The organism is Shinella sp. WSC3-e, from assembly GCF_945994535.1.
Classification (GTDB): Bacteria; Pseudomonadota; Alphaproteobacteria; order Rhizobiales; family Rhizobiaceae; genus Shinella; species Shinella yambaruensis.
Genome location: NZ_OZ000530.1, coordinates 4,105,244 through 4,159,263, shown reverse-complemented (window position 1 = coordinate 4,159,263; position 54,020 = coordinate 4,105,244). Strand labels below are relative to the sequence as shown.

Below are 54,020 nucleotides of genomic sequence, written 5' to 3'. Positions count from 1 at the left end.
CGCGGGAAAATCCAGACGATGGCGATGACCGCGAGATAGAAGAAGAATTCGCCGAATTCCGGCATCAGGTAGCGTCCCGTCGTATCGATGGCGCCGAGCAGCAGGCAGGCGGCAAGGGCGCCGGGAATGGACCCCGCCCCGCCGACAGAGACGACGACGAGGAAGGTCACCATGTAGCGCAGCGCATAATAGGGTTCGATCGGCAGCAGCTCGGCGCCGACGACGCCGCCGAAGGCGGCAAGGCCGACCGCGACGGCGAAGCTGACGGCATAGACGACCTCGGTCTTCACGCCGAGGGCGGCGGCCATGGCCGCATTGTCGACGCTCGCGCGCAGCTTCACGCCGAAGGCGGTGCGCTCGATGAAATACCAGAGGCCGAGTGCGACCGCGGCGCCGCAGGCGATGACGAAGAGACGGTGCGCCGAGACCGTACGGAAGCCGAGGCTGACCGGCTCGCGCAGGCTGTCCGGCGTCGGGATGGTCTTGAGCGTCGGGCCGAAGACATAGTTGGCGATGCCGATGACGCAGAAGGTGATGCCGATGGTCATCAGTACCTGCGTCAGCTCCGGCTGGCTATAGATGCGGCGGTAGAGCAGGCGCTCGACGGGGATGGCGATGAGGATGGTGCCGACGACGGCGAGCATGACGGCGACGGCATAGGCAAGGCCGAGGTCGCGCGCGGCATAGGAGGCGATGTAGCCGCCGATCATCGCGAAGGCGCCATGCGCCAGGTTGACGACCCGCATCAGCCCCATCGTCACCGAGAGGCCGATGGAGATGACGAAGAGCACCATGCCGTAGGCGAGCGCATCGACGCCGATGCTGAAAACCGTTTGCATCAAACTATCCTGCTGTGGCCGGGCTTGCGGCCGTTTGTCCGGATATGCGGGTGGATCCTCGGGTCAGGCCCGAGGATGACGCAAGAAGAGAAGGCGGTGGATCAATGCAACGGTTCCGCTTGCCACAACGTCGGACGGGGTTCGCGACCTCTTCTCCCCGCCGTCATCCTCGGGCTCGCCCCAAGGATCCACCCGCCTGACGCAAGAAGAGAAGGACGGTGGATCAATGCGACGGTTCCGCTTGCCGCAACGTCGGATGGGGTTCGCAACCTCTCCTCCCCGCCGTCATCCTCGGGCCTGACCCGAGGATCCACCCGCCCGGCGCAAAACACGTTACTTCGCCGCCGCAAGGCCCGGGTCGCCCTGCTTCTCGAAGGTCTGGACCTCCTTGTTGTAATAGGTCCCGTCGTCGGCCTTGGCCACTTCGCGCAGATAGATGTTCTGCGTGATATGGCGGCTTTCCGCATCGATCGTCACCGGCCCGCGCGGGCTTTCCCAGGAAAGGCCCTTGACGGCCTCGACCGCCTTGGCCGCGTCCTGCTCGCCGCCCGTCGCCTCGATCATCTTGTAGATGACATGCATGCCGTCATAGGCGCCGACTGCGGGGAAGGAGAGCTCCGCCGGGTTGCCGATCGCCTTGCCGGCGGCCTCGACGAATTTCTTGTTCTCCGCCGAATCGTGCGAGACGGCATAGTGGAAGGTGGTCGTGAGACCGAGCGCCGCCTCGCCGAGCGCCGGCAGGTCGGATTCCTGCGTCAGGTCGCCGGGGGCGAAGAACTTGACGCCGCCGGCCTTGAGGCCGTTCTCGTTGAAGGCCTTGACGAAGCCGAGCGTCGTCGGGCCGGAGGGCAGGAAGGCGAAGACGCCCTCGGCGCCCGAATCCTTGATGCGCTGCATGATCGGCGAGAAATCGTTGGTCTGGAGCGGCATGCGGATCGCCTCGACGATCTCGCCGCCCGCCGCCTCGAAGCCCGCCTTGAAGGCGGCTTCCGCGTCGACGCCCGGCCCGTAGTCGCTGACGACGGAGATGACCTTCCTGGTGCCGCCGTCGAAGGCGACCTTGGCGATCGGCGTCGAGGTCTGCCAGGTGGTGAAGGAGGTGCGCACCACATAGGGGCTCTTGGTGACGATGGCGGAGGTCGCCGCGTTCATCACCACCATGGGCACGTTCGCCTGTTCGAGCAGCGGGGTGGCGGCCATGGCATCCGGCGTGAAGTAGAATCCGGCTAAGTACTGCACGCCCTCCTTGACGACGAGCTCCTGCGACAGCGCCTTGGACTGGGCCGGATCGGCGGTCGGGATGTCGCGGTAGATCACCTCGATCGTATCGTCGCCGACCGCGTTGCCGTTCAGCGCCATATAGGCGTCGATACCCGCCTTGAAGTTCTTGCCCTGCAGCGCGAAGGGGCCGGAGAACGGCCCGACGACGCCGACCTTGATCGTATCGGCATGGGCGACGCTGCCCATCAGCACAGCCGCCAGCGCGGCGATCGCGACATGTTTCATGTTTTCCTCCCTGAAAGGCCGGTCTCCCGCCGGTGCCCGATCCTGTCCCAAACTGGATTTTTGTCAGATTGACAGATGAAACGGTAATGTAAAATGAAAAGGTATGGCCATTTCATAACTTAGGAGTTATTAAAATACCTCAGGCGGCACCCAGTCGGCGAAGCGACGACAGCAGCGTGTCGGCAAGGCGGAGGGCAGCGCCGGCGGCGACCACCATCTGCGGCAGGATCAGCCATTCGAGCGTCCAGGCCGAGCCGGAACGCTCCTGCTCGTGCACCATCGCCTGCGCCAGGCCGCCGAGCTGCGCCGCGTTGAACCGGGCAAGCGTGACCAGAACTTCGGCGGCGACCGGGTTCTGCTTGTGCGGCATGGCGGAGGAACCGCCGCCGCCGGCGAGCGCGATCTCGTCGCCCCGGTCGGCCAGAAGGGCGACGTCCTGCCCGATCTTTCCGAGGCTGCCGGTGATGCCGGAAAGGAGGGCGGCCAGATCCAGGATGCGGTCCCGCTGGCTATGCCATTGCGGGGCGTCGGCAAGGCCGAGGTTGCGGGCAAGCGCGGCGCGCACGGCCGGTGCTTTCTCGCCCAGTTTCTCCAGCGTGCCCGCCGCGCCGCCGAACTGCACGGCAAGCCCCTCCTCCATCAGGCCCGTCACGCGCGTGCGATGGCGCTCCAGCGGCGCGCGCCAGGCGCCGACGCGGTCCGCCACGGTGACGGGGATGGCGGCCTGCATGCGGGTACGCCCCATCAGTTCCCGGTCGCCGAAGGTGGCGGCGAGGCCATCGAGCACGCCGGCCAGCCCTCCCAGCCGTTTTTCAAGGACGGGCAAGACGCGGGAGAGGCGCAGCATCAGCCCGCTGTCGACGACATCCTGGCTGGTCGCGCCGACATGCACATGCCGGCCATGCGGCTCGCCGACGGCGGCGCGGAGCTGGCGAACGAAGTCGGGCACCACCACGCCGTCACGGGCGGTGGCGGCCCTGAGACTGGCGACGTCGGGCGAGAAGCGGTGCGCAACAGCCTCGATCGCCCCGGCCGCGTCCGCCGGGATGACGCCCGCCTCCGCCTCGGCCCTGGCCAGCGCCACCTCGAAGGCCAGCATGGCCTCGAGTTCCGCCGCGACGGAAAACAGCGCCGCCACCGCCTCGTCGCCGAGGAGGCCGGAGAGATAGGGATGGTCGAAGGGCGAGACGGTCATGGGGCGCTCTTTTGCGATGGGAAGCGCGTGGATCCTCGGGTCGAGCCCGAGGATGACGAAAGAAGAGAGGTTTGTCGTCAAACCAACGGCATCGCATGCCGCATCGTTCATGAGGTCCGTGACCTCTCCTCCCCTCCGTCATCCTCGGGCTCGACCCGAGGATCCACGCGGCAGGTGACGAGCTTAACACACAGCCTAGATATCGAAGAACACCGTTTCCTTCTCGCCCTGCAGGTGGATGTCGAAGCGGTAGCTGTCGCCGTCCGCCGCCGCGATCAGCGTCGGCACGCGCACGCGGTGCTCGATGCGGGCGAGCACCGGGTCCTCGGCATTGGCCGCCGCCTCGTCGCCGAAATAGAGGCGCGTGTTGAGGCCGAGATTGATGCCGCGGGCGACGATCCAGAACGAGACGTGCGGCGCCATCAGGCGGCCGTCCCTGAAGGGCACGCGGCCGGGCTTGACGGTCTCGAAGCGGTATTCGCCGTTCTCTCCGTCAGTGGCCGAGCGGCCCCAGCCGGAAAAATTGGGATCGGCGCTGCCGCGCAGCTCCGAGGGGCTGTTGTAGAGGCCGGCCGCATCCGCCTGCCAGATCTCGATCAGCGCGTCCTTCAGCGGCGTGCCGGTGCCGTCGAGCACCCGACCGGTGATGGTGATGCGCCGGCCGAGCGTCCTGTCGTTCACCATGGTCGCGCCGAGATCGCTCTCGTAGACGCCGGTGATGCCGGAAAAATTCGGCGTGAGGCCGATATGGACATAAGGCCCCGCCGTCTGCGAGGCGCTTTCCTTGAGGGTACCGAGCGGCTGCACCATCAGTTGCCCTCCATCCGGTTCTCGAAAAGCGTCGAGCGGCGGCCGCGCAGCACGATGTCGAACTTGTAGGCGCGCGCATCCATGGGGATCGTGTTGCCCCAGTCGAGCGCGGCGACCAGCTGCTCGATCGCCGCCCTGTCCGGGATCGTCTGCACGATGGGACATTTCCAGATCATCGGGTCGCCCTCGAAATACATCTGCGTGATCAGCCGCTGGGCAAAGCCGTGGCCGAAGACGGAGAAATGGATATGCGCCGGTCGCCAGTCGTTGACGCCGTTCGGCCAGGGATAGGGCCCGGGCTTGACGGTGCGGAAGGCATAGTGGCCGTCCTCGTCGGTGATGGTGCGCCCGCAACCGCCGAAATTCGGATCGAGCGGGGCGAGGTAGCTCTCCTTCTTGTGGCGGTAGCGCCCGCCGGCATTGGCCTGCCAGAATTCGAGCAGCGCGCCTGCCACCGGCCGCGCCCGCTCGTCAAGCACCCGGCCGTGCACGATGATGCGCTCGCCGATCGCGCTTTCGCCGGGTTTTGCGAAATTGTGGATCAGGTCGTTGTCGAGCTCGCCGAGCATCGCATGGCCGAAGACCGGGCCGGTGATCTCAGAGACCGTGCCGTCGAGCGAGAGCAAGGCCTTCTGCGGCGAGCGCAGCACCGAGGTCTTGTAGCCCGGCGTCAGGCCCGGCGGGTGCCACAGGCGATCGCGGGAGAAGAAGGCGCCCGTCTCGGGCTTGCGATTGGAAAGGTCCGTCATGGTTCCCTCAGGCCGCCTTTTCGGCGTCCATGTCCTCGAAGACGTGCTTGGCGATCCTGATCGCCCGGTTGGCCGCCGGCACGCCGGCATAGATCGCCACATGCAGAAGCGCCTCGGCGATATCCTCGCGGCTCGCGCCGGTATTGACGGTGGCGCGCACATGCATCGCCACCTCCTCGTCATGGCCGAGCGCGGCCAGCAGCGCGATCGTCACCATGGAGCGCTCGCGCATCGTCCAGCCGGGCCGCGACCAGACCGTGCCCCAGGCCGCTTCGGTGATCAGCTCCTGGAAGGGCTGGTCGAAGGCGGTGGCGCCGGAGGAGGCGCGGTCGACATGGCTGTCGCCGAGCACCGCGCGCCGGGTCACCATGCCCTGGCGGTAGCGGTCGGAAAAGGTATGCGCATCAGCCATGTGGCTCGTCTCCGGCAGGTAGGGTGGCGATGAAGGCGCGGATCATCTCCGTCAGCATTTCCGGCTGCTCGACGCAGGGAATGTGCCCGGCGTCCTTGATGACCTCGTAGCGGGCGCCGGCAATCAGCTTTGCCATGGACAGCACGACATCCGGCGGCGTCGAGCCGTCCTGGTCGCCGACGACGCAGAGCGTCGGCACGGCGAGGCGTTCCGTCGAATGGGTGAGGTCGGCATCGCGCAGCGCCGCGCAGGTGGCGGCATAGCCGACCGCGGACTGGCGGGTGAGCATGTTGCGGTAGCCGTGATAGGCCGCGTTTTCCGGACGGCGGAAGGCCGGCGTGAACCAGCGCTCCATGACGGCGTCGGCAAGGCTTTCGATACCCTTCGCCTCGACGCTTTCGATGCGCGCGTTCCACATCTCGGCCGTGCCGATCTTGTGCGCGGTGTCGCAGAGCACCAGCGCCCGGACGAGGTCCGGCCGCTTCGCCGCAAGCCCCTGCGCGATCATGCCGCCGACGGAAAGGCCGCAGATGACGGCGTCCTTCACGTCGAGCCGGTCGAGCAGCGCGGCGAGATCGAGGACGTGGTCGTCGATCGAATAGGGCACCTGGCCGAGATCGGACAGGCCATGGCCACGCTTGTCGTAGGTGACGATGGGAAAGTCGCCGGCGAGGCGCACGACGACATCGCGCCAGATGCGGAAGTCGGTGCCGAGCGAATTGGCAAAGACGATCACCGGCCGGCCCGCCGGCCCGCCGATCAGCTGATGGTGCAAGATGACGTCGTTGACGGTTGCGAACTGCACTTCTGTCTCCTCCCGTTTCCGCAGATTGGCCCCTTGATCTGGTTAGGTAAAATGATATTTCATGCCGTTTCGTTAACTTGAGGGTTATGAGAGCCGTGATCGACAGCCGCGTCAAGTTCCGCCATCTGCAGACCTTTGTCGAGGTGGCCCGCCAGAGAAGCGTGATGAAGGCGGCGGAGATCCTGCATGTCAGCCAGCCCGCCGTGACGAAGACGATCCGCGAGCTGGAGGAGGTTCTCGGCGTCGCCGTCTTCGAGCGCGAGGGGCGCGGCATCAAGATCACCCGGCATGGCGAGGTCTTCCTCAAGCATGCCGGTGCGGTGCTGGCGGCGCTCCGGCAGGGCTTCGATTCGGTCTCGCAGGCGCTTTCCGGCGATGCCCCGCCGATCCGCATCGGCGCCCTGCCCACCGTCTCCACGCGCATCATGCCGAAGGCGATGGCACTGTTCCTCGCAGAGGAGACGGGCGCGCGCATCAAGATCGTCACGGGCGAAAACGCGGTTCTGCTGGAACAGCTGCGCGTCGGGGACCTCGACCTCGTCGTCGGGCGCCTTGCCGCGCCGGAGAAGATGGCCGGCTTCTCCTTCGAGCATCTCTATTCGGAAAAGGTGGTGTTCTGCGTGCGCGCCGGCCATCCGCTGCTTGCCGGCGGCTCGGCCTTTGCCGGGCTCGACGCCTATCCCGTGCTGATGCCGACGCGCGCCTCGATCATCCGCCCCTTCGTCGAAAGCTTCCTGATCGCCAACGGCATTGCCGGGCTGGCGAACCAGATCGAGACCGTGTCCGACGCCTTCGGCCGCGCCTTCGTGCGCGAGAGCGATGCGATCTGGATCATCTCCGAAGGGGTCGTGGCGGCGGATATCGCCGATGGCGCGCTCGCGGCCCTGCCGATCGACACGAGCGGCACGAAAGGCCCCGTCGGCCTCACCATGCGCACCGACGCCGTGCCGTCCATGCCGCTGTCGATCCTCATCCAGACCATCCGCGAGGTGGCGGGCAAGGTATCGCCCGCGGCTTGAGCCTCCTTCTCCCCTCGGCTAGGAGGGGTGCATGACAAGCGAACTCGCCCCCTTCCGCACCGCGATCGTCGCGCTTCATCCCGATCTGGCGGATGCCGCCTTCCGGCTGCTGCCGGGCGGCTGGCATTCGCGTGCGGTGGCGGTGGACGAGCGCCGCGTCTTCAAGTTCCCGCAGGGCGAGGCGGCGGAGCGGGCGCTGCGCCGCGAGGCCTCCATCCTCGCCGCCATCCGCCCGCACCTTGCGATGCGCGTTCCGGGCCTTCGCCTCCACGAGGGCGCGCCGCTCTTTTCCGAACACGCGATCATCCCCGGCGACCACCTGGAAACCGCACGCTACGAGACGCTGCCGGAGACGGCGCGAGGGGCGCTCGGCGAGACGCTCGCCCGCTTCTATGCGCAGCTGCACGCCCTCCCCCGCCCGCTGATGGAGGCGGCCGGCGCGCGGCCGGTCGAGCGCTGGCTGGATGCCGATGCCATCGCGGCAAGGGCCCTGCCGCTGCTGCCGGAAGACCTCTTTGGCTTTGCGAACGAAACCCTTTCCGGCTGGCGCGCGCTCCCGCCGGATCCCCACGGCGAAACCTACGGCTTCTTCGACGGCCACGGCTGGAACATGGCCTTCGACCACGCCGCCGGACGGCTCAACGGCATCTACGATTTCGCCGATTCCGGTTTCGGCCCGCTGCACCAGGACTTCATCTACACGAACTTCATCAGCCCCGACCTCACCGCCCGGATCGCGGACGGCTACGAGCGGCTGACGGGCCGGACGCTCGATCGTGGCCGCATCCACCTCCTGACCGGCGTGCACCGGCTCTGGGAACTCGCGGCTCTTGCCGAGGCGCCGGAGCACCATGCGACGATGATCGCCTCCGTCGCCGCCTGGGCGGCGCGTCAGTAGGGCAGGCCCACATAGTTTTCCGCCAGCACCGTTTCGGCCGCGCGGGAATGGGTGAGATAGTCGAGCTCGGCCTCCTGGATCTTCTCGTCGAAATCGCCGGTCCCGGGAAAACGGTGCAGCATGCTTGTCATCCACCAGGAGAAGCGCACGGCCTTCCAGACCCGGGCGAGCGCCCTTGCCGAATAGGCGTCAAGGCCGGCCCCGGAGCGCTCCCGGTAGTGCTCCAGGAGGCCCGAGAAGAGATAGTGCACGTCGCTTGCGGCAAGGTTCAGCCCCTTGGCGCCCGTCGGCGGCACGATATGGGCGGCGTCGCCGACGAGGAACAGCCGGCCGAACCGCATCGGCTCGGCGACGAAGGAGCGCAACGGCGCGATCGACGTCTCGAAGCTCGGCCCGGTGACCAGCGCCTCGCCGTGATGGGCGGGAAGGCGGCGGCGCAGCTCGTCCCAGAAGCGCGCATCGGGCCAGGCCTCGATCCTCTCGTCGAGCGCGCACTGGAGATAGTAGCGGCTGCGGGTCGGCGAGCGCATGGAACAGAGGGCGAAGCCGCGCGGATGGTTGGCATAGACCAGCTCCTCGCTGACCGGCGGCACCTCGGCGAGAAGGCCGAGCCAGCCGAAGGGATAGACCTTCTCGAAGGTGCGGATCGCCTGTTCCGGCACGGCCTTGCGGCTGGCGCCGTGGAAGCCGTCGCAGCCGGCGATGAAGTCGCAGTCGATCCGGTGGGTGGCGCCGTCCTTCTCGTAGGTGACGCAGGGCGCCGCGCCGTCGAAGGCGTGCGGCGTGACATTCGCCGCTTCGTGGATGGTCAACCGGCCGTCGGCTTCCCGCTGCTCGATGAGGTCGCACGTCAGCTCCGTCTGGCCATAGACCATGACGCGCTTGCCGCCGGTGAGATCGAAAAGGTCGATGCGGTGGTCGCGGCCGTCGAAGGCGAGCGAGAAGCCGTCATGCGGCAGGCCCTCGGCATGCATGCGCGCACCGACGCCGGCCTTGTCGAGCAGCGCGACCGTGCCCTCCTCCAGCACGCCGGCCCGCACACGGCCGAGGATATGCGCGCGGCTCGACCGGTCGAGGATCGCCGTCTCGATGCCGGCATTGCCGAGCAGCTGGCCGAGCAACAGGCCCGACGGACCCGACCCGATGATGACGACCTGAACGCGCATAGTGACCTCCCGAACTGGCATTTCGCAAATTGTCGGCGGGAAGGGCGGCGCCGGGCAATGGACGGATCGGCCATGAACTTGTACAAATCGAACATCGCAAGACAGCGGCACCAGGATGAAGCGACCGGCCCCGACCTACGATCTCTATGGCGAAAAGGCCGGAAACGGTCCGGATTTCTGGTTGCACTGCGAAACGATCCCCTCGCGCAGCAGCCTGCATCGCTATGAGATCGGCCTGCACCGGCACGAGAGCTTCTTCCAGATCCTGTATATTTCCGCCGGTTCGGGCGATGCGCTGTTCGAGGACCGGCGCTTGACGCTGGCCCCGCCCGCCATCGCCACGGTGCCGCCGGCGCTCGACCACGGCTTCCGGTTTTCCCGCGATGTCGACGGCCATGTCTTCACCCTGCTCGCCTCGCACCTGCGCCTTGCCGGCGAGGCCGGGCGCTTCGTTTCCGAGCCGCGCGTGACGCCGCTCGATCCCGGCGATGCGGACGGCGCCTTCGTGCTTTCGACGCTCGGGCGGCTTGCCGCCGAATGGACGACGCGGCGAAGCGGGCGCACCGACCTGATGCAGGCCTATCTGGTCTCGGTGCTGACGCTTGCCGCACGGCTCTGGAGCCGGGGCGAGACGGCAGGCGACGCCGGCGAGGCGGCGCGGCGCATGGAGCACCTCAACGGGTTGATCCAGCAGCATTTCCGCGGCCAGAAGCCGGCCGGTTTCTATGCCGGCGAACTCGGCATCTCGCCGACGCATCTCAACCGCATCGTCAAGGCCGCGACGGGCCTGACGGCCCACGCCTATATCGGCCGCAAGCTGATCGACGAGGCGAAGCGCGAACTCGTCTTCACCGAGGCGCCGGCGCAGGAGATCGCGCTTGGCCTCGGTTTTGCCGACCCCGCCTATTTTTCCCGCTACTTCCTGCGCGAGACCGGCGAGACGCCGCGCGCCTGGCGGCTGCGGGAGCGGGCGCGGCTTTCCGCTCAGGCGTCGGAATAACGCTCCTCGGCCCAGGGATCGCCGCGCATGTGATAGCCGTTGCGCTCCCAGAACCCGGCCTGGTCACCGGGCAGGAAATCGATGCGCGTCAGCCACTTGGCGCTCTTCCAGAAATAGAGATGCGGCACGACGAGGCGCATCGGCCCGCCATGCTCGACGGAGAGCGGCCGGCCCTCCCAATGGGTGGCGAGGATGGCGTCCTCGGCGGCGAAATCGGCAAGCGGCAGGTTTGTCGTATAGCCGTCATAGCTCGTCAGCATGACGAAATTCGCCTCCGGCCGCGGCATGACGCGGTCGAGCAGGTCGCGCGTGGCGACACCCTCCCAGCGGTTGTCGTAGCGCGACCAGGTGGTCACGCAATGGATGTCGGAAAGTCTTTGGCTCTGCGGCAGCGCCAGGAACTCCGCCCAGCCGAAGGATTGCGGGTTTTCCGCGCCGCCCTTCACATCGAGCCGCCAGCTTTCCGGGCGGATCACCGGCTGCTGGCCGAGATCGAGCACCGGCCAGTTCGTCACGAGATGCTGGCCCGGCGGCAGGCGGTCGGTCCCGGGCCGGGAAACACGGCCCGTGAGGAACCTGCCCTCGTCCGCCCAGCGGCGTTTCGTGCGGGTGAGCTTGCTGTCGTCGTCGCTCATGGCGGCCTCCTGCTGCGGTGCAAAAGGTGGGGCCGCGACCTTGCTTCTGTCAAGATCGGCTCCCGGCAGGGCCGGTTGGCACATCCGCGCAGGGCCAGCCCCAGAACCGCTGCGCACGTTTGCCGGCATTGCTCCAGCTTCTTGCTTTTGCCGCATTGTCCGACGCCGAAGCGACGTCGCTTCGGCTGGAAATGCTTTAGGCGAGCACCGGCCGCAGCGCTGCCTGCACCTCGCGCATTGCCGGCAGGTAGCGCGTCACCATGTCCTCCGCCGAGGCATGGGCCGCCGGGGCGCCGATATTGAGTGCGGCGACGACGCGGCCACGGGCATTTTCCAGCGGCACGGCGATGGAGCGCAGCCCGATCTCCAGCTCCTGGTCGATCAGGGCAAAGCCGTTCTGCCGCACCCGGGCGAATTCCTCCATCAGCGCTTCCGGCTCCGTCTTCGTGTAGGGGGTGTTCGCCTTGCGGTCGGAGGCCTCGACGATCGCCCGCGCCTCGGCTTCCGGGAGCGCCGCCAGGAGCACGCGGCCCATCGAGGCGCAATAGGCCGGCAGGCGCGAGCCCGGCGTCAGGTTGATCGACATGACCCGCTTCTGCGCCGCGCGCGCCACATAGACGATCTCCACCCCGTCCAGCACGGAAACGGAGGCGCTCTGGCCGACCTTCTCCGAGAGCTGGTCGAGATAGGGCTGCACCAGCCGCGGCAGGGGCGTCGCCGAGAGATAGGCATGGCCGAGGCGCAGGATCTTCGGCGTCAGCTCGAAGAACTTGCCGTCATAGGCGGCATAACCGAGCTCGGCCAGCGTCAAGAGGCAGCGCCGCGCCGTCGCCCGGTCGAGGCCGGTCTCCTTCGAGACATCCGTGATGGTGAGGCGGGGCTTTGCCTCGCCGAAGGCCTCGATGACCGTCAGCCCCTTGGCGAACCCCCCGACGAAATCCGTTTCCCGCATTGTTGTCTCCTCTCGGCCAGCCGGCCCGGCTTGTGCATGTTGCAGGGCACCCCGCCTCCATTCTGTCTCCGCCCTCTCCTCCGTCATGCCCGGGCCTGACCCGAGCATCCACGGCCACGGGTGCCGCGTGAATCCTCGGCTCAAGGCCGAGGGTGACGGCGGAACGTGCAGTGAGCGACGCGCCGCATCCATAACGCTTCCATTTATTTTGTGCGATATATGAACAAAAGTCAATTATCGCACAAACCGGATTGTCGATTTCCCCGTTTGGATTTACCTCTGTTGCCGACAACGGGAGATTTTGCATGGACAAGACCCTCAGCAGTCTTGAGGCCGCCGTATCGTGCATCGGCGACGGCTCGGTCGTGATGATTGGCGGCTTCGGCGGCTCGGGCGCACCGATCGAGCTGATCCACGCCCTGATCGACAGGGGTCCGAAGGACCTCACCGTCATCAACAACAATGCCGGCAACGGCCGCATCGGCATTGCCGCGATGATCGACGCCGGCATGGTCAGGAAGATGATCTGCTCCTTCCCGCGCTCGACCGATCCGCGCGCCTTCACCGACCGGTATCTCGCCGGAAAGATCGAGTTGGAGCTGGTGCCGCAGGGCACGCTCGCCGAGCGCATCCGCGCCGGCGGCGCCGGCATCCCCGCCTTCTACACGCCGACGAGCTACGGCACGGAGCTCGCTAAGGGCAAGCCGGTCGCCGAATTCGACGGCCGCATGTACGTGCAGGAGCGCTGGCTGAAGGCGGATGTCGCGCTGATCAAGGCGCATGTCGGCGATACGCACGGCAACCTCACCTACAACAAGGCTGCCCGCAATTTCAGCCCGCTGATGTGCATGGCCGCGGCGAAGACCATCGTGCAGGTCTCGAAGCTGGTGCCGCCCGGCGGCATCGACCCCGAGCATGTCGTCACCCCCGGCATCTTTGTCGACGGCCTCGTCGAGGTTGCCGATCCCAAGCAGGAAGAAGACCTCATCCGCGCAGGAGTGGCCTACGCATGACCGTCGATACGCACCCCATGAACACCCGCGAGGACATAAAACTCTCCAACGCCCAGATCGCCTGGCGCGCCGCACAGGACATTTTCGACGGCGCCTATGTCAACCTCGGCATCGGTTTCCCGGAAATGGTCGCCCGCTACCAGCCCGAGGGTCGGTCGGCGATCTTCCACACGGAGAACGGCATCCTCGACTTCGGCGAGGCCCCGCCGGAAGGCGAGGAGGACTGGGACCTGATCAATGCCGGCAAGAAGGCCGTGACGCTGAAGCCGGGTTCGGCCTTCTTCCACCATGCCGACAGCTTTGCCATGGTGCGCGGCGGCCATCTCGACGTCGCCATCCTCGGCGCCTACCAGGTGGCCGAGAACGGCGACCTCGCCAACTGGCGCGTCGGCTCCAAGGGCGTTCCGGCCGTCGGCGGGGCGATGGACCTCGTGCATGGCGCAAAACAGGTCGTCGTCATCACCGAGCACGTCACCAGGAACGGCGAGCCGAAGCTCGTCGAGCGCTGCACCTTCCCGCTCACCGGCGTCGGCTGCATCACCCGCATCTATACCAGCCATGCCGTCATCGACGTTTCGGGCGGCCGCTTCGTGCTGCGCGAGAAGCTGCCGGGCATGACGGTCGAGGAGCTGCAGGCGATGACCGGCACGAAACTGCATGTCGACGGCGATGTCGCCGATCTCGTCGTGCCGCAACTCTAGAACAGTGTTGTACGCACTTCCGGCCGCAAAGCCGCTACGCACGTCTGCTGGAACTGCTTGAGGGGAACACCATGGCTGAGGCCTATATCTGCGACTACATCCGCACGCCCATCGGCCGCTTCGGCGGTGCGCTTTCCTCCGTGCGTGCCGATGATCTCGGCGCCATCCCGCTGAAGGCGCTGATGGCGCGCAATGCCGGCATCGACTGGGAGGCCGTCGACGACGTCATCTTCGGCTGCGCCAACCAGGCGGGCGAGGACAACCGCAATGTCGCCCGCATGTCCGCGCTCTTGGCGGGCCTGCCCGTCTCCGTCTCCGGCACGACGATCAACCGCCTCTGCGGCTCCGGCATGGACGCGGTCATCGCCGCCGCCCGCGCCATCAAGGCCGGCGAGGCGGAGCTTTTCATCGCCGGCGGCGTGGAGAGCATGAGCCGCGCGCCCTTCGTCATGCCCAAGGCGGAGACGGCCTTCTCGCGCAATGCCGAGATCCACGACACCACCATCGGCTGGCGCTTCGTCAATCCCGTGATGAAGAAGCAGTACGGCGTCGATTCCATGCCGGAGACCGGCGAGAACGTCGCCGAGGATTTTTCCATCTCGCGTGAGGACCAGGACGCCTTCGCCGTTCGCTCGCAGGCGAAAGCTGCCGCCGCGCAGGCGAACGGGCGGCTGGCAAGGGAGATCACCCCCGTCACCATCCCGCAGCGGAAGGGCGATCCGGTCGTGGTCGAGAAGGACGAGCATCCGCGCGCGACGACCATCGAGGCGCTCGCCAGGCTCGGAACACCCTTCAGGAAGGAAGGCGGCACGGTGACGGCGGGCAATGCGTCGGGTGTCAACGACGGCGCGGCGGCGCTGGTCATCGCCTCGGAAGCGGCGGTCAAGAAGTACGGCCTCACCCCCATCGCCCGCATCCTCGGCGGCGCGATGGCAGGTGTACCGCCGCGCATCATGGGCATCGGCCCGGTCGCGGCCACGCAGCGCCTCTGCGCCCGCCTCGGCCTCACACCCGCCGACTTCGACGTGATCGAACTCAACGAGGCCTTCGCCTCCCAGGGCCTGGCGACGCTCCGCGCTCTCGGCATTGCCGACGACGCCGGCCACGTCAATCCGAACGGCGGCGCCATCGCGCTGGGCCACCCGCTCGGCATGTCCGGCGCCCGCATCACCGGCACCGCAGCGCTGGAACTCAGCCTCACCGGAAAGAAACGATCGCTCTCCACCATGTGCATCGGCGTCGGGCAGGGCATCGCCGTCGCGCTCGAACGGGTCTGACGGACGTTCACCACTCTTGCCGCCGCCGCGAGCCCCCCTCTGCCCTGCCGGGCATCTCCCTCAAGGGGGGGAGATTGAATGGGGGACCGTCTCGCCCACCTTCAGCGGTGCCGGTTAAGCAAGGTTTTCGCGTCTTGCCAATCTCCCCCTTGAGGGGGAGATGCCCGGCAGGGCAGAGGGGGGTAGATCGGGCCACCGCGGCGCTCCTCCCCTCACGCAAGTCTTGCCCCAGGCAATCCAACATTGACAGCACCTCCGGGCTCCTGCACCCATGCGGACCGTACTTCTCGCATCGATGACGGGTCCGCCATGTCCAAGACCACCCGCGCCACCCAGGCCCTTGCCAAGGCCGGCGTTTCCTTCACCGTCCATACCTACGACTACGACCCCGATGCCGACCGCGTCGGCATCCAGGCGGCCGAGGCGCTGGGGGAGGATCCGGGCCGGGTGCTGAAGACGCTGATGGCGGAGGTGGACGGCAAGCCGGTCTGCGTCATCGTGCCGTCGGACCGCGAGGTCAGCATGAAGAAGCTGGCGAGCGCCTTCAGGGGCAAGTCGGCCAACATGATGAAGCCGGCGGATGCCGAGCGGCTGACGGGCTTCGTCGTCGGCGGCATCAGCCCGTTCGGCCAGAAGAAGCCGGTGCCGGCCGCGATCGAGGAGGCGGCGCTGGTCCATGACCGGGTCTACATGAACGGCGGGCAGCGCGGCCTGCAGGTGCGCCTTGCCCCGCGCGACGCGCTGGCGGCGCTGAAGGCGATCGCCGCAGCCGTCATCGCCTGATTGCGCCTTCTCTTTCGGCGCCGGGCACACTAAGTTTCCTTCATCCGAAGAGAACAGACAGGCATGCCATGACCTATCCCGCCAATTCCGCCCCCGCCGTCGATCCGCAAAAGCTCGACAAGCTCGCCGAAGTCGCCGTGCGTGTCGGCCTTCAGCTCCAGAAGGGGCAGGATCTCGTGATGACGGCGCCCATCGCCGCCCTGCCGCTCGCCCGCCTCATCACCAAGCACGCCTATAAGGCGGGCGCCGGCCTCGTCAGCACCTTCTATGCCGACGAGGAAGCGACGCTCGCCCGCTACCACCATGCGCCCGACGAAAGCTTCGACCGGGCCAGCGACTGGCTCTACGAGGGCATGGCCAAGGCCTATGCCAACGGCGCCGCGCGCCTTGCCATTGCCGGCGACAACCCGATGCTGCTCTCCGGCGAGGACCCGGCCAAGGTCGCGCGCGCCAACAAGGCGAATTCCATGGCCTACAAGCCCGCGCTGGAGAAGATCGCCAATTTCGACATCAACTGGAACATCGTCTCCTATCCGAACCCGTCCTGGGCCAGGCAGGTATTCCCGAACGACCCGGAAGACGTGGCGGTCGAAAAGCTCGCCAATGCCATCTTCGCCGCCTCGCGCGTCGACGTCGCCGATCCCGTCGCCGCCTGGGCGGCGCACAATGCGGGCCTTGCCAGGCGCTCGGCCTGGCTGAACGGCGAGCGCTTTGCCGCGCTGCACTTCACGGGGCCGGGCACGGACCTCACCGTGGGGCTGGCGGACGGCCACGAATGGCACGGCGGCGCCTCGACGGCCAAGAACGGCATCACCTGCAACCCGAACATCCCGACGGAAGAGGTCTTCACCACGCCGCATGCCCTGCGCGTCGAGGGCCATGTCTCCTCCACCAAGCCGCTCTCCCACCAGGGCACGCTGATCGACGACATCCAGGTGCGCTTCGAGGGCGGCCGGATCGTCGAGGCGAAGGCATCGAAGGGCGAGGCGGTGCTGAACAAGGTGCTGGACACCGACGAGGGCGCGCGCCGGCTCGGCGAGGTCGCCCTCGTGCCGCATTCCTCGCCGATCTCGGAAAGCGGCATCCTCTTCTACAACACGCTGTTCGACGAGAACGCCTCCTGCCATATCGCGCTCGGCCAGTGCTATTCGAAATGCTTCCTCAACGGGGCGAGCCTGACGCCGGATCAGATCCGCGCGCAGGGCGGCAATGAAAGCCTCATCCATATCGACTGGATGATCGGCTCGGACAAGGTGGACATCGACGGCGTGCGCGCCGATGGCAGCCGCGTTCCCGTCATGCGCGGCGGCGAGTGGGCATGACCCATCTCGGCGTGATCGGCGGCGGCGGATGGCTGGCCGGGGCCCTGCTCCGGCCGGTGCTGGCCGACCGTCTCGTCATGCCGGCCGAACTCGTGCTGTCCTCGCGCTCGGGCAACATTTCAGGCTTCGAGGCCTGGCCGGGCGTGCACATGACGACGGACAACGCGATCCTCGTCGATGCCTGCGACATCATCGTCCTGTCCGTGCGCCCCGGCGATCTCGACGAGATCGACGTCGACCTGCGCGGGCGCTTCGTCATCTCCGTCATGGCGGGGGTGACGGTGGAGGAAATCGGCGACCGTTTCGGTGCCCGGCGCATCGTGCGGGCGATGCCGAATGCCTGCGCCGAGCAGCGCCTCTCCTTCACGCCCTGGTGCATGACCGACGACGTGCGCGATCCGGAGGCGGATTTCGCGCGGCGCTTCTTTGCCGCCTCGGGCCGGCCGCATTTCATCACCGACGAGCAGGAACTCGACTATTTCACCGCGCTCACCGGATCGGGCGCGGCCTTTCCGGCGCTGATGGCGGATGCGATGATCCGCCATGCGATCGAGGCTGGCATCGGCCCGGAGACGGCGGTCCTTGCGGTGCGCCAGCTCTTCCTCGGCGCCGCCACGCAGATGGCGAGCGTCAGCGACACGCCGGCCGATATCGTGGAGCTGTTCATGGAGTACCATGGCACCACGGCGGCCGGACTTTCCGCGATGATCGACGCCGATCTCGCCCATGCCGTCTTCAGCGGGCTGACGGCCGCGCGCCGGCGGGCGCAGGACGGCGCGGACTGACCTTGCCCGGCGCCGGGCGGGCGGCCTGGGCCTGCTGGCTGAGCCAAACGCTTCCAAGCACCACGATCATGCCGACGACCTGCAGGAGGCCGAGATCCTGCCCGAGCAGCACCCAGCCGAGCACGACGGCGACGAGGGGGCTCAGGAAGCCGAGCGGCGAGATCGTCGCCGGGTCGAGCCGTGCGAGGCCGCGGAACCACACGATATAGGTGAGCGCCGCGCCGATCAGGCCGAGATAGAGGAAACCGAGCAGGTTTTCCGCCGTCGGCGCCGGCAGGGCCGGCTCGAACCAGAGCGCCACCGGCACCAGCAGCAGGCCGCCCGCGGTGAGCTGCCATGCGGTGAAGGTGAGCGGCGGCACCGGCGGCTTCCAATGGTGCGACAGCACCGTGCCGAAGGCCATGGCGACCGCGCCGGCAAGACCAGCGGCAATCCCGATCGGATCGAGGGCCGCCGAGGGCGTCAGCACCAGCAGCGCCACCCCGCCGATGCCGGCAAGGCCGGCGAAGACGGCGAGCGGCCGCACCGCCGTGCCGATCACGGCGCGGGAAAGCCCGAGCACGATCAGCGGCTGGATGGCGCCGACCGTCGCGGCGACCCCGCCCGGCAGGCGATAGGCCGAGACGAACAGCATCGCCCAGAAGAACGAGAAGTTCAGCGCGCCGAGCAGGACGGTCCGCGGCCACCACACACCCTGCGGCAGGCACCGGACGAGGAGAAGCAGGAGAAGCCCCGCCGGCAGCGCCCGCAGCATGGCGACGGTGAGCGGATAGCCGGCCGGCAGAAGCTCTGTGGTGACGATATAGGTGCTGCCCCAGATGGCCGGGGCGGTCGCGGTGAGAAGGACGTCGGAGGCGCGGGACATAATTATCTCCAAACAAAGAATCTTGATGTCAAGATATATCATTTTATCTTGACGTCAAGACAACGGCGCCGTTAAGTCGCGCCATGGATCACGTCGACAGAATTCTCGCCCAGTGGAACCGCGAACGGCCGGACCTCGATGTCGAGCCGATGGGCCTGCTCGGCCGCCTCGCGCGGCTACGCACCCATCTTGCCCGGGAAACCGAGAAGGCGCTGGCGGCGCACGGGCTGAACGCCGCGAGCTTCGACGTGCTGGCGACCCTGCGCCGCGCCGGTCCGCCCTACCGGCTTTCGCCGGGTGACCTGCTCGCCACCACCATGGTCAGCTCGGGCACGATGACCAACCGGCTCGACCAGCTCGAAAAGGCGGGCCTCATCGAACGCGCGCACAATCCCGAGGACCGGCGCAGCGTCATCATCGCGCTGACGCCGAAGGGTTTCGCGCTGGTCGATGCGGCGGTGACGGCCCATGTGGAGAACCAGCATCGCCTGCTGGAGGCGCTCGGCACGGAAGACCGCGCGGCGCTGGACGGCCTGTTGCGAAAGTTCCTGGCCGCGTTCGAATAGCACAGTTCCGCATTTCTCCGACGCCGGACCGCTTGGCACCTTTGCTGGAATTGCTCCCGGTCAGATGCGGCCGGCGAGCCGCTCGACCCGCGCAAGATGCGCCTTGCGTTTTTCCTCGCTCGCGCGGTCCATGTCGTGCAGGCTCACCATCCTGAAATCGAGGCCCTTGGCGCAGAAGGCGGCGATGCCGCGCTTCAGGAGCCGCTTCACCGGATTGCCCATGTAGAGATGCACCACCCACCAGGGCGAGCCGGTCGTGGTGAACGCCCAGAACAGGCGGATATTGCCGAGCCGCGGCTGGATGCGCCCGCCGGCCGGATCGTTCTCGAAGGCGACGCCGGGCGCGAACACCCGGTCGAAGAAGCCCTTCAGGATGGCCGGGAAATTGAACCACCATTGCGGAAAGACGAGCACCAGCCCCTCCGCCTCTTTCAGGCGGGAAACGAAAGGTTCGGCTTCGGACGGGTCGTAGCCCGGTTCGAAGTAGCGGGCGCGCTCGGACGGCGTCAGGCGCGGGTCGAAGCCCTCGCGGTAGAGGTCGAGCAGATCGACCGCATGGCCGTTCGCCTCCAGCCGCCGCCGCACCGTGCCGGCGACGCTTGCGGCGAAACTTTCCTCCAGCGGATGGGCGAGCACGAGCAGGATGCGCATGCCGGCCTCAGAACAGCGAGCCCTGGCGGGGCGCGGGCTTCTCCTCCGCCTCGCCCTTCGCGGCCTTCCTGCGCGGCGGCGTGCCGCCGCCCGCGCCGGTGACGGCGTCCACCGTGCCGTCGGCGAACTCGATGGCGATGGTGCGGCCGGGGCCGAGGCCGGCGGCGCCCTTCACCGGCGCGCCCTCCTCGTCGCGCACCAGCGCGTAGCCGCGCTTCAGCACGTTGCGGTAGGAGAGCGATTGCAGCATGCGGTCCTGCGCCTGCAGGAGGGCGCGGCGGCGGGCGAGATCGCCGGCGAGCGCGCTCTCGGCGCGCAGCGCAAGGCCCGACAGGCGGTCGCGCGCCCGGCCGGTCTGCGCGGCGATGCGGGCGGGCGTCGCGCGCAGCGAGACGTCGAAGGCGGCGAGGCGCGCGCGGAGCTGGTCGAGCCGGCGCTCGACGATGCGTTCGGCGCGCTGCAGGCGGTCGGCGACGCGCTGGCGGCGCTCGGCGATGCGGGTGAGCAGCATGTCGGGCCGCAGATGCGCCGCCGTGCGCTCGAAGGCGCGGCGCTTGCCCGCCGTGTTCATCTGCAGGCCGCGGCCAAGGCCCGCCGCTGCCTCGTCGAACCGGCGGCGCGGCAGGGCGAGGAGCTGGTCGAGCGAGGGCAGCGCCCGGGCGAGCGCGCGAACGCCCTGCCGGCGGCTGTCCATCTGGCGCGCCGTGGCGCCGCGCAGGCGCGCGGTGAGCGAGGCGACCTCCGCATCGAGATCGGCCTTCACCGGCACCGCCATTTCGGCAGCCCCCGTCGGCGTCGGCGCACGGCGGTCGGCGGCGTGGTCGATCAGCGTCCAATCCGTCTCGTGGCCGACGGCGGAGATGAGCGGGATCGTCGAGGCGGCCGCGGCGCGCACGACGATCTCGTCGTTGAAGCTCCAGAGGTCCTCCAGGCTGCCGCCGCCGCGCGCGACGATCAGCACGTCCGGCCGCGGCACCGCCCCGCCGGGCGCAAAAGCGTTGAAGCCCTCGATGGCCGCGGCGACTTCCTGCCCCGAGCCCTCCCCCTGGACCTTGACCGGCCAGACGACGACATGGACCGGGAAGCGGTCGGCGATGCGGTGCAGGATGTCACGGATGACGGCGCCCGTCGGCGAGGTGACGACGCCGATCACCTTCGGCAGGAACGGCAGCGGCCTCTTGCGCTCCGCATCGAAGAGGCCTTCGGCGGCGAGCTTGCGGCGGCGCTCCTCGAGCAGCGCCATCAGCGCGCCGGCCCCGGCCGGCTCCAGCGCCTCGATGACGATCTGGTATTTCGAGGAGCCGGGGAAGGTGGTGATCTTGCCCGTCGCGATCACCTCCATGCCCTCTTCCGGCTTGAAGCGCAGGCGCGAGAAGCTGCCCTTCCAGATCACCGCGTCGATGCGCGCGCGATCGTCCTTCAGCGAGAAATAGGCGTGGCCCGAGGAATGCGGGCCGCGATAGCCGGAGATCTCGCCGCGCACGCGCACCTGGTCGAAGGCCTGCTCGACCGTGCGCTTGATGGAGCCGGAAAGCTCCGACACCGAATATTCGGCAAGATTGCTGGGCGAATCAGTCTCGGGGAAAAAGCTCATGCGGCAAAGTGTAGTGCGTTTGCCGGCGGATGACAGGGTGCCGCGGCCGGCATCCCCAGCCCACTTCGCCGTTCCCCCGCGCTATTCGGGCCTCACCCGGTAAAGACGCAGCACGGCGCCCTGCGTGGCTTCGACCGGTTCGAGATAGGCCGGCACCTCGCCCTTCAGGAGGCTGGCATAGAGCCCCTGCGGCTCCGCGTCGGCGATCAGGTTCGTCTGGGCGTTGCGCGGGCAGAAGGCGAGCAGCGTCACATCGGCGCCGCGCAGGAACGCTTCGGCCTGCCGGGGATTGGACAGGCCGATATGCAGTTCCGTCAGCATGCCGCCCTGGTTGCGGTGGTAGGGCGCCGAGAGCACGCGGTGGCCGGTGAAGCGCAGGATCGGCGCACCGAGATCCGAGACGGCGGCGACCACGCCGACCGGCTCGCGGGCGAGCGGCGCCAGCACGGCCTCGTCGGTGCAGGAGGGCGGCTTCGCGCCCGCCGTAAACTGGGCGCGCAGCACGTCGCCCGACTGGCCGGGCAAGAGCGCGCCGGCAAGCGCCCAGGTGGCGGGCGTCGAGGCAAGCGTCAGGCCGGCAAAGGCAAGGCCGAGCTTCAGGTTCTTCGGCTGCGCATTGGCAGCCCTGCGCAGCTGGGCGATCATCCGGCCGAGCGGGATGGCCGCGAGCCCGTAGACGAAGATCGCGCCGCGGATCTGGATGATCGAGACGGCGAAGGCGACGACCAGCAGCGCAAGCAGGATCAGGTGCATCTCGGCGGCTTCGCGGCGACGCACGCTCCAGAGGCAGGCGGCGATGGCGAGAAGGCCGGTGGCGTAGAAGCTGGCGATCGAGGCGGGATCGAGGCGGAACTGGGCGGCGGCCGACTGGGCCTCGATGACCATGTCGAGCCAGAAGGTCTTCAGCAGCGGGTCGAGCGCGTCGAGCGGATTGGCAAGGCATCCGGGCGCGATCAGCAGCACCGCGGCGGCAACGACGCCGCCCGCGCCCGCAAGCGCGGCAAGCCGGCCGTAGAACGGCCAGGCGCTCGCCAGCGATGCCGTCAGGAACAGCGTGCCGCCGCCCAGCGTCGCCAGCGCGTAGAAACCGTAGGACAGGCTGTCGCAGGTCACCTGCGTATAGCGCGACGGCGCGACGGTCGCGAAGAAGGCGCCGGTCACCGTCAGGGCGAGGGCGAGGCTGAAGGCGGTGGCCGCGTCGCGGAAGGCACGGCCGTGCCAGGCCCAGCGCAGGGCGACGACGAGGCAGACCGCGCCGATCAGCGGCGTCGTTTCCGCGCCGATGGCGATGGCAAAGCCGGCAAGCACGCCCGCAATGGCATGGTCGCGCGCCCGCATGTCGGGCGAGAGCAGCATCGCCGCAATGCCGGTCACCAGCGCGATCTGCACGTTGTGATGGTCGATCGAGCCGGGCTGGAAGCGATTGAGCGACACGACGAGGATGGCGGTCAGGACCAGCGTCGCATGCATCGCCATGGTGCCGCCCAGCCGGTAGCCGGCAAGCCCCGCGCCGAAGAGCACCGGCACGACGAGGAAGGACGGCCAGACCGCGAGCGCCAGCGCCTCGGCCTGCCGCTGGCCGGCGAAAAGCGAGAAGAAGCTGATCAGGTTGGCGATCGGCAGGTCGACGAAGCGCGACCAGTGCATGGGCGTGCCGCCCGCAAGGCCGAGACGGTACTGCGTCGTGTCGAACCAGCTCTGCCCGGCCAGGAGGTCACGCACCACGACGAGCCGCATCGCATCGTCATTGTCCGCCCCGACATAGTCGCTCGCGAAGGGCAGCGACAGCGCGAGCAGCACCGCGATCGTCAGCAGGCTGTAGAAGGCGAGCACGCGCCAGGTCATCCCGGTGCGCCCGGCAGGCGCGTCCCCGGTTGCGAACGGCAGGGCCGCAGGCATGGATTTCGACACGTTTCGCCCCTTCGTCCGTCATTGGAAGCCAGCCGAAACCTAGCCTTAACCTTCTCAAGAAATAGTAAAACCGTGGGTCGCATGAGGCCGCCCCGCACGGGAGAATGCACGCCATGACGGAAGCCTTGCTGGAAGACCTTGAGATCGCCGTGCTGCTGCCCTGCTACAACGAGGCGCAGACGATCGGCGACGTCGTGAGCGGTTTCCGCGCCGCGCTGCCCTCAGCCCGCATCTATGTCTACGACAACAACTCCACGGATTCGACCGCGCTGCGCGCGGCGCTGGCCGGCGCGACCGTCGTGCGCGAACGCCGCCAGGGCAAGGGCAACGTGGTGCGCCGCATGTTCTCCGACATCGAGGCCGACATCTACATCATGGCCGACGGCGACGGCACCTATGCCGCCTCCGACGCGCCCGAGCTCATCCGCACGCTGATCACCGAGGGTGCCGACATGGTGGTCGGCACGCGCCGCGGTGTTACCGCCGACGCCGGCCGGCAGGGCCACGCCTTCGGCAACCGCATCTTCAACACCCTCTTCCGCTCGCTGTTCGGCAACGATTTCTCCGACATCTTCTCCGGCTACCGCGCCTTCTCGCGCCGGTTCGCCAAGAGCTTCCCGGCCGTTTCCGGCGGCTTCGAGATCGAGACGGAAATGTCGGTGCACGCCTCGCGCCTGCGCATGCCGATCGCCGAGCTGGAACTCGACTACGGCCGGCGGCCGGAGGGCTCGCATTCGAAGCTCTCGACCTTCAAGGACGGCGCGAAGATCCTCTGGATGTTCGCCATGCTGATGAAGGAGACGCGGCCCTTCGTGTTCTTCGGCACGATCAGCGGCCTCTTCATGGCGGCAAGCCTCACCTTCATGGCGCCGGTTCTGGCGGCCTATTTCCGCACCGGCCTCGTCGAGCGCATGCCGACCTGGGTGTTCTCGCTCGCCCTGATGATGATCTCGTTCCTCGTCTTCTCCGCCGGCCTCATCCTCGATTCCCTGGCGCGCGCCAGAGCCGAGCAGCTGCGCATCCACTACATGAACCAGTCCGCCGGCCGGTACGTCCGCACCGCCCGCAAGGCGGACAAGGCGGCGCGGCATCTCGCGGCCTGATCGAACGGAAGACGACCATGAACAGGGAAACCACCAACCGCATCCGTTTCGTGATCGAGGACGTGCTGCCGCCGATCCTGCGCGATTCCGTGCTGTTCAAGCAGGCCGCAAGCCTCGTCTGGGGCAAGCATATCGGCAAGCTCGCGACGTTCCGCGAGCGCGCGCCCTTCCTCACCGCCGCGGAATATGAGGATCTTTATCGCGAACATCCACGCGTCCATGCCGGCACGGACAATTCGCGGGCCTGCATCGACCGCATCGTCGCCTCCATTCTCGGCGATAGCGTCTGCGACGTCGGCTGCGGCACCGGCGCGCTGCTCAGCCACATCAAGACGGGCAATCCCGGCCTGAAGCGGCTGGCGGGCGTCGATTTCGTCGTGGAGGATGCCGCGAGCATCGCCGGTGTCGAATATGTCGCGGCGATGATCGAATCCCTGCCCTTCGCGGACGGCGAGTTCGACACGGTCGTCTGCACCCATGTCATCGAGCATGTGCTGGAATACCGCCAGGCGATCGCGGAGCTGCGCCGCATCGCCCGCCGGCGGCTGATCATCGTCGTGCCGCGGGAGCGGGAATACCGCTACAGCTTCAACCCGCACTTCAACTTCTTCCCCTATACGCATTCCTTCCTGCGCGCCGTGCATCCCGTGCCGCAGCGCCATGTCTGCGTCGATATCGGCCGGGACATCTTCTACATGGAAGACCGCGCGGAGCCGGACGCGTGACGACGAGCGCCTACAGCCCCGCGATCTGGGCCGGCCTCCTCGGCACGCCGCTCCTGATCGCGGCAGGACAGGTGCTGTTCAAGCTGACGAGCGGCACGACCGGCGACTTCGGCCTCAAGGGGCTGGCGGCGCTGGCGTTCAACCCGCTGCTGCTGCTGGCGCTCGCGATCTACGGGGCCGGCACCGTCATCTGGATCTTCGTGCTGAAGGCGGTGCCGCTGACGATCGGCTATTCCTTCATGGCGCTGACCTTCTGCTTCGTGCCGCTCCTCGCCAGCCTCTTCCTCGGCGAGGCGCTGACGCTGCGCTATGCGCTCGGCGCCTTTCTCATCATCGGCGGCATGCTCGTCATCAACGGCTGAGCCTATCCTTCGAAATGCGCCCGCGTTTCGGCATCCGCCGGGAAGAAGCTCTCGATCAGCACGCCCTGCACCAGCGCGTCCTGCGCCGAGCCGAAGGAGGTGAGCGTGGTGATCCAGTTGAAGTGCTTTGTCCCGATCTTCATCTCGATCGGCAGGATCGGCAGCCGGTCCGTCTCCGGAAAGGCCTCCAGCGCGGCCCGGATGTCGGCGGCGGCGGCCAGCCTTTCGATGCGCTTCGAAAGCGGGCTGCGCGGGCCCTGCAGCCAGGCCTCGGCGCGGATGCGATGCACGAGGTCGGCTGCCGATTGCGCCCAGTTGACGACGATCGAGCGCAGCGGCGTCGGGCCGAGATAGGCATCGAGGAAATTGTCGCCCGGCAAGACCGCGATGCCCGCCATGCCGGCAAGGCCGAGAAAGGCCTGGTTGGCGGCGAGCACGTTGTATTCATGGTCGAAGACGACGCCCGGATAGGGGTCGTGCCGGGCGAGGATGAGGCCGATCGCCTCCGCCACGGCCGGCGGAAAGGCCGCAAGGCTCGCCGCCGGCGCCGTCGCGAAGCGCGGGCGGAAGCCGGCGGCGGAAAACAGCATGCCCTGGTCGCGCGCGGGAATGTCGAGCACGGCGGAGAGGCGCAGGATCATGCCTTCCGAGGGGCGCGAGCGGCCGGTCTCGAGGAACGAGAGATGGCGGGCGGAGATGCCGGCCTCGGTCGCCAGCTCCAGCTGGCTCATGCGCCGGTGGCTGCGCCATTCCTTCAGGTGTTCGCCGAATTCCATTGTCGCCTCCCGTTCGGTGCCCGCGTACTCAACAGGAAGCGCGGCATGATTTCCATTACCTCCAAGGTAATTGGTTTGCATCCCCGCCCTCGGCAGGATGGGCCCATCGAAACGAAAGGAGCCCACCATGTTCGCTACCCTCAACCGCAACCTTCTGAAGTCCGTCATGCTCTTCGACGGCGTCTTCTCGCTGGCCGTGGCCGCCGGCCTCTTCGCCTTCTCCGGCCCGGTCGGCACCCTCGTCGGCCCGCATGCGACGCCGGCCGTCCTCCACGGCTTTGCCGCCTTCTTCGTCGTCTGGGGCGTCTTCCACGTCGCCGTCGGCCGGCAGGCGCGGCCTTCGCCCGCTGCCGTCCGCGTCGCCATCGCCGGCGATACGGCCTGGCTCATCGGCAGCCTCGCCGTCCTCGTCTTCGCCAGCGGCGGGCTGACCTTCGCCGGCATGGGCCTCATCGCGCTCGCCGCCGTCGCGGTCGCCGACATCATGCTGCTCAAGCAGATCGGCCTTGGCCGGCAGCAGCGCGCCGCGCTTGCCTGAACGTGCCGATGCCCGCATCCCCTTCGCCCCCGCCAAAAGCGGGGGTGCTGCCGTTCCAGGTCCCGCGCAACGCGTCATCTATCACCTGGGGGAGATTCCCCTTCCCCGGAAAATGCACTACCGTCGCGCCCGATTGAACACGGGGAGCCTTTCATGCGCGTCATTTTTTCCGAGGACCACAAGCTCAGGAACGCCCGCAGCGAGCTTTACGGCGGCGAGCTGGTGGCGCCCTTCGAGGCGCCGTTCCGGGCGGAATGGATCCTGGCGGCGGTCAAGGATGCCGGCTTCACCGACGTTTCCGCGCCGGAACGCCACGGGCTCGAGACCGCGCTGAAGGTGCATGACGCCGGCTACCTTTCCTTCCTGGAAGGGGCCTGGGAGAAATGGAAGGCCGCCGGCTACAAGGGCGAGGCCATCGCCACCTCGTTCCCCGTGCGCCGCACCTCGCCGCGCATCCCGACCCAGATCGACGGCCTGCTCGGCTATTATTGCAACGCCACGGAAACGGCGATCTCGCCCGGCACCTGGGAAGCCGCCGTCTCCTCCATGCAGAGCGCGGTGACCGCGGCCGATATCGTCGCGGACGGCGCGAAGGCCGCCTTCGCGCTCTGCCGCCCGCCGGGCCACCATGCCGGCATCGACAGCTTCGGCGGCTATTGCTTCATCAACAACGCCGCCGTCGCCGCCCAGCGCTTCCTCGACAAGGGTGCGAAGAAGGTTGCCGTGCTCGACGTCGACTTCCACCACGGCAACGGCACGCAGGACATTTTCTACGAGCGGGGCGACGTCTATTTCGCCTCGCTGCACGGCGATCCGGCCGAAGCCTTCCCGCATTTCCTCGGTTATGCGGAAGAGACCGGCAAGGGCGCCGGCGAAGGCACGACGCAGAACTATCCGATGCCGCCCGGCACGCCCTTCTCCGTCTGGGAAGCGGCGCTCACCGATGCCCTGAAGCGCATTTCGGCCTTCGGCGCCGAGGTGATCGTGCTCTCGCTCGGCGTCGATACCTTCGAGAAGGATCCGATCTCCTTCTTCAAGCTGACCTCGCCGGATTACATCACGATGGGACGGGCGGTCGCGGCAAGCGGCGTGCCGGTGCTCGTCGTCATGGAAGGCGGCTACGGCGTGCCGGAAATCGGCCCCAACGTCGCCAACACGCTGAAGGGCATTGCCGGCTGAGGCCAGCATCAATTTTCCTGAAGCAAGGCGTCACGATTATCCATTTGCCGCGTGACGCCCCCTCCTCTAGAGCATTTCCAGCCGAAGCGAAGTCGCTTTTTTCGTCGGATAATGCGGTAAAAACAAGAATCTGGAGCACCGGGAGGGCTTTTCATGGCCGACCAACAGACAGCGACGGGCGGCGGGCTTTCGGGCTCGGGCAATGCGGGGCTCCTCACGGGCATCCTGCTATGCTTCGGCTCGATGTCGAGCATCCAGTTCGGCTCGGCTTTCTCGGCGACCGCGATCGATGCCTACGGCCCCTCGACCACGACATTCCTGCGCCTCGTCATGGCGGCTGCGATCCTGGCCCTGATCGTTCGGCCGCCGATGCGCGCCTACAGCCGCGACCAGTGGAAGAGCGCCATGCTGCTCGGCGCCACCATGGCGGCAATGACACTCTGTTTCTTCGCGGCGATCCACCGCATCCCGCTCGGCCTTGCCGTCGCCATCGAGTTCCTCGGGCCGCTGGCGGTCGCCACCTGGTCGCTCGGCGCGGGCTGGCGGTTGATCTGGCCTGGCGCGGCCTTTATCGGCGTCGTGCTGCTGTCGCATGACGGCGCGGGCTGGGTCGGCGATCCCATGGGCATGCTGTTTGCCTGCGGTGCCGGCGTCGGCTGGGGCACCTACATCATCCTCATGAAGAAGACCGGCGCAGCGTTCAGGGGGCTCGAAGGGCTCTCCATGTCGCTGGTCTTCGCGGCCATCGTCGCGGCCCCCTTCGGCCTGCCGCGCGCCGCCGAGGCGCTGAACCCGGAAGGGCTCGGCATGATCCTCGGCCTCGCCGTGCTCGTGCCGCTCCTGCCCTATGCGCTGGAGATGATCGCGCTGCGCCGCATGCCGATGTCGGCCTTCGGCATCCTGATGAGCCTGGAGCCGGCGCTCGGCGCGCTCGCCGGCTTCCTCGTGCTCAGCCAGCCGATGACGCCCCTGCAGATGCTCGGCACGGCGCTTGTGGTGGCGGCAAGCGCGGGTGTCACGTCCAGCGGAAAGGGCGAAGGCGAGGGGAAAACCGCCTGAAAGCGGCCTCTTTCATGTTCCTGCCGCAATCGCTAGGTTGAAGCAGAATCATCGACGTTTCCGGGGACATTCCATGTACAAGAAAGTTGCGCTCGTCGCGCTCGCCGCGACCTACCTTTCCGCCTGCACGACGACGGATCCCTATACGGGCGAGCAGAAGGTTTCCAACACGGCCGGCGGTGCGGCGATCGGTGCGGGCGTCGGCGCGGTTGCCGGCCTCCTGATCGGCAACAACCCGGTGCAGCGCCGCAATGCCGCGCTGATCGGCGCCGGCGTCGGGGCGCTGGCGGGCGGCGCCATCGGCAACTACATGGACAACCAGGAAGCCGAGCTGCGCGCCCAGCTTCAGGGCACCGGCGTTTCCGTCACGCGCATGGGCGACCGCATCATCCTCAACATGCCGTCGAACGTCACCTTCGCCACCGACCAGGACCAGGTGATCCCGCCGTTCTATCCGACGCTCGATTCGGTCGCGCTCGTCTTGCGCAAGTTCGACAAGACGCTGATCGACGTCGACGGCCACACCGATTCGGTCGGCAATGCCGGCTACAACATGGACCTCTCCAACCGCCGCGCCAACTCGGTCGCCAACTATCTGGCCGGCCGCGGCGTCGACCCGCGCCGCATGTCGGCGATGGGCTACGGCCTGGAACGCCCGATCGCCTCCAACGCCTCGGAAGCCGGCCGCGCGCAGAACCGCCGCGTCGAGATCGCGATCTCGCCGCTCAAGCAGGGCTGATCCGTCGGCGGTTGGCGCGTGGGGCCGTCACGGCCCTTCGCGGCCCGGCCCCCATTCCAGCCGCTTGTAGTCGAAACCGTATTTCAAGGTCGGCTTGACGATCTCGAAATAGGGCGAGAGGTCGAAGTCGCGCGGCGTATAGAGCGAATGATGGCGGATATGCAGGATCTCCTCGCGCGAATAGGTCGAGGTCGCCGCGGCATGGCCGGGCGCGCGCGTGACGTCCGGCAGGATCGGGTAGCGGATCATCTCGAAGGCTTCCGCAATCAGCGTCGAGCAGATCGCCCGCGTCGGATCGCCTGAGCCGAAGGCGATCAGGCGGCGGCGCCAGCGCACCGGCACGGGCGGCGTCGGCAGGAAGTAGCGCAGCATGTCCGTGATGTTCTTCAGATCGTATTTCAGGCCGAGGCGCGAGACCATGAAGGCGATGAGCGCGTCGCGATCCTCCGGCGTCAGCCCGACCGGGCGGCAGATGCGCGTGTTGTAGGTACGGTACTTGGTGAGCGGCACGGCGACGCAGCCCTCGCCGAGATTGACTTCGATGAGCTGCGGGCGCTGCGTGGCGGGCAGCGCCGCCTGGTCCAGCGTCAGCGGCACCTCGTCGCCGACGAAGAACGCGGCATGGGACCAGGTGGACTGCGTCAGGTACTTGATCGCCGCCGAGACCTTCTGGTTGCCCTCCACCAGAAGCACGTCGCCGGGCCGCAGCGTGCGCGCCAGCGTTTCGGGGTCGGAGGGCGTATAGGGCTCGTAGCCGGAGGTCTGGCTTTGCAGCTTGTCGGCGAAACGGCGGCCGATGCGATCGAGCAGCGTGTCGCGGCTTGCGTTAAGCGGCTTCAGTCCGGCGGTCACGTCGCGTCCTTCGCAGTGTGGATCGTTTCCGCTTTTCCCCGAATCGCGAAAACGCTCCATCTGTTTGTCTTTACGCAATTCCGGACGCAAAACCGCTGCGCACTTTTGCTGGAATTGCTCCAGGCCCCGGCCACTCTAGCCCTACGCGCGACATCCTGTCGAGGTTGACCGGAGCAGCTTCGATCCTATATTTAGAATTATTCTAAACTGGATTGTCGTCAATGTTCTCCCGTCTTCTCCATCCCGGCAAACGCAGCCTCGAATCCCTCAGCGAACAGGAAATCCTCGCCCTCGCCATTTCCTCGGAAGAGGATGACGGGCGCATCTATCTCGCCTATGCCGATGCGCTGCGCGACGCCTATCCGCATTCCGCCCGCATCTTCGAGGAAATGGCGGAGGAGGAAAGCCATCACCGCCAGCTGCTGATCGACCGGCATGTGGCGCGCTTCGGCGACCGCATCCCGCTGGTGCGGCGCGAATATGTGCGCGATTTCCCCGAGCGCAAGCCGGACTGGCTGATCGCGAACATGCCGCTCGAGGCGATCCGCGCCCAGGCCGAGACGATGGAGGAGGCCGCGCACCGCTTCTACCTCGCCGCCGCCTCGCGCACGCAGGACGCGGCGACCCGAAAACTGCTCGGCGACCTGGCCCTGGCGGAAAAATCCCATGAATCGCTTGCCCGCCGGCTCGGCGAACAGCACATACCCGCCGACGTGAAGGCGGAGGAGGACCAGACGGCGCGGCGGCAATTCGTGCTGACCTATGTGCAGCCGGGCCTTGCCGGCCTGATGGACGGCTCGGTCTCGACCCTCGCGCCGATCTTCGCCGCCGCCTTCGCCACGCAGGACACCTGGCAGACCTTCCTCGTCGGCCTCTCGGCCTCCGTCGGCGCCGGCATCTCCATGGGCTTCACCGAAGCGGCGCATGACGACGGAAAGCTCTCCGGCCGCGGCTCGCCGGTCAAGCGCGGCCTTGCCTCGGGCATCATGACGGCCTTGGGCGGCCTCGGCCATGCTTTGCCCTATCTCATCCCGAACTTCATGCTGGCGACGACCATCGCCGTCTTCGTCGTCTTCGTGGAGCTGTGGGCGATCGCCTTCATCCAGAACCGCTACATGGAAACGCCGTTCTTCCGCGCCGTTCTCCAGGTCGTGCTCGGCGGCAGCCTCGTCCTGGCCGCGGGCGTGCTGATCGGCAATGCATAGCAATTCCAGCAAAAGTGCGAAGCGGTTTTGCGTCCGGAACTGCGTAAAAAACAGATAGGGCGTTTTCGCGATTCGAAGAAAAGCGGAAATGCTCTGGGGGAATGGATAAGTTCTACCGGCCTGTCGGGCGGTTCATGTCGCGCACCACCCAGCGGAAGAAAAGATAGACGCCGACGCCCATGATGGCGAGCGGCAGGAGATTGGCAGCAGAATCCATGTCGACCTCTATACCCTCCCGACAAGGGAATTAAGGTCTTGCTAACCAATCTTCAATCCACGAGCAGGCGACGGTCCGTTCACAAAATGCGACCGACGCTCACGAATTGGCAAGCGGGGCGTCGCCGCCCCGCTCCTGTCCCGGTCAGGCGCGCAGCGTGCCGCCCGTGGTCTTGGCGACATTGCCGACGATCCTGGCGGTGAGCGCCTCGAAATCCTCGTCGGTCAGCGTCTTGTCGGTCGGCTGGAAGACGACCTCGATGGCGACCGACTTCTTGCCCTCGCCGAGCGATGCGCCCTCGAAGACGTCGAAGACGTTGACGGCGGCGATCAGCTTGCGGTCGGCGCCGGTGGCCGCGCGCACGATGGCGCCCGCTTCCACCGTCTTGTCGACGACGAAGGCGAAGTCGCGCCTGACGGCCTGGAAGGGCGAAAGGTCGAGCGCCGGCTTGGTGCGGGTCGCCTTCTTCTTCGGGTCCGGCATGGCGTCGACGAAGATCTCGAAGCCGCAGAGCGCACCCGATACGTCGAGCGCGCCGAGCGCCTTCGGATGGAACTCGCCGAAATATCCGAGCACGATCTTCGGCCCCATCTTGATCGTGCCGGACCGGCCCGGGTGATACCATGCGGGCGCGCCCGGCTCGATCTGCACATTGCCCATCGGCAGGCCGCAGGCCTCGATGACGGCAAGCGCGTCGGCCTTGGCGTCATAGACGTCGACCGGCTTGCCGCCGCCCTTGGCGGCGTTCGACCAGAGGCGGCCGGAACCGGAAAGCGAGGCCGTGCCGCGGCGCACGCCGCCGGCAACGCGGCGCTGCCCCTCGGGCCTGTCGTTTTCATAGGTGCCGGAAACCTCGAAGAGCGCGACGTCACTATGCCCCTTGTCGGCATTGCGCTGCGCGGCGGCGATGAGGCCCGGCAGCAGCGAGGGGCGCATGTCCGACATGTCCGACGCGATCGGGTTGGAGAGCGCCAGCGAGGCCGCGCCGCCGCCGAAGAGCTCCGCATGGGCCTTCGGGATGAAGGACCAGGTGACGGCCTCCAGCATGCCGCGCGCGGCAAGCGCCCGCTTGGCAAGGCGCGAGCGGATCTGCAGCGTGGTCAGGATGCGGCCGTTGACCGCCCCGTGGCTTTCGAGCGGCGCCGGCTTGATATTGTCGACGCCGTGGATGCGCATGACCTCTTCCACGAGATCCGCCTTGCCCTCGACGTCGGGACGCCAGGAGGGCACCGCGACGGAGACGCGCTCGCCCGCGCCCGTGACGGTGAAGCCGAGGCGCGTCAGGATGTCCACGCTCTCTTCCGGGGAGACGTCAAGGCCCGTCAGGCGCTTGACCTCGGAGAACGGGAAATCGACGACCTTGGCCGAAAAGCCCTTGTAGCCGACGACGTCGGTTCTGGCGGCCACGCCGCCGCAGAGCTCCAGCACCAGTTCGGTGGCGCGTTCGAGGCCGGGCACCATGTATTGCGGGTCGACGCCGCGCTCGAAGCGGTAGCGCGCATCGGTGATGATGCCGTGCGCGCGGCCGGTCTTGGCGATGTTCATCGGGTCCCAGAGCGCCGATTCGATCAGCACGTCGACGGTGTTCTCGTCGCAGCCCGAATGCTCGCCGCCCATGATGCCGCCGATCGATTCGACGCCGTCATCGTCGGCGATGACGACGTTGGACGGGTTCAGCGTGTATTCGCGCGTGTCGAGCGCCAGAACCTTTTCGCCTTCCGCCGCGCGGCGCACGACGAGGTTTCCCTTCACCTTGGCCGCGTCGAAGACGTGCAGCGGGCGGCCCTGGTCGAAGGTCATGTAGTTGGTGATGTCGACGAGCGCGTTGATCGGGCGAAGGCCGATGGCGAGAAGCCGCTGCTGCATCCAGCGCGGGCTCGGGCCGTTCCTGACGCCGCGCACGAGCCGGAGCGCAAAGCCCGGGCAGAGATGATCGTCACCGCCGAGTTCCAGCCTGACCTTGACCGGCGTCTCGCCCTCGACCTTGAAGGACGGCGCCTTCGGGGCCTTCAGCGTGCCGAGGCCGGCGGCGGCGAGGTCGCGGGCAATACCGAAAATGCTCGTGCAGTCCGGGCGGTTCGGCGTCAGGTTGATCTCGATGACCGGGTCGTCGAGGCCGGCATAGGCGGCATAGCTCGTGCCCACCGGCGCATCGGCCGGCAGGTCGATGATGCCGTCATGGTCGTCGGAGATCTGCAGCTCCTTTTCCGAGCACATCATGCCGCGGCTCTCGACGCCGCGGATGGTGCCGACGGCGAGCGTCACGTCGATGCCGGGCACATAGGTGCCGGGCGCGGCGAAGGCGCCGACAAGGCCGGTGCGCGCGTTCGGCGCGCCGCAGACGACCTGGATCGGATCGCCCTTGCCGGTGTCGACCATCAGAAGCTTGAGCTTGTCGGCGTTCGGATGCTGCTCGGCGGAAACGACCTTGGCGATGACGAAGGGCTTGAAGGCCGCCTTGTCGTCGACGTCCTCCACTTCGAGCCCGATCGCCGTCAGCTTCGCGCAGATCTCTTCGAGCGTGGCGTCGGTGTCGAGATGGTCCTTCAGCCAGGAGAGGGTGAATTTCATGATCTTTCTCCTTGGATGCCGGTTATGCGCTGAGGCCGCCGAACAGGGTCGGCATGTCGAGCGGGCGGAAGCCGTAATGGCTCAGCCAGCGGACGTCGGCGTTGAAGAAGTCGCGCAGGTCCGGCATGCCGTATTTCAGCATGGCGATGCGGTCGAGGCCCATGCCCCAGGCAAAGCCCTGGTATTCGTCCGGATCGAGCCCGCCGGCGCGCAGCACGTTCGGGTGCACCATGCCGCAGCCGAGGATCTCCATCCAGTCCGTGCCTTCGCCGAACTTGACGATCGGACCCGACGAACGGTCGCACTGGATATCGACCTCGAAGGACGGCTCCGTGAACGGGAAGAAGGACGGGCGGAAGCGCATGGTGACGCTGTCGACCTCGAAGAAGGCCTTGCAGAACTCCTCCAGCACCCAGCGCATGTTGGCGACGTTCGCCTTCCTGTCGACCACGAGGCCCTCGACCTGGTGGAACATCGGCGAATGGGTGGCGTCCGAATCCTGCCGGTAGGTCTTCCCGGGGATGATGATGCGGATCGGCGGCTGCTGCGCCTCCATGGTGCGCACCTGCACGGGCGAGGTGTGCGTGCGCAGCACCTTGCGCTCACCCTTCTCGTCCGCCGGGAAGAAGAACGTGTCGTGCATCTCGCGGGCCGGATGGCCCTCCGGGAAGTTCAGCGCCGTGAAGTTGTAGTAGTCCGTCTCGATATCGGGCCCCTCGGCGATGGAGAAGCCCATGTCGGCGAAGATCGCGGTGATCTCGTCGACGATCTGGCTGATCGGATGGATGCGGCCGCGCTCGGCGGGCGAGGAGCGCACCGGCAGGCTGACATCCACCGTCTCGGCCGCAAGGCGCGCCTCGATGGCGGCGTCGCGCAGCGCCGACTTGCGCGCGGTGATCGCGTCGGTGACGCGGGTCTTCAGCGCGTTGATCGCCGCGCCGCGGGTCTGGCGCTCTTCCGGCGACATGGTGCCGAGCGTCTTCAGGAGTTCGGAGACGGAGCCCTTCTTGCCGAGGGCGCCGACGCGCACGGCTTCGATCGCCGCCTCGTCGGACGCTTCGGCGACGGCGGAAAGAAGGCCATGTTCCAGTGTGTCGAGTTCAGTCATCTTTACCTGCTTTGCTTGCGTCGGCCGCGCGGGGCGGCAGGAGAACCTGCGACAGATAGCGGGTTGCGGCGAGGAAACGCCGCAGATCACTACCCATGTGCACGCGCCCGATCAATCGGGTGAGCCATAAAAACTTGGCGAGGAACGCCACGAGAAGACAGAGTTCGGCGAGCGCATCGCCCGGCGCGCTCTCCATCCAGGCGGACAGAGCCCGGCCGGCGGTCGTCTCGCCCTCCAGCGCGCTCGGCACGAGCTGGAGGAACAGCAGCCAGAGGTCGCGCGCCTGGGCGGTCGGCAGCGGCATGACGGCTTCCGGCTCCTCCTCGAAATCCATGTAGCCGACACGGCCGCCCTCAAGGAAGAGATCGCGCGGGTGCGGGCGACCATGACAGAGCCTTTTGGCATGCAGCGCGCCGAGATCGGCGGCGCAGGCGACAAGCAGGTCGTCGTGGTCGGCCGGATCGGCCGATTTCAAAACCCCGAGCTGCGCGCCGATCGTCGGGCCGGCATCGGAGAGCACGAGCGCGCTGCCGGAGCGGTAGAGCACCTTCGGCACCGGCAGGCCCGCCGCCGCGAAGGCCGCGATCCGCCGCACCTCGCGGTCGACCATCGCCTTCCTGTCGAGCTGCGGCGAGGGCCGCAGGAAGGGTTTGCGGAACAGAAGGGCGAGAGCATTTTGCGCCCGCGACCAGAAAACCGGCCGCTCCGCGCCGTAGCGCTTCACCCAGACGGTGCCGAACGACATCTCCACGCGCTCGATACGGCGCGCGCCACGGGCAAGGACGGCGAGAAGCGTCTCGATATCCTTGGCCGTCGCGTCCGGGATCGCGGAAAGATCGTTCAGCCTGCCATCCATCTCCAGTCCTTTAGCGAGGCCGGTCCATAAAGCAAAACCCGCACCGGTTCCCCGGCGCGGGTTTCACAACGAAACGATGTTTTGGTTGTGGAAGCGCCGGTCAGTTGACGGCGGCTTCAAACTCGTTCTTCGTGCCGGCATCCTTGAGGTATTCCAGCGCCTTCTTGGCGGCTGCGACGAGCGCGCCGAACGCTGCGGTCTCATGGATCGCCATGTCGGACAGAACCTTGCGGTCGACTTCGATGCCGGCCTTGTTGAGGCCGTCGATGAAGCGGCCATAGGTCAGGCCGTGCTCGCGGACGGCAGCGTTGATGCGCTGGATCCAGAGCGCGCGGAAATTGCGCTTGTTGACCTTGCGGTCGCGGTAGGCGAACTGCTTGGAACGATCAACCGCGGCCTTGGCGGCGCGGATGGTGTTCTTGCGGCGGCCGTAGAAGCCCTTGGCTGCCTTCAGCGTCTTCTTGTGCTTGGCGTGGGAGGTTACGCCGCGTTTTACACGTGCCATGTCATGATCTCCTTAACGTATCAAATCGCGCGATTAGTCTCAGAGACCGTTCGGCAGGTAGTTCTTGATGACCTTCTTGCCATCGGGCTCGGCCAGCACCATGGTGCCGCGCGCGTCGCGAATGAACTTGTTGGTACGCTTGATCATGCCGTGGCGCTTGCCGGCAGCGGCAGCGACGACCTTGCCGGTCGCGGTGATCTTGAACCGCTTCTTGGCAGACGACTTCGTCTTCATCTTGGGCATTTTGCTACTCCATTCTTCTTGAATTCGAGACGGCTGACGAGGCCATCTCCAGCGTAAAGAACGGCCACGGCATGCCCTGCCGGACCGTTCGGACGGCGGCTTGTAACCGATGTCCCCCAAAAGCGCAACCGGAATCCGTGAATTGCGGCATCCGGCGCGCAGAAACGGAAAAGCCGCCCCGAAAGGCGGCTTCGATCCGGTGGTCGTGAGGTCGCGATTACCGCGGAGCCAGCACCATCATCATCTGGCGGCCTTCGAGCTTCGGCTCGGCCTCCACCTTGGCGATGGTCAGCGTGTCTTCCTTGACCTGCATCAGGAGCTTCATGCCGAGTTCCTGGTGGGCCATTTCGCGGCCGCGGAACTTCAGCGTCACCTTGACCTTGTCGCCCTCTTCGAAGAAGCGGTTCATCGCCTTCATCTTCACGTCATAGTCATGCGTGTCGATGTTCGGGCGCATCTTGATTTCCTTGATCTCGACGATCTTCTGCTTCTTGCGCGCTTCGGCCGCCTTCTTCTGGTTGGCGTATTTCAGCTTGCCCAGGTCAAGGATCTTGCAGACGGGCGGTTCGGAGTTCGGCGAAATCTCCACGAGATCGAGGCCGGCTTCTTCGGCCATGCGGAGCGCCTGATCGGTCGGGACGATACCGTGGTTGTTGCCGTCGGCATCGATAAGCTGAACCCGGGGAATCCGGATTTCCTTGTTGGAGCGCGGGCCGTCCTTGACGGGAGCTTCCGCTTTGAAGGGTCTGCGAATGGTCGTGTTCTCCTCGAACTGTTTCGATAGGTATGGATCTGCGTCGACCGGGCCGTTTGCCCGCCTGGCGGCGTTTTCCGGCAATGTGTTGATCGCGCTTGTGAAGTCAATAGCATGCCGCGTGGAAAAAATCACCACCTGTCCTTGCAGGCGCGAATCTGGTCTAGCTCTCGGCAAAAGACCGGCCAACGGGCGGTTTGCCGCGGTCGGGACGCAGGACAAGGAGATAGGCATGACGGCGGCGAACGGCAATGGGACCCCGACAGAATTCATCACCGTCGGCGCGGGCGACGACGCCCGCAGGATCGCCGTCGCGCTGCAGCCGGCGGCCGGCGGCAACGGGCTTGCGCATTTCGTCTGGCTCGGCGGCTACCGCTCCGACATGACGGGCACCAAGGCGGTGGAGCTGGCCGGGCTTGCCGCCCGTCTCGGCACCGGCTGCGTGCGCTTCGACTATTCCGGCCACGGCGCCTCGGGCGGCGCCTTCGTCGACGGCACGATCTCGCGCTGGCTGGAGGAGGCGCTCGCGGTGATCGACCACGCGGCAGGGACGCTCGGCACGCGCCGCGCCGTGCTCGTCGGCTCCTCGATGGGCGGGTGGATCGCGCTGCGCGCCGTGGCCGAGCTTGCCGCACGCGGCGGCATCGAGATTGCCGGCCTGGTGCTCATCGCGCCGGCGCCGGACTTCACCTCGGAGCTGATCGAGCCGAACCTGACGCAGGCCGAACGCACGGCGCTGGCCGAGCGCGGCCAGTTCGAGGAGCCGACGCCCTACGGCCCCGACCCGAACATCTACACGAGAAAGCTCATCGAGGACGGCCGCGACAACCGCGTGCTGACCGGCGCGATCGAGACCGGCTGCCCCGTGCATATCCTGCAGGGCATGGCCGATCCGGACGTGCCGTATGGCCATGCGGTGCGCCTGATGGAACACCTTTCCGGCGACGACGTGGTGCTGACCATGATCCGCGACGGCGACCATCGCCTGTCGCGCCCGCAGGACATCGCCAAGCTCCTCGAGGCGGCGGAGGCCTTTGCCCGCGGGCAATGAAGCCCCGGCCGAATCACATTTTAACCATATTCCCGCATCGCCAATTCTCATGATTGACGAAGGCCCCACCTGACCGTTAACTCTTTGTTAACGATTAGGGGACGTTTCATGGCACGAATGATTGGTGCGAAGGCTGGGGTTGCGGCGGTGCTCGCCCTCCTCGCTTCTTCTTCCTCGGCTTTCACCGCGCCGGCTTCGGCACTTGCCATGCAGACCGGCGGCATAACCTCCCAGCCGATCGGCCATTACGAGTTCTGTCAGGCCAACGCTTCGGAATGCCGCGCCGGCGTGCGCGGCCAGGCGCCCGCCAAGGTGACGGCGTACGGCTGGACGGTGGTGCGCGAGATCAACGCCGGCACCAACAACGCCATCACGCCGATGACCGACAAGGACCTCTACGGCAAGGACGAGGTCTGGTCCTATCCGGACGGCGCGGGCGACTGCGAGGATTTCGTGCTGCTCAAGCGCAAGAAGCTGATGGAAAAGGGCTTTGCCGCCGGCGACCTGCTGATCACCGTCGTGCGCAAGCCGGACGGCGAAGGCCATGCCGTGCTGACGCTGCGCACCACGCAGGGCGACTTCGTCCTCGACAACCTCAACAACGACGTCAAGCTCTGGACGGAAACGCCCTACCGCTACCTGAAGCGCCAAGCCTCGTTCCATGCCGGCCGCTGGGTCTCGATCGAAAACGGCGATGCCGTCATGGTGTCGTCGGTCGGCCAGTAAGACACGTTTTTCGCAGGGGGACTGCGAGGGCCGCGGAGCGATCCGCGGCCTTTGTCTTTTCCGGAGCCGCCTCGTCACGCCGCCAGGGCGGCCGCGCCGACCCGCTTGTAGAAGAAGGTCGTCGCGCAGAAGCGGCCGTCCGGATAGAGCGCATAGTCGGGGATGACGCCGGCGCGCTGCCAGCCGAGGCGCTCGTAGACGGTCTCGGCGGGGCTGCCGGTGGCCGTGTCGAGCACCAGCACGGTCTTGCCGCGCCGGGCGGCTTCCGCCTCGGCGGCGGCCATCAGCGCGCGGGCGATGCCGCGGCCGCGCTCGCTTTCCATGACGAGCAGCTTCTTCACGTCCGCCCGGTGCGGCTGGTTCGGCATCTGGCGGATGCCGACCTGCACCGTGCCGACGATGCGCCCCGCCCGCTCGGCGGCAAAGAGCAGCGTCGCCCCCTCGCCGACCGCCGTCGCCACGTCCTGCCAGAAGGGCAGCGCATCGGCCGGCCCATAGGGCGCCATGAAGCCGACGGAGGCCCCGCCGGTCACGCAATCGGCCAGCACATCCGCCAATTCGCCCATCCGGGCCCGGGTTTCCTCGGCATCGAGCAGCCTGATCTCGCTCATCTCGTCCTCATGGCTCAGGGGCGGCCGCGGTCCAGCACCACGGCATAATGCGCCGGCGCGTCGCCGGGATTGTCGAAGACATGGCCCTCGGTGATGCTCATGTAGAGGCAATCGCCGGGGCGCAGGTCATGCACCGTCTCGCGAAGGGTCATGCGCAGGCGGCCCGAAAACAGCCAGACATGCTGCGTCATGCCCGCCCTGGCCGTTTCCGGCGGATAGGCGATGCGCGCGCCCGGCGGAAACGTCACCTCGATCACCTCGACGCGCGAGGCCGTGTTCGGCGCCGAGACGGCGCGGCGCTGGTAGCCCGTCTCGGGATCCCGCCAGACCACCTGGTCCTTGCGCCGCGACAGGGGATCGCCCGCCTCCCCGGAAAAGGCGAAGAAGGCGGAGAGCGTCAGGTCCAGCGCCGCGCAGAGCCTTGCGAGCAGCTGCGCCGTCGGGCTCGCCTCGCCGCGCTCGATGCGCGAGATCATCGCCCGGCTCACGCCGGAGGCCCCGGCGAGGTCGTCCAGCGTCAGGCCGCGCGCCGTGCGCAGCAGCCGCACCCGCTCGCCGATGGCACTTTCCAGAGGGTCGATTCCATTTTCCACTATCATGGAATAATTCTCCCTTATAATGGAGTCAACGGGCAAACCCGTCCGAAAATATTTTCCGGCCATGCCGCTCCGGCGACAATGCGACATCCTCCCGCCGGATAAGGTGCCGCAGCGAGAATCGGAGGGCGGGCGGATGACGGGTGAAGCACAGCGGGCGTCCTCGCTCTTTTCCATCACCGCCATCGTCGTTTCGATGACCTTCGTCGCCATCGGCAACGGGGTGATGCTGGCCTATGTGCCCTATGTGCTGTCGCAGGCCGGTGCGCCCTCCTGGACGCCGGGCGCGGCCGTCACGGCGATCGCCTTCGGCGGGCTGGTCGGCTGCGTCATCGCCGGCCCCGTCATCCGCCGGGTCGGCCATGCCCGCGCCTTTTCCTGCTCGCTGGCGCTGGTCATCATCGCCGCCTTCCTCGTCGCGCTCGGCGTCAACCCGATCCTGTGGATCCTCGCCCGCGGCCTCTACGGCGTGGCCGGCAACGCGAATTTCATCATCGCCCAGAGCTGGCTGAACCATGCCAGCGACAACCGCTGGCGCGGCAAGGCCATGTCCTTCTTCTACATGGCCTATGTGCTGGGGCTCGGCGTCGGTGCCTGGCTGTTCGGCCGCATGCCGGCAGACGGCAATCTCGCCCCGCTCGTCACCATCTTCGTCACCACGATCGCCCTGCTGCCGATCGGCCTCACCAAGCTGCCCACCCCGCCGGCGCCCGCCCGGGTCAGCGTCGATTTCGCCATGGCCTGGCGCAACTCGCCGGTCGCGCTGATCGGCGTGCTGGCCGCCGGCGGCCTTTCCATGGTGGTGCAGGGTTTTACCCCGATCTACGCCGCCACCAACAAGGTCGGCCAGGCGGATGTGGCGCTCCTGATGTTCGTCATGCAGTTCGGCCTCATCTTCGTGCAATACCCGCTCGGCACGCTCTCCGACCGCATCGACCGGCGCATCGTGCTGATCGCCACCTGCCTGCTGATCGCCGGCACCGCGGTCGCCGCCCTCTTCGTCTCCTTCCAGGCCTTCGTCGTCCTGATGATCGTCTTCGCGCTCTGGGCGGGCGCCGTCGAGAGCGTCTATTCGATCGCCAATGCCCATGCCAACGACCGGACCGACCCGGAGGACTTCGTGCCCCTCGCCTCGACGCTGCTCGTCGCCTGGTCGACCTCGGCGACGCTGGTTCCGCTGGCCGTGACGGCGCTGACGCCGGCGTTCGGCCCGAAGACCTTCATCTATGCCGCCATGGCCGTGGCGCTCGCCTATGCCGCCTTCGTCGCCCAGCGGCTGCGCCTGCGCGAGACGGTGCCGCCGGAGGCGCGGGAGACCTTCGAGATCCGAAGCGCCCAGGTGCCGAATGCCGGCGCGCTCGTCGAAGGCGAGAAAGCCCCGGAATAGCGGCGTTCGCGCGCACGAAACCCTTCATTTACCGCTTTGCGGGAATCTTCCCCGCTGCTATATGGCGCGCATGAGCACCAACACTTCGACGCCCCTCGACCATATCCGCAACTTCTCCATCGTGGCCCATATCGACCACGGCAAGTCGACGCTCGCCGACCGGCTGATCCAGTCGACCGGCGGCCTCGCCGACCGCGAGATGTCGGAACAGGTCCTCGACAACATGGACATCGAGCGCGAGCGCGGCATCACCATCAAGGCCCAGACCGTGCGCCTGCACTACAAGGCGAAGGACGGCGAGACCTATGTGCTGAACCTCATCGACACGCCCGGCCATGTCGACTTCGCCTACGAGGTCTCGCGCTCGCTGTCGGCCTGCGAGGGTTCGCTGCTCGTCGTCGACGCCTCCCAGGGCGTGGAGGCCCAGACGCTCGCCAATGTCTACCAGGCGATCGACAACAACCACGAGCTCGTGACGGTGCTCAACAAGATCGACCTGCCGGCCGCCGAGCCCGACCGCATCAAGGAACAGATCGAGGAGGTGATCGGCATCGACGCCTCCGACGCCGTGCTGATCTCGGCCAAGACCGGCCTCGGCATTCCGGACGTGCTCGAAGCGATCGTGGAGCGCCTGCCCGCGCCGAAGAGCGAAGGCGGCGAGAAGGCCCCGCTGAAGGCCCTCCTCGTCGATTCGTGGTACGACACCTATCTCGGCGTCATGGTCCTCGTGCGCGTCATCGAAGGCCGCATCAGCAAGGGCCAGACCATCCGCATGATGGGCACGGACGCGAAATACACGATCGAGCGCGTCGGCGTGCTGACGCCGAAGATGGTGGCGATGGATTCCCTCGGCCCGGGCGAGATCGGCTTCATCACCGCCTCGATCAAGGAAGTGGCCGATACCCGCGTCGGCGACACGATCACCGAGGACAAGCGCCCGACAGCAAAGGCCCTGCCGGGCTTCAAGCCGGCCCAGCCTGTCGTCTTCTGCGGCCTCTTCCCGGTCGATGCCGCCGATTTCGAGGACCTGCGCTCGGCGATGGGCAAGCTGCGCCTCAACGACGCCTCGTTCTCCTTCGAAATGGAAAGCTCCGCCGCGCTCGGCTTCGGCTTCCGCTGCGGCTTCCTCGGCCTGCTGCACCTCGAGATCATCCAGGAGCGCCTGGAGCGCGAGTTCGACCTCGACCTGATCGCGACGGCCCCCTCGGTCGTCTACAAGCTCTTCATGACCGACGGTTCCGAGCGCGAGCTGCACAATCCGGCCGACATGCCCGACGTCGTCAAGATCTCGGAAATCCACGAGCCGTGGATCCGCGCGACGATCCTGACGCCGGACGACTATCTCGGCGGCATCCTGAAGCTCTGCCAGGACCGCCGCGGCATCCAGGTCGAGCTGACTTACGTGGGCACGCGCGCCATGCTGACCTACGACCTGCCGCTCAACGAGGTCGTCTTCGACTTCTACGACCGCCTGAAGTCGATCTCCAAGGGCTACGCCTCCTTCGACTACCAGATCACCGACCACAAGGAAGGCAACCTGGTGAAGATGTCGATCCTGGTGAACGGCGAGCCGGTCGATGCGCTCTCCATGATGGTGCACCGCATGGCCGCGGAAAAGCGCGGCCGCGAAATGTGCGAGAAGCTCAAGGAGCTGATCCCGAAGCACATGTTCAAGATCCCGATCCAGGCCGCCATCGGCGGCAACGTGATCGCCCGCGAGACCATCTCGGCGCTGCGCAAGGACGTGACCGCCAAGTGCTACGGGGGCGACGCCACCCGCAAGCGCAAGCTCTTGGAAAAGCAAAAGGCCGGCAAGAAGCGCATGCGCCAGTTCGGCAAGGTGGAGATCCCGCAGGAAGCCTTCATCGCCGCGCTCAAGATGGGCGACGAGTAAAGGCCGGCACCGCCGCCTGCGACAGAACCCGAAAGCCCCGGATGCCCCTGCATCCGGGGCTTTCTCGCGATTGGAGGCAAGGGTGTGCCGTGCGGATGGATCCTCGGGTCAAGCCCGAGGATGACGGAGGGGAGGAGAAGCCCGGGGCCCCATTGAACGGTACGGCATGCGGAACCGCTGCCTTCATCCGCCCCCCTTCCTTCTGTCGTCATCCTCGGGCTCGACCCGAGGATCCACCCGCACGGCACACCCTCACCTCCCCGAAAAAACACGCCCCGTTTTCCCCACCCGCCAGATCCGTGCCTACAATCCTCCCGTCCCGCCACGGATACGCTGCCAGGCGTGGCAGTGAGGCGGGGCCGGCGCTTGTGGCGGGGGAAGGACGTGAGCCCGCACCGCAAGGGCCTGCGGAAAATGGTCTCCCTCCGGCGACACGGGGGAAGCGGCGGGGCGTCGGACCGACCCTGCCGTTTCATGCCCCGGACGGCGCGCCGGGCGTGCCTGTGCGGCACACAAGGGGGCCGGGTCCGGCGGATGCGTCGGCATCGTCCGCCGGGGTGAAGCTTTTCCGGGAAGGGTGCGAGAGCGCCTTTCCGTCCGCAATCGCCATGGCGCGCGATCGCGGATGCCAAAACGGAGACGCCCATCCCGGAAACCGGCGACAGGCATCCACGGGTCCGGCCCTTGCAGAGGGACCGCAGTCGCGGGCAAAAACCGCCGAACGGGGCGCTGAAAGGTGCCGCAGATACAATTTTTCAGATGAGGCAGCTTCCAGCGCCCCGTCCGATGCTCTTTGACAACCCACGGGCGACATCCGCCGCGTGGACCGTGGCGCATGGACTTCAGGCATTCTCGTAGAGCTGCTGTCCCGTCCGCAGCGCGGCGTCCAGCCGGCCGCCCTCGGGGAAGATCGCCAGCGTTTCGGGTTTCTCCACGCCCGCCACCAGCCGGTGACAGGTCTCGGCGGGGCCGAGCACGGTGGTGACGGGGATGACGCCGGCCCAGATCGGCAGGGCGAAATCCGCCTCGTCGTCGCCGACGCCCTTGGCGCGCACCTTGGCCGCCGCCTCGTCGATCGGCATGGCGATGATCGTCGTCGCCTTGGCCTCCTGCGGCGTGAGGGGACGCAGCAGCGCGCTGCGTCCCGGATAGAAGCGGTCGACGACGTCGCGCATCGCCTCGATCTTCTCCGCCGGATCCTCGACGAGCCGCGCCGTACCGAAGCACATGGCGGAGCGGTAATTGGCCGAATGGTTGAAGCCGGAGCGGGCGAGCACCAGCCCGTCGAGATGGGCGACGGTGAGGCAGGCGGGCGTGCCGGCCTTCAGGTGCCGCAGCATGCGGCTGGCGGAGGAGCCGTGCCAGTAGAGCGTGTCGCCCCTGCGCCAGAAGAGGGTGGGCGTCGCATAGGGCTGGCCGTCGATGACATAGGCGACGTGACAGAGCATGGCGGCGTCGAGAATGGCATGGACGCTTTCGCGGTCGTAGCTGCCGCGCTCGTGCATGCGCTTGACGCGGTTGCGCGGGGTGACGGGATAGGCGGCGGTCTCGGTGCTCATCTGCGGGGCTTGCCTTTCAAGGGAGAGGCCGCCATGGTGCGCCATGGCATTGGATCGAAAAAGCACCAATTCCGAGCAAAAAATTCGGACCATTCTGCCGGACTGGTCCTCGCTCGTTCCCGTTCTTCCGGCGGCGGGCCGGCGCACGCCGGCGCTCTACCGCGAACTGCGGCGGCTGATCGAGGCGGGGGACATTCCGCCCGGCAGCAAGCTGCCGCCGACGCGGGACCTCGCGCAGCGGCTGAAGACCTCGCGCGGCAGCGTGGTCGCCGCCTTCGAGACGCTGATCGCCGAGGGCTTCGCGGTCGCCCGCACCGGGGCCGGCACCTTCGTTGCCGACCGGGTGCCGACGATGAGGCCGACGGAACCGGTCGAGCGGGAGAGACGCGCCCCGGCAATGCCGCTGCCCGGCACGCTCGGCGTCGCCATGGCCGACGCACGCACGCTGAAACAGTTCCGCACCCTGCTGTCACGCCATCTCGCCCGTCCGGGCCCCGAGCATTTCCACTATGGCGATCCGCGCGGCGGCGAAGCGCTGCGCCAGGCGGTCGCCGCCTATCTCCGGCAGGCGCGCGGCGTGCGCTGCGCGGCGCGCTCGATCGTCATCACGACGGGCACGCAGCAGGGCATCGACCTCGTCATCCGCAGCGCGCTGGCGCCGGGCGACCGGGTGATGATCGAGGACCCGTGCTATCCGAGCGCCCGGGCGGCCTTTTCCGGCAACGGCCTGGCGCTCTGCGGCCTTGCCGTCGACGGCGAGGGGGCGGATATCGCGCTGGCGGCACCGGGCGCCCGCGCGGTCTATGTCACGCCGTCGCACCAGTTCCCGCTCGGCGTCACCATGAGCATGCGCCGGCGGCTCGCCCTGATCGATTGGGCGCGGGAGACCGGCGGCTGGATCATCGAGGACGACTATGACAGCGAATTCCGCTTCGCCGGGCCGCCGCTCGCCGCCATGCAGGGCATGGATGACAGCGGGCGCGTGATCTATCTCGGCACCTTCTCCAAGGTGCTCTTCCCGGGCCTCAGGCTCGGTTATGCCGTCATTCCCGATCCGCTGCTCGATACGGTGGTGGCGCTGCGCGGCCGCAGCGACCGCAGCCCGCCGACGCTGGCCGAGGCCGCCCTCACCGACCTCATCCGCGAGGGCCACTTCGCCGCGCATCTGCGCCGCGCCCGGCGGCAGGCGCAGGCGGCACGCGACGCGCTGGTCGCGGGGCTCTCGACGGCGGGCACGCTTTCGGTCGGCGTGCCGGACCAGGGCCTGCACCTCGTCGCCGGCCTGCCGGCCGCGCTTGCCGATACGGACGCGGTGGAGATTGCCGCGCGCGCCGGGCTCGGCGTGCGGGCGCTCTCGGCCATGGCCGTCACCAATCCGCCGCGGCAGGGCCTGGTCATCGGCTTTTCCGGCTTCGCGCCCGAAATCCTCAAGGCCGCAGCGTCGCGATTCGCGGCGGCGCTGTCCAGGTCCTAAGGCCGTATCCGCTTCAGGCGACCCGGCGGGTTGCGGCGGCGGCGATCGTCGCCACCCAGGCCCGCGCGATGGCAAGGCCCGTGGCGTCGGCGCGCGGGCCGTTCTCGTCGGCCAGCGCGGCACGCCGTGCAAGCCAGCCGGGCTGGAGCGTCTCGATGAGCTGCGGGAAGGTCTCCGCCCAGCCGTCCACCACCGCGCGGCTCGCCTCGAAATGGAACTGGGTGCCGTAGGTGGCGCGGCCGATGCGGAAAGCCTGGTTCTCGGCGGCACCGTTGGTGGCGAGGCGCACGGCCTTGTCCGGCAGCGTGAACGTGTCGCTGTGCCACTGGAAGATCGGGAATGCGCCGGCCGCCGCCGACAGGACCGGATCGCCGGCGCCGTCCGTCGTCAGCGCCACCGTGCACCAGCCGAATTCCGGCGCCGCGCCGATCAGGTTCTCCGCGCCATAGGCCCGGGCGAGAAGCTGGCTGCCGAGACAGACGCCGAGCACCGATTTGTCCGCGTCGCCGAAGCGGCGCATCAGCGCGGCGAGCGCCGGCAGGTAGCCGTGGCGTTCGTCGTCGCGGGCGTTCTGCGGGCCGCCCATGACGACGACGGCGTCGTGGGCCGCGTCGTCCGCCGGGATGATGTCGCCGGCATGGGGGCGGCAGAGGTCGATCTCGGCGCCCGCCTCGTCCAGCGCGACGCCGATCTGCCCCAGCAAGGTCACCCTGTCGTTTTCCACCACCAGCACGCGCATGCGATACTCCCATTCTTCGATATGGCGCGAGACAAACACGGCCCTCCCCTTCATTCAAGGGCCAAACAAAAAGAACCCGGCTCTTTCGAGCCGGGCAAGTCGGGGGAGGATCGACAGAAGGAAGGGATCAGTGGCAGACGCGGATCTTCTTGACGATGACGTTGCCGTAGTAGTCGTAGGCCTTCACCTTCTTGATGAAGCAGGAGGGCTGGTAGCCGTAGCTGTAGTAACCGGCCTGCGAGGGGGCCGCGAAGGAAACGGCGGCAACGAGGGCGACGGTGGCGGAAACGATGATCTTGCGCATGGGGTCTCTCCTGATCGGTTGGGGATGAGCCTCTCTCATCCGGTGATCAGAAGGTCTCATATCTCCCCGCCCCGCGCTGTTCCGCGGGAAACAGGGTCAGGGATAGATGACGCCCTTGCGCAGGATGACATTGGCATAGAGCCGCGGCTCGCTGGTCTGCACCAGCGTGTGGGCGGCGCGCACGCGGCCATAGAAGTCGGCACCGACGAGCGGCACGACCGCGCGATCCGGCGCATGGCGGGCGCAGCAGTCGATGATCTCGCGGTGCACGGGCTCCAGCGTGTCGCGCTCCTGGCGGAAGGTGGAGCGGAAGATCGCCTCCTCGACGAAATCGTCGATCGGCAGCACCGAAAGCACGGCATTGAGCGCGGGGACGAGCGGCACGCCGTCGAGGCGGATGAGGCGGCGGGCGTGCTCGACGCCCGGATAGTTGCCGTCGACGATGGCGATCTCGTCGCCGTGGCCCATGGCGCGCAGCGTCGCGAGCAGCTCCGGGCCCAGGATGGGGTCAAGACCTTTCAGCATTCAGGCAAGCTCCTTGAAGAGGACGTTCTGGTCCGGAAGATAGCGGGAAAAGAGCGGCAGGCTGGCCCCGCCGATCGAGCGCGCGGCGCTGCCGACCGCGCCCTCGACGATCTCGGGCAGGGTGACGCCCTGGAGGTCGAGGCGGGCGACGGCGGCCTGCGTCGCCGCGACCACGCGCTCGCGCACCCAGGCGGGAAAGCCGCCGTCGATGATGACGGCGGAGAAGTCGATGACGGAGGCGGAGGCGACGACGGCCTGGGCGAGCGCGGCCGCCGTGTCCTCGATCCAGATTGCGAGCGGCGCACCGAAATCGATCCATCCATCCGCCGAATACCAGAGTGGTTTGGGATCGATGCCATGCTCGCGCAGCAGGTTTTCCAGGCGGTAGATCGAGGCGATCTTCAGGAGCTGCACCGTCTCGCCGTCACGACCCTGCACCGGCAGCGGGCCGATGGCGCCGGCCGTGCCGGTGCGGCCCGTGAAGAGCGCCGAATTCAGCACCACGCCGCCGCCGATGAAGGAGCCGATGAAGAGATAGAGGAAATCGGGATATTGCGGCCCGAGGCCGAAGACGAGTTCGGCGGCGCAGGCGCTCGTCGCGTCGTTCTGCAGCACGACGGGATAGGGCACGCGGCTTGCGATCTCCGCCCCGAGGTCGACGCCGCGCCACTGGTCCATGTCGGCCTGCGGCGCGCCCACTTCGCTCGCCCAGCTCCAGAGCTCGAACGGCGCGGCGACGCCGAAGCCGGCGATGCGGGCGCGCTCCTCCGGCGTGATCGCGGCCTCCAGCTCGGCGAGCCCGTCCACGACGAAGGCGAGCAGCGGGCCGGGCATCGGATAGGGATAAGTCCGGCGCACCTGCCGGCGGATGCCGCCGACGAAATCCATCATGACGATATCGGCGCTGCGGCGGCCGATCTTCAGGCCGAAGGAATAGACTGCATCGGGATTGAGCCGCATGGGCACGGAGGGCTGGCCGACCTTGCCGCGCATCGGCTCGCCGCGCATCAAAAGCCCCTCCGCCTCCAGCGCGCGCATGATGACGGTGACGGTCTGGGCGGAAAGGCCGCTGCGCCGGGCGATCTCGGCCTTCGACAGGCTGCCGTGCCGGCGCACCAGCGACATGACCAAGCGTTCGTTATAGGCCCGGACGCGCACCTGGTTCGCGCCCCCGCTCGGATCGAGGATTTCGGCCGGCACGGCGTGTGCCGTCGCGTCCTTTCTGATCATCGTCTCCTCCCGTGCCGGACCGGGCGCCCGCGCCCTTTCCGGTCCTCTTATCGGCTGGCGTTCCGCTCTTCCACCGGAAACGCGCAGCCGGGCTTTTCGCCCGATCTTTCCTGCAGCATGCCACATCGAATTAATAATTCAATTCGATTTATTTATTGACAGGCATTTCTTTTGGTGTTCTCTTTATGGCCGGAAGCAAGGATCGGCCGGCGGAGGAGCCGCCCGCCACCCTGCGACCGGATGGCCCCAGGAGAGGGGCGCATCCCGTTTTGTCCTTGGGAGGATCTTATGAAGAAAACCGTGATTTCCGCCGCTCTCGGCGCGCTTGCGCTCGGCGTCGCCTTTGCCGCGCCGGCCTCCGCCGCCGATGTCGGCGCCTGCCTGATCACCAAGACCGACACCAACCCGTTCTTCGTCAAGATGAAGGAAGGCGCCGAGGCGAAGGCCAAGGAACTCGGCGTGACGCTGAAGTCCTATGCCGGCAAGATCGACGGCGATTCGGAAAGCCAGGTCGCGGCGATCGAGACCTGCATCGCCGACGGCGCGAAGGGCATCCTGATCGCCGCATCGGACACGAAGGGCATCGTCCCCTCCGTGCAGAAGGCGCGTGACGCGGGCCTGCTCGTCATCGCGCTCGACACGCCGCTGGAGCCGCTCGACAGCGCCGACATGACCTTTGCCACCGACAACCTGCTCGCCGGCGAACTGATCGGCAAGTGGGCCGCCGCCACGCTCGGCGACGCCGCCAAGGACGCCAAGATCGCCTTCCTCAACCTGACGCCCTCGCAGCCGTCGGTCGACGTGCTGCGCAACCAGGGCTTCATGAAGGGCTTCGGCATCGACGTGAAGGACATTTCCAAGATCGGCGACGAGGACGATGCCCGCATCGTCGGCCACGACGTGACCAACGGCAACGAGGAGGGCGGCCGCACCGCCATGGAGAACCTTCTCCAGAAGGATCCGTCCATCAATGTCGTGCACACGATCAACGAACCGGCCGCTGCCGGCGCCTATGAAGCGCTGAAGGCCGTCGGCAAGGAAGGCGACGTGCTGATCGTTTCCGTCGACGGCGGTTGCCCGGGCGTGCAGAACGTCGCGGACGGCGTCATCGGCGCCACCTCGCAGCAGTACCCGCTGATGATGGCGGCCCTCGGCATCGAGGCCATCAAGACCTTCGCCGACACCGGCGAGAAGCCGAAGGCCACCGAAGGCAAGGACTTCTTCGACACGGGCGTGACGCTCGTCACCGACAAGCCGGCAGCCGGCGTCGAGTCCATCGACACCAAGGCCGGCAAGGACAAGTGCTGGGGCTGATGCCCCCGCCGGCCCGGCTTGACCGGGCCGGCTTTCCGCTACGGACGCGGCCCGGGTCGCGGGTAAGACCGACCCTGCTTTGACATTCGCAACAAGACATGGGCACCCTTCTCCATGGGGCACGGCGACAGCCGGGGCCGCATAGGGGAGGAGACCGCCCGGCGATGGCGGAAGGTGCGCAAGGCGCCCGACCGGTGCGTCCGTCTACCATTTCATCCGGTCAGCCGCGACGGTCGGCGCCGGAAGGGGAGGAACAGGATCATGAGTGAGACATCGACGGTCCCGCAGGGCGCGCAGCCCTCGCAGGGTTCGCAACCCTCGCAGGAATTCGAGAAGGTGCTGACCGGCAGCGCGACGCAGGTCGCCTCCTTCGATACGCACGACAAGACGCCCATTCAGAAATTCCAGCATTTCCTGCACGGCAGCCCCTCCGCGGTGCCGCTGATCGTGCTGGTGCTCTCGGTGGCGGTATTCGGCATCATCCTCGGCGGAAAATTCTTCTCCGCCTTCACGATGACGCTCATCCTCCAGCAGGTGGCCATCGTCGGCATCGTCGGCGCGGCGCAGACGCTGGTCATCCTCACCGCCGGCATCGACCTGTCGGTCGGCGCCATCATGGTGCTTTCCTCCGTCGTGATGGGCCAGTTCACCTTCCGCTACGGCCTGCCGCCGTCGCTCGCCGTGCTCTGCGGCCTCGCCTGCGGCGCGCTCTGCGGCTATATCAACGGCCTGCTCGTCGCCCGCATGAAGCTGCCGCCCTTCATCGTCACGCTCGGCATGTGGCAGATCATCCTCGCCTCCAACTTCCTCTATTCGGCCAACGAGACGATCCGCTCGCAGGACATCTCCGCGCAGGCCCCGCTGCTGCAGTTCTTCGGCAACAACATCCGCTTCGGCGGCGCGGTCTTCACCTACGGCGTCATCGCCATGGTGCTGCTGGTGGCATTGCTCTGGTACGTGCTGAACCACACCGCCTGGGGCCGCCATGTCTATGCTGTTGGCGACGACCCGGACGCGGCGGAGCTGGCCGGCGTCAACGTCAAGCGCATGCTGATCTCGGTCTATACGCTCTCCGGCCTCATCTGCGCGCTCGCCGGCTGGGCGCTCATTGGCCGCATCGGCTCGGTCTCGCCGACGGCGGGGCAGTTCGCCAACATCGAATCGATCACCGCCGTGGTGATCGGCGGCCTCTCGCTGTTCGGCGGGCGCGGCTCGATCCTCGGCATGATCTTCGGGGCACTGATCGTCGGCGTCTTCTCGCTCGGCCTTCGCCTCATCGGCACGGACCCGCAATGGACCTATCTCCTGATCGGCGTCCTCATCATCTCGGCTGTCGCAATCGACCAGTGGATCAGAAAGGTAGCAGGCTGATGGCTCTCGAACCCATTCTCACCGCCCGCGGTCTCGTCAAGCGCTACGGCCGCGTCACCGCCCTCGACCATGCGGACTTCGACCTCTATCCCGGCGAGATCCTCGCCGTGATCGGCGACAACGGCGCGGGCAAGTCCTCGATGATCAAGGCGATCTCCGGCGCCATCACGCCGGACGAGGGCGAAATCAAGCTGGAGGGCCAGCTGGTGCACTTCCGCTCGCCGATCGAGGCGCGCAGCGCCGGCATCGAGACGGTCTACCAGAACCTCGCGCTCTCCCCGGCCCTCTCGATCGCCGACAACATGTTCCTCGGCCGCGAGATCCGCAAACCCGGCGTCATGGGCCAGTGGTTCCGCAAGCTCGACCGCACGGCGATGGAGAAATTCGCCCGCGACAAGCTTTCCGAGCTCGGGCTGATGACGATCCAGAACATCAACCAGGCGGTGGAGACGCTTTCGGGCGGCCAGCGCCAGGGGGTCGCGGTGGCGCGGGCCGCCGCCTTCGGCTCGAAAGTGATCATCCTCGACGAGCCGACGGCGGCGCTCGGCGTCAAGGAGAGCCGGCGCGTCCTGGAACTCATCCTCGACGTGCGCCGGCGCGGCATCCCGATCGTGCTGATCTCGCACAACATGCCGCATGTCTTCGAGGTGGCGGACCGCATCCACATCCACCGGCTCGGCCGGCGGCTCACCGTCATCAACCCGAAGGACTACACCATGTCCGACGCCGTCGCCTTCATGACCGGCGCCAAGCTGCCCGCGGAGGCGATCGCGGCATGATCGCCCCTGCGACGATCGTCGATGCCCTGCTGCGGCGCGCGGGGGACGCGCGCCGCTTCCTCGTCGGCCTTGCCGGCCCGCCGGCCGCCGGCAAGTCGACGCTGGCCGAAGCGCTGCGGGACGGCCTCGTCGCCCGCGGCGAGACGGCCGAGATCCTACCGATGGACGGCTTCCACATGGACGACGGCATTCTCGCCGCACGTGGCCTCCTGCC

At 67.4% G+C, this 54,020-nt stretch carries 56 protein-coding genes (2 of these 56 running past the window's edge); 27 read left to right on the top strand and 29 right to left on the bottom strand.

Annotated elements, in window-relative coordinates:
* From AABF56_RS20385 to pcaD, 7 genes are all read right to left on the bottom strand, one after another.
* Nucleotides 1-839 carry the 5' portion of a branched-chain amino acid ABC transporter permease gene (locus AABF56_RS20385; RefSeq protein WP_272807329.1) on the bottom strand. 25 nt of this gene lie to the left of the window's left edge, so 839 of the gene's 864 nt are visible here — the first part of the coding sequence; its start codon is at nt 837-839; its stop codon lies off the left edge, out of view.
* Between the two features lie 333 nt (nt 840-1,172).
* Nucleotides 1,173-2,345, bottom strand: coding sequence for an ABC transporter substrate-binding protein (locus AABF56_RS20380; protein WP_272807328.1), 1,173 nt, complete (start codon nt 2,343-2,345; stop codon nt 1,173-1,175).
* 139 nt (nt 2,346-2,484) lie between these two features.
* On the bottom strand, nt 2,485-3,540 hold the full coding sequence (locus AABF56_RS20375; protein ID WP_272807327.1) for a 3-carboxy-cis,cis-muconate cycloisomerase: 1,056 nt from the start codon (nt 3,538-3,540) through the stop codon (nt 2,485-2,487).
* Nucleotides 3,541-3,735: 195 nt separating this feature from the next.
* Nucleotides 3,736-4,350, bottom strand: coding sequence for a protocatechuate 3,4-dioxygenase subunit alpha (gene pcaG / locus AABF56_RS20370; RefSeq protein WP_272807326.1), 615 nt, complete (start codon nt 4,348-4,350; stop codon nt 3,736-3,738).
* Complete coding sequence (gene pcaH, locus AABF56_RS20365; protein WP_272807325.1) at nt 4,350-5,099, bottom strand: protocatechuate 3,4-dioxygenase subunit beta; 750 nt, start codon at nt 5,097-5,099, stop codon at nt 4,350-4,352. The genes pcaG and pcaH overlap by 1 nt, the downstream gene beginning before the upstream one ends.
* 7 nt (nt 5,100-5,106) lie before the next feature.
* A complete protein-coding gene (pcaC, locus tag AABF56_RS20360; RefSeq protein ID WP_272807324.1) occupies nt 5,107-5,511 on the bottom strand; it encodes a 4-carboxymuconolactone decarboxylase in 405 nt (134 codons plus the stop codon).
* A complete protein-coding gene (gene pcaD / locus AABF56_RS20355) occupies nt 5,504-6,316 on the bottom strand; it encodes a 3-oxoadipate enol-lactonase (RefSeq protein WP_272807323.1) in 813 nt (270 codons plus the stop codon). Before pcaD ends, pcaC begins: the two co-directional genes overlap by 8 nt.
* 95 nt (nt 6,317-6,411) lie before the next feature.
* Between pcaD and pcaQ the strand changes: the two genes are divergently transcribed.
* Nucleotides 6,412-7,335, top strand: coding sequence for a pca operon transcription factor PcaQ (gene pcaQ / locus AABF56_RS20350; RefSeq protein WP_245083295.1), 924 nt, complete (start codon nt 6,412-6,414; stop codon nt 7,333-7,335).
* Between the two features lie 31 nt (nt 7,336-7,366).
* Nucleotides 7,367-8,233 (top strand): phosphotransferase family protein, encoded by an 867-nt coding sequence (locus AABF56_RS20345; RefSeq protein ID WP_272807322.1) that lies wholly within the window; start codon nt 7,367-7,369, stop codon nt 8,231-8,233.
* On the opposite strand, the gene pobA is transcribed toward AABF56_RS20345, so the two are convergent.
* Nucleotides 8,227-9,399 carry a 4-hydroxybenzoate 3-monooxygenase gene (gene pobA, locus AABF56_RS20340; RefSeq protein ID WP_272807321.1) on the bottom strand — a complete coding sequence of 391 codons (1,173 nt, stop codon included), beginning with the start codon at nt 9,397-9,399 and terminating at the stop codon, nt 8,227-8,229. The two genes, AABF56_RS20345 and pobA, sit on opposite strands and share 7 nt — an antisense overlap.
* Nucleotides 9,400-9,514: 115 nt before the next feature.
* Here pobA and AABF56_RS20335 point away from each other — a divergent pair, with 115 nt between their 5' ends.
* The gene (locus tag AABF56_RS20335; RefSeq protein WP_272807320.1) at nt 9,515-10,399 is read left to right on the top strand and encodes a helix-turn-helix domain-containing protein; all 885 of its coding nucleotides are present in this window, start codon (nt 9,515-9,517) and stop codon (nt 10,397-10,399) included.
* On the opposite strand, the gene AABF56_RS20330 is transcribed toward AABF56_RS20335, so the two are convergent.
* Together AABF56_RS20330 and AABF56_RS20325 are read right to left on the bottom strand one after the other, a co-directional pair.
* Nucleotides 10,384-11,034 (bottom strand): sulfite oxidase-like oxidoreductase, encoded by a 651-nt coding sequence (locus tag AABF56_RS20330; RefSeq protein ID WP_245083282.1) that lies wholly within the window; start codon nt 11,032-11,034, stop codon nt 10,384-10,386. The two genes, AABF56_RS20335 and AABF56_RS20330, sit on opposite strands and share 16 nt — an antisense overlap.
* 196 nt (nt 11,035-11,230) lie before the next feature.
* Nucleotides 11,231-11,986, bottom strand: coding sequence for an IclR family transcriptional regulator (locus AABF56_RS20325; protein ID WP_245083279.1), 756 nt, complete (start codon nt 11,984-11,986; stop codon nt 11,231-11,233).
* A gap of 305 nt (nt 11,987-12,291) precedes the next feature.
* Here AABF56_RS20325 and AABF56_RS20320 point away from each other — a divergent pair, with 305 nt between their 5' ends.
* From AABF56_RS20320 to AABF56_RS20295, 6 genes are all read left to right on the top strand, one after another.
* A complete protein-coding gene (locus AABF56_RS20320) occupies nt 12,292-12,999 on the top strand; it encodes a 3-oxoacid CoA-transferase subunit A (RefSeq protein WP_272807319.1) in 708 nt (235 codons plus the stop codon).
* Nucleotides 12,996-13,700, top strand: coding sequence for a CoA transferase subunit B (locus AABF56_RS20315; RefSeq protein WP_272804776.1), 705 nt, complete (start codon nt 12,996-12,998; stop codon nt 13,698-13,700). The genes AABF56_RS20320 and AABF56_RS20315 overlap by 4 nt, the downstream gene beginning before the upstream one ends.
* Before the next feature lie 71 nt (nt 13,701-13,771).
* Nucleotides 13,772-14,977 carry a 3-oxoadipyl-CoA thiolase gene (gene pcaF, locus AABF56_RS20310; protein WP_272804777.1) on the top strand — a complete coding sequence of 402 codons (1,206 nt, stop codon included), beginning with the start codon at nt 13,772-13,774 and terminating at the stop codon, nt 14,975-14,977.
* 309 nt (nt 14,978-15,286) lie between these two features.
* Nucleotides 15,287-15,760 (top strand): Cys-tRNA(Pro) deacylase, encoded by a 474-nt coding sequence (gene ybaK, locus AABF56_RS20305; RefSeq protein ID WP_272807318.1) that lies wholly within the window; start codon nt 15,287-15,289, stop codon nt 15,758-15,760.
* Nucleotides 15,761-15,828: 68 nt separating this feature from the next.
* Entirely contained in the window at nt 15,829-17,082 is a 1,254-nt protein-coding gene (locus AABF56_RS20300) for an aminopeptidase (protein WP_272807317.1), read from the top strand.
* Complete coding sequence (locus tag AABF56_RS20295) at nt 17,079-17,867, top strand: pyrroline-5-carboxylate reductase family protein (RefSeq protein ID WP_272807316.1); 789 nt, start codon at nt 17,079-17,081, stop codon at nt 17,865-17,867. Before AABF56_RS20300 ends, AABF56_RS20295 begins: the two co-directional genes overlap by 4 nt.
* Here the strand turns inward: AABF56_RS20295 and AABF56_RS20290 are convergent.
* Nucleotides 17,818-18,732 carry an EamA family transporter gene (locus tag AABF56_RS20290; RefSeq protein ID WP_443021139.1) on the bottom strand — a complete coding sequence of 305 codons (915 nt, stop codon included), beginning with the start codon at nt 18,730-18,732 and terminating at the stop codon, nt 17,818-17,820. The genes AABF56_RS20295 and AABF56_RS20290 overlap by 50 nt on opposite strands.
* Before the next feature lie 83 nt (nt 18,733-18,815).
* Between AABF56_RS20290 and AABF56_RS20285 the strand changes: the two genes are divergently transcribed.
* On the top strand, nt 18,816-19,298 hold the full coding sequence (locus tag AABF56_RS20285; protein ID WP_272807314.1) for a MarR family winged helix-turn-helix transcriptional regulator: 483 nt from the start codon (nt 18,816-18,818) through the stop codon (nt 19,296-19,298).
* A 60-nt stretch (nt 19,299-19,358) separates the two neighbouring features.
* Here AABF56_RS20285 and AABF56_RS20280 read toward each other — a convergent pair whose 3' ends face one another.
* From AABF56_RS20280 to AABF56_RS20270, 3 genes are all read right to left on the bottom strand, one after another.
* The gene (locus AABF56_RS20280; RefSeq protein WP_272807313.1) at nt 19,359-19,949 is read right to left on the bottom strand and encodes an NAD(P)H-dependent oxidoreductase; all 591 of its coding nucleotides are present in this window, start codon (nt 19,947-19,949) and stop codon (nt 19,359-19,361) included.
* A gap of 7 nt (nt 19,950-19,956) precedes the next feature.
* The gene (gene xseA / locus AABF56_RS20275; RefSeq protein ID WP_272807312.1) at nt 19,957-21,543 is read right to left on the bottom strand and encodes an exodeoxyribonuclease VII large subunit; all 1,587 of its coding nucleotides are present in this window, start codon (nt 21,541-21,543) and stop codon (nt 19,957-19,959) included.
* An 81-nt stretch (nt 21,544-21,624) separates the two neighbouring features.
* Complete coding sequence (locus AABF56_RS20270) at nt 21,625-23,442, bottom strand: hypothetical protein (RefSeq protein WP_443021167.1); 1,818 nt, start codon at nt 23,440-23,442, stop codon at nt 21,625-21,627.
* A 125-nt stretch (nt 23,443-23,567) separates the two neighbouring features.
* Between AABF56_RS20270 and AABF56_RS20265 the strand changes: the two genes are divergently transcribed.
* The 3 genes from AABF56_RS20265 to AABF56_RS20255 are packed head-to-tail and all read left to right on the top strand — an operon-like array spanning nt 23,568 to nt 25,644.
* Nucleotides 23,568-24,557, top strand: a complete 990-nt coding sequence (locus AABF56_RS20265; RefSeq protein WP_272807310.1) for a glycosyltransferase — start codon at nt 23,568-23,570, stop codon at nt 24,555-24,557.
* Between the two features lie 17 nt (nt 24,558-24,574).
* Nucleotides 24,575-25,282, top strand: coding sequence for a class I SAM-dependent methyltransferase (locus AABF56_RS20260; RefSeq protein WP_272807309.1), 708 nt, complete (start codon nt 24,575-24,577; stop codon nt 25,280-25,282).
* A complete protein-coding gene (locus AABF56_RS20255; RefSeq protein ID WP_244770299.1) occupies nt 25,279-25,644 on the top strand; it encodes a transporter in 366 nt (121 codons plus the stop codon). The genes AABF56_RS20260 and AABF56_RS20255 overlap by 4 nt, the downstream gene beginning before the upstream one ends.
* Nucleotides 25,645-25,646: 2 nt before the next feature.
* Here the strand turns inward: AABF56_RS20255 and AABF56_RS20250 are convergent, their stop codons facing one another.
* Nucleotides 25,647-26,420 (bottom strand): helix-turn-helix domain-containing protein, encoded by a 774-nt coding sequence (locus AABF56_RS20250; RefSeq protein ID WP_272807308.1) that lies wholly within the window; start codon nt 26,418-26,420, stop codon nt 25,647-25,649.
* 127 nt (nt 26,421-26,547) lie between these two features.
* Between AABF56_RS20250 and AABF56_RS20245 the strand changes: the two genes are divergently transcribed.
* The 4 genes from AABF56_RS20245 (at nt 26,548) to AABF56_RS20230 (ending at nt 29,935) form a co-directional block, all read left to right on the top strand.
* A complete protein-coding gene (locus AABF56_RS20245; protein WP_272807307.1) occupies nt 26,548-26,958 on the top strand; it encodes a hypothetical protein in 411 nt (136 codons plus the stop codon).
* 153 nt (nt 26,959-27,111) lie between these two features.
* The gene (locus AABF56_RS20240; protein ID WP_272807306.1) at nt 27,112-28,137 is read left to right on the top strand and encodes a histone deacetylase family protein; all 1,026 of its coding nucleotides are present in this window, start codon (nt 27,112-27,114) and stop codon (nt 28,135-28,137) included.
* A 153-nt stretch (nt 28,138-28,290) separates the two neighbouring features.
* Complete coding sequence (locus tag AABF56_RS20235; protein ID WP_272807305.1) at nt 28,291-29,196, top strand: EamA family transporter; 906 nt, start codon at nt 28,291-28,293, stop codon at nt 29,194-29,196.
* Between the two features lie 73 nt (nt 29,197-29,269).
* Nucleotides 29,270-29,935 carry an OmpA family protein gene (locus tag AABF56_RS20230; protein WP_244770304.1) on the top strand — a complete coding sequence of 222 codons (666 nt, stop codon included), beginning with the start codon at nt 29,270-29,272 and terminating at the stop codon, nt 29,933-29,935.
* Between the two features lie 27 nt (nt 29,936-29,962).
* Here AABF56_RS20230 and AABF56_RS20225 read toward each other — a convergent pair whose 3' ends face one another.
* Complete coding sequence (locus tag AABF56_RS20225; RefSeq protein WP_244770305.1) at nt 29,963-30,787, bottom strand: lipo-like protein; 825 nt, start codon at nt 30,785-30,787, stop codon at nt 29,963-29,965.
* A gap of 221 nt (nt 30,788-31,008) precedes the next feature.
* Here AABF56_RS20225 and mbfA point away from each other — a divergent pair, with 221 nt between their 5' ends.
* On the top strand, nt 31,009-31,992 hold the full coding sequence (gene mbfA, locus AABF56_RS20220; protein WP_272807304.1) for an iron exporter MbfA: 984 nt from the start codon (nt 31,009-31,011) through the stop codon (nt 31,990-31,992).
* A 361-nt stretch (nt 31,993-32,353) separates the two neighbouring features.
* Here the strand turns inward: mbfA and pheT are convergent, their stop codons facing one another.
* The 6 genes from pheT to infC form a co-directional block, all read right to left on the bottom strand.
* On the bottom strand, nt 32,354-34,780 hold the full coding sequence (pheT, locus tag AABF56_RS20215) for a phenylalanine--tRNA ligase subunit beta (protein ID WP_272807303.1): 2,427 nt from the start codon (nt 34,778-34,780) through the stop codon (nt 32,354-32,356).
* Between the two features lie 22 nt (nt 34,781-34,802).
* Nucleotides 34,803-35,888, bottom strand: coding sequence for a phenylalanine--tRNA ligase subunit alpha (gene pheS / locus AABF56_RS20210; protein ID WP_244770308.1), 1,086 nt, complete (start codon nt 35,886-35,888; stop codon nt 34,803-34,805).
* Nucleotides 35,881-36,744, bottom strand: a complete 864-nt coding sequence (locus AABF56_RS20205) for a serine/threonine protein phosphatase (RefSeq protein ID WP_272807302.1) — start codon at nt 36,742-36,744, stop codon at nt 35,881-35,883. Before AABF56_RS20205 ends, pheS begins: the two co-directional genes overlap by 8 nt.
* Before the next feature lie 100 nt (nt 36,745-36,844).
* Nucleotides 36,845-37,249 (bottom strand): 50S ribosomal protein L20, encoded by a 405-nt coding sequence (gene rplT, locus AABF56_RS20200; protein WP_064332218.1) that lies wholly within the window; start codon nt 37,247-37,249, stop codon nt 36,845-36,847.
* Between the two features lie 39 nt (nt 37,250-37,288).
* Nucleotides 37,289-37,492: a 50S ribosomal protein L35 gene (gene rpmI, locus AABF56_RS20195; protein WP_024270153.1), complete on the bottom strand. Its 204-nt coding sequence runs from the start codon at nt 37,490-37,492 to the stop codon at nt 37,289-37,291.
* 217 nt (nt 37,493-37,709) lie between these two features.
* Nucleotides 37,710-38,246, bottom strand: a complete 537-nt coding sequence (gene infC, locus AABF56_RS20190) for a translation initiation factor IF-3 (RefSeq protein ID WP_244770451.1) — start codon at nt 38,244-38,246, stop codon at nt 37,710-37,712.
* A gap of 232 nt (nt 38,247-38,478) precedes the next feature.
* Between infC and AABF56_RS20185 the strand changes: the two genes are divergently transcribed.
* Nucleotides 38,479-39,297, top strand: coding sequence for an alpha/beta hydrolase (locus AABF56_RS20185; RefSeq protein WP_272807301.1), 819 nt, complete (start codon nt 38,479-38,481; stop codon nt 39,295-39,297).
* 108 nt (nt 39,298-39,405) lie between these two features.
* Nucleotides 39,406-40,023 (top strand): transglutaminase-like cysteine peptidase, encoded by a 618-nt coding sequence (locus tag AABF56_RS20180; RefSeq protein ID WP_244770311.1) that lies wholly within the window; start codon nt 39,406-39,408, stop codon nt 40,021-40,023.
* A 74-nt stretch (nt 40,024-40,097) separates the two neighbouring features.
* Here AABF56_RS20180 and AABF56_RS20175 read toward each other — a convergent pair whose 3' ends face one another.
* Together AABF56_RS20175 and AABF56_RS20170 are read right to left on the bottom strand one after the other, a co-directional pair.
* A complete protein-coding gene (locus AABF56_RS20175) occupies nt 40,098-40,634 on the bottom strand; it encodes a GNAT family N-acetyltransferase (protein WP_272807300.1) in 537 nt (178 codons plus the stop codon).
* Nucleotides 40,635-40,648: 14 nt separating this feature from the next.
* Entirely contained in the window at nt 40,649-41,233 is a 585-nt protein-coding gene (locus tag AABF56_RS20170; protein ID WP_272807299.1) for a helix-turn-helix domain-containing protein, read from the bottom strand.
* A gap of 133 nt (nt 41,234-41,366) precedes the next feature.
* Between AABF56_RS20170 and AABF56_RS20165 the strand changes: the two genes are divergently transcribed.
* Both AABF56_RS20165 and lepA read left to right on the top strand, forming a co-directional pair.
* Nucleotides 41,367-42,617 carry an MFS transporter gene (locus AABF56_RS20165; RefSeq protein WP_272807298.1) on the top strand — a complete coding sequence of 417 codons (1,251 nt, stop codon included), beginning with the start codon at nt 41,367-41,369 and terminating at the stop codon, nt 42,615-42,617.
* Between the two features lie 61 nt (nt 42,618-42,678).
* The gene (lepA, locus tag AABF56_RS20160) at nt 42,679-44,511 is read left to right on the top strand and encodes a translation elongation factor 4 (RefSeq protein WP_244770314.1); all 1,833 of its coding nucleotides are present in this window, start codon (nt 42,679-42,681) and stop codon (nt 44,509-44,511) included.
* Between the two features lie 842 nt (nt 44,512-45,353).
* On the opposite strand, the gene AABF56_RS20155 is transcribed toward lepA, so the two are convergent.
* Nucleotides 45,354-46,070, bottom strand: a complete 717-nt coding sequence (locus AABF56_RS20155; RefSeq protein WP_244770315.1) for a pyridoxamine 5'-phosphate oxidase family protein — start codon at nt 46,068-46,070, stop codon at nt 45,354-45,356.
* A 43-nt stretch (nt 46,071-46,113) separates the two neighbouring features.
* Here AABF56_RS20155 and pdxR point away from each other — a divergent pair, with 43 nt between their 5' ends.
* Entirely contained in the window at nt 46,114-47,544 is a 1,431-nt protein-coding gene (gene pdxR, locus AABF56_RS20150) for a MocR-like pyridoxine biosynthesis transcription factor PdxR (RefSeq protein ID WP_272807297.1), read from the top strand.
* Nucleotides 47,545-47,557: 13 nt separating this feature from the next.
* Here pdxR and AABF56_RS20145 read toward each other — a convergent pair whose 3' ends face one another.
* The 4 genes from AABF56_RS20145 to AABF56_RS20130 form a co-directional block, all read right to left on the bottom strand.
* Entirely contained in the window at nt 47,558-48,283 is a 726-nt protein-coding gene (locus AABF56_RS20145) for a type 1 glutamine amidotransferase (protein WP_272807543.1), read from the bottom strand.
* Nucleotides 48,284-48,410: 127 nt separating this feature from the next.
* Nucleotides 48,411-48,587, bottom strand: a complete 177-nt coding sequence (locus AABF56_RS20140; RefSeq protein WP_272807296.1) for a hypothetical protein — start codon at nt 48,585-48,587, stop codon at nt 48,411-48,413.
* 96 nt (nt 48,588-48,683) lie between these two features.
* Nucleotides 48,684-49,112, bottom strand: coding sequence for an RbsD/FucU family protein (locus AABF56_RS20135; protein ID WP_244770318.1), 429 nt, complete (start codon nt 49,110-49,112; stop codon nt 48,684-48,686).
* A complete protein-coding gene (locus tag AABF56_RS20130; RefSeq protein ID WP_272807295.1) occupies nt 49,113-50,342 on the bottom strand; it encodes an ROK family transcriptional regulator in 1,230 nt (409 codons plus the stop codon).
* A 288-nt stretch (nt 50,343-50,630) separates the two neighbouring features.
* Between AABF56_RS20130 and AABF56_RS20125 the strand changes: the two genes are divergently transcribed.
* From AABF56_RS20125 to AABF56_RS20110, 4 genes are all read left to right on the top strand, one after another.
* The gene (locus tag AABF56_RS20125; protein WP_244770320.1) at nt 50,631-51,656 is read left to right on the top strand and encodes a sugar ABC transporter substrate-binding protein; all 1,026 of its coding nucleotides are present in this window, start codon (nt 50,631-50,633) and stop codon (nt 51,654-51,656) included.
* A gap of 261 nt (nt 51,657-51,917) precedes the next feature.
* Nucleotides 51,918-53,027, top strand: coding sequence for an ABC transporter permease (locus AABF56_RS20120; RefSeq protein ID WP_244770321.1), 1,110 nt, complete (start codon nt 51,918-51,920; stop codon nt 53,025-53,027).
* The gene (locus AABF56_RS20115) at nt 53,027-53,806 is read left to right on the top strand and encodes an ATP-binding cassette domain-containing protein (protein WP_272807294.1); all 780 of its coding nucleotides are present in this window, start codon (nt 53,027-53,029) and stop codon (nt 53,804-53,806) included. Before AABF56_RS20120 ends, AABF56_RS20115 begins: the two co-directional genes overlap by 1 nt.
* On the top strand, nt 53,803-54,020 hold the 5' portion of the coding sequence (locus tag AABF56_RS20110) for a nucleoside triphosphate hydrolase (protein WP_272807293.1). It continues 406 nt past the right edge of the window; 218 of the gene's 624 nt are visible here — the first part of the coding sequence; it begins with the start codon at nt 53,803-53,805; its stop codon lies beyond the right edge, outside the window. The genes AABF56_RS20115 and AABF56_RS20110 overlap by 4 nt, the downstream gene beginning before the upstream one ends.

What these genes read in the sequence shown, in the direction of transcription:
- AABF56_RS20320 (WP_272807319.1), top strand. Translation starts at nt 12,292, where the DNA reads ATGGACAAGACCCTCAGCAGTCTTGAGGCCGCCGTATCGTGCATCGGC.
- xseA (WP_272807312.1), bottom strand. Translation starts at nt 21,543, where the DNA reads ATGAGCTTTTTCCCCGAGACTGATTCGCCCAGCAATCTTGCCGAATAT.
- AABF56_RS20120 (WP_244770321.1), top strand. Translation starts at nt 51,918, where the DNA reads ATGAGTGAGACATCGACGGTCCCGCAGGGCGCGCAGCCCTCGCAGGGT.
- AABF56_RS20325 (WP_245083279.1), bottom strand. Translation starts at nt 11,986, where the DNA reads ATGCGGGAAACGGATTTCGTCGGGGGGTTCGCCAAGGGGCTGACGGTC.
- AABF56_RS20165 (WP_272807298.1), top strand. Translation starts at nt 41,367, where the DNA reads ATGACGGGTGAAGCACAGCGGGCGTCCTCGCTCTTTTCCATCACCGCC.
- AABF56_RS20140 (WP_272807296.1), bottom strand. Translation starts at nt 48,587, where the DNA reads ATGCGCAAGATCATCGTTTCCGCCACCGTCGCCCTCGTTGCCGCCGTT.
- AABF56_RS20285 (WP_272807314.1), top strand. Translation starts at nt 18,816, where the DNA reads ATGGATCACGTCGACAGAATTCTCGCCCAGTGGAACCGCGAACGGCCG.
- AABF56_RS20175 (WP_272807300.1), bottom strand. Translation starts at nt 40,634, where the DNA reads ATGAGCGAGATCAGGCTGCTCGATGCCGAGGAAACCCGGGCCCGGATG.
- AABF56_RS20180 (WP_244770311.1), top strand. Translation starts at nt 39,406, where the DNA reads ATGGCACGAATGATTGGTGCGAAGGCTGGGGTTGCGGCGGTGCTCGCC.
- AABF56_RS20135 (WP_244770318.1), bottom strand. Translation starts at nt 49,112, where the DNA reads ATGCTGAAAGGTCTTGACCCCATCCTGGGCCCGGAGCTGCTCGCGACG.
- pcaF (WP_272804777.1), top strand. Translation starts at nt 13,772, where the DNA reads ATGGCTGAGGCCTATATCTGCGACTACATCCGCACGCCCATCGGCCGC.
- pdxR (WP_272807297.1), top strand. Translation starts at nt 46,114, where the DNA reads ATGGCATTGGATCGAAAAAGCACCAATTCCGAGCAAAAAATTCGGACC.
- AABF56_RS20230 (WP_244770304.1), top strand. Translation starts at nt 29,270, where the DNA reads ATGTACAAGAAAGTTGCGCTCGTCGCGCTCGCCGCGACCTACCTTTCC.
- AABF56_RS20185 (WP_272807301.1), top strand. Translation starts at nt 38,479, where the DNA reads ATGACGGCGGCGAACGGCAATGGGACCCCGACAGAATTCATCACCGTC.
- AABF56_RS20335 (WP_272807320.1), top strand. Translation starts at nt 9,515, where the DNA reads ATGAAGCGACCGGCCCCGACCTACGATCTCTATGGCGAAAAGGCCGGA.
- AABF56_RS20205 (WP_272807302.1), bottom strand. Translation starts at nt 36,744, where the DNA reads ATGGATGGCAGGCTGAACGATCTTTCCGCGATCCCGGACGCGACGGCC.
- pobA (WP_272807321.1), bottom strand. Translation starts at nt 9,399, where the DNA reads ATGCGCGTTCAGGTCGTCATCATCGGGTCGGGTCCGTCGGGCCTGTTG.
- AABF56_RS20295 (WP_272807316.1), top strand. Translation starts at nt 17,079, where the DNA reads ATGACCCATCTCGGCGTGATCGGCGGCGGCGGATGGCTGGCCGGGGCC.
- AABF56_RS20155 (WP_244770315.1), bottom strand. Translation starts at nt 46,070, where the DNA reads ATGAGCACCGAGACCGCCGCCTATCCCGTCACCCCGCGCAACCGCGTC.
- AABF56_RS20290 (WP_443021139.1), bottom strand. Translation starts at nt 18,732, where the DNA reads ATGTCCCGCGCCTCCGACGTCCTTCTCACCGCGACCGCCCCGGCCATC.
- pcaG (WP_272807326.1), bottom strand. Translation starts at nt 4,350, where the DNA reads ATGGTGCAGCCGCTCGGTACCCTCAAGGAAAGCGCCTCGCAGACGGCG.
- AABF56_RS20345 (WP_272807322.1), top strand. Translation starts at nt 7,367, where the DNA reads ATGACAAGCGAACTCGCCCCCTTCCGCACCGCGATCGTCGCGCTTCAT.
- AABF56_RS20380 (WP_272807328.1), bottom strand. Translation starts at nt 2,345, where the DNA reads ATGAAACATGTCGCGATCGCCGCGCTGGCGGCTGTGCTGATGGGCAGC.
- pheT (WP_272807303.1), bottom strand. Translation starts at nt 34,780, where the DNA reads ATGAAATTCACCCTCTCCTGGCTGAAGGACCATCTCGACACCGACGCC.
- lepA (WP_244770314.1), top strand. Translation starts at nt 42,679, where the DNA reads ATGGCGCGCATGAGCACCAACACTTCGACGCCCCTCGACCATATCCGC.
- AABF56_RS20130 (WP_272807295.1), bottom strand. Translation starts at nt 50,342, where the DNA reads ATGATCAGAAAGGACGCGACGGCACACGCCGTGCCGGCCGAAATCCTC.
- AABF56_RS20170 (WP_272807299.1), bottom strand. Translation starts at nt 41,233, where the DNA reads ATGATAGTGGAAAATGGAATCGACCCTCTGGAAAGTGCCATCGGCGAG.
- pheS (WP_244770308.1), bottom strand. Translation starts at nt 35,888, where the DNA reads ATGACTGAACTCGACACACTGGAACATGGCCTTCTTTCCGCCGTCGCC.
- AABF56_RS20240 (WP_272807306.1), top strand. Translation starts at nt 27,112, where the DNA reads ATGCGCGTCATTTTTTCCGAGGACCACAAGCTCAGGAACGCCCGCAGC.
- pcaH (WP_272807325.1), bottom strand. Translation starts at nt 5,099, where the DNA reads ATGACGGACCTTTCCAATCGCAAGCCCGAGACGGGCGCCTTCTTCTCC.
- AABF56_RS20280 (WP_272807313.1), bottom strand. Translation starts at nt 19,949, where the DNA reads ATGCGCATCCTGCTCGTGCTCGCCCATCCGCTGGAGGAAAGTTTCGCC.
- AABF56_RS20125 (WP_244770320.1), top strand. Translation starts at nt 50,631, where the DNA reads ATGAAGAAAACCGTGATTTCCGCCGCTCTCGGCGCGCTTGCGCTCGGC.
- AABF56_RS20260 (WP_272807309.1), top strand. Translation starts at nt 24,575, where the DNA reads ATGAACAGGGAAACCACCAACCGCATCCGTTTCGTGATCGAGGACGTG.
- AABF56_RS20330 (WP_245083282.1), bottom strand. Translation starts at nt 11,034, where the DNA reads ATGAGCGACGACGACAGCAAGCTCACCCGCACGAAACGCCGCTGGGCG.
- AABF56_RS20245 (WP_272807307.1), top strand. Translation starts at nt 26,548, where the DNA reads ATGTTCGCTACCCTCAACCGCAACCTTCTGAAGTCCGTCATGCTCTTC.
- AABF56_RS20250 (WP_272807308.1), bottom strand. Translation starts at nt 26,420, where the DNA reads ATGGAATTCGGCGAACACCTGAAGGAATGGCGCAGCCACCGGCGCATG.
- pcaC (WP_272807324.1), bottom strand. Translation starts at nt 5,511, where the DNA reads ATGGCTGATGCGCATACCTTTTCCGACCGCTACCGCCAGGGCATGGTG.
- AABF56_RS20265 (WP_272807310.1), top strand. Translation starts at nt 23,568, where the DNA reads ATGACGGAAGCCTTGCTGGAAGACCTTGAGATCGCCGTGCTGCTGCCC.
- AABF56_RS20270 (WP_443021167.1), bottom strand. Translation starts at nt 23,442, where the DNA reads ATGCCTGCGGCCCTGCCGTTCGCAACCGGGGACGCGCCTGCCGGGCGC.
- rplT (WP_064332218.1), bottom strand. Translation starts at nt 37,249, where the DNA reads ATGGCACGTGTAAAACGCGGCGTAACCTCCCACGCCAAGCACAAGAAG.
- AABF56_RS20235 (WP_272807305.1), top strand. Translation starts at nt 28,291, where the DNA reads ATGGCCGACCAACAGACAGCGACGGGCGGCGGGCTTTCGGGCTCGGGC.
- rpmI (WP_024270153.1), bottom strand. Translation starts at nt 37,492, where the DNA reads ATGCCCAAGATGAAGACGAAGTCGTCTGCCAAGAAGCGGTTCAAGATC.
- AABF56_RS20145 (WP_272807543.1), bottom strand. Translation starts at nt 48,283, where the DNA reads ATGCGCGTGCTGGTGGTGGAAAACGACAGGGTGACCTTGCTGGGGCAG.
- mbfA (WP_272807304.1), top strand. Translation starts at nt 31,009, where the DNA reads ATGTTCTCCCGTCTTCTCCATCCCGGCAAACGCAGCCTCGAATCCCTC.
- AABF56_RS20115 (WP_272807294.1), top strand. Translation starts at nt 53,027, where the DNA reads ATGGCTCTCGAACCCATTCTCACCGCCCGCGGTCTCGTCAAGCGCTAC.
- AABF56_RS20315 (WP_272804776.1), top strand. Translation starts at nt 12,996, where the DNA reads ATGACCGTCGATACGCACCCCATGAACACCCGCGAGGACATAAAACTC.
- AABF56_RS20300 (WP_272807317.1), top strand. Translation starts at nt 15,829, where the DNA reads ATGACCTATCCCGCCAATTCCGCCCCCGCCGTCGATCCGCAAAAGCTC.
- ybaK (WP_272807318.1), top strand. Translation starts at nt 15,287, where the DNA reads ATGTCCAAGACCACCCGCGCCACCCAGGCCCTTGCCAAGGCCGGCGTT.
- AABF56_RS20375 (WP_272807327.1), bottom strand. Translation starts at nt 3,540, where the DNA reads ATGACCGTCTCGCCCTTCGACCATCCCTATCTCTCCGGCCTCCTCGGC.